Genomic DNA, 57,671 nt, shown 5'->3' with positions numbered 1-57,671 from the left:
GGGGGTACTGGTGAAGGACACCCACGGCTCGACGATCCGGCTGGCACCACCCCTGGTGATCGGCAAGGAGGACCTGGACTGGGGGCTCGAACAGCTGAGGGGGGTGCTCTCGGACTGACCGTCGGGTCGGCGGCTAAAGGATCACGTGCGGGAGGAAGCGGGCGTACTCGTCCGTGACCAGGCCCGACGACTCCCGGATGCCCAGCCCCGCCGCCTCGTCCTCGACGACCCACGCGCCGAGTACCACCCGGTTGCCGTCGAAGTCCGGCAGCGGGGCCAGCTCCTGGTAGCAGCAGGGCTCCCCGTCCCGTACGAACGGTTCCGTGCCCGCCTCGTGCAGGGTGACGCCCGCGCCCTCGCGGCCGAGCAGCGGCTTGGCGACCCAGCCGACGGTGGTGGCGAGTTCGCGCGGCCCGTCGAGGTAGGCGGGCAGCAGGTTGGGGTGCCCCGGGTACAGCTCCCACAGGATCGCGAGCAGCGCCTTGTTGGAGAGCAGCATCTTCCAGGCGGGCTCGATCCAGCAGGTCGTACCGGTGCCGCCGCCGTTGTCGAGGGTGTCCAGGACGTGCCCGCCGAAGCGGTCGGTGGTCAGCCACTCCCACGGGTAGAGCTTGAAGCAGCTGCGGATGAAGCGGAGCCGGTCGTCCACGAAGCGGCGCGAGAGCCGGTCCCAGCCGATCCGTTCGACGGAGAGCGCCTCGGTGTCGAGCCCGGCCTGCTGGGCGGTCTCGCGCAGATACGCGACCGTCATCAGGTCCTCGCCCAGCTCGTCGCCGTCCGAGTGCGCGAAGTGCAGGGGGCCGGGGGGCAGCAGCGGAGCCTGGCGCCTCCAGGCGTCGACGAGCCGTTCGTGGAGGGAGTTCCACTGGTCGGCGCCGGGGAATCGTTCCTCCATCCAGAACCACTGCGGGCTGGCGGCCTCCACCAGCGAGGTGGGGGTGTCGGCGTTGTACTCCAGCATCTTCGCCGGGCCCGTACCGTCGTAGCGCAGGTCGAACCGCCCGTACAGGGAGGGGAGTTCGGCGCGCCGCCGCCAGGACTCCGCAACCAGGGAGACCAGCTTCGGGTCGGTGATCCCCAGCTCCGCGAACCGGTCGCGCTCGACGATGTGCGCGGCGGCGGCCAGGCACATCGCGTGCAGCTCCTCGACGACCTCCTCCAGCGCCTCGACCTCGGGCAGCGTGAAGGAGTAGTACGCGCTCTCGTCCCAGTACGGGCGGAGCGAACCGTCCGGGTGGCGGGTCAGCGGGTAGACGAGCCCCTGCTCCTCCACGGTCTCCTGCCAGCCGGGGCGGGGTTCGATGGTGTGCCGTTCCATGGGCCTGGCCCCTCTCAGCCGCCGCCGGAACCGGAGCAGCCGAAGCCGCCGGTGTCCACGGCGGTCTTGTCGAAGCTGCCGCCGCTGACCCGCTTGTCGCGGACGGAACCGCCGTAGTAGTACGAGCCGTGGGTGCTGCTGCCGTTGTCGTCGTCACCGCCGCCGCCACCGCTCTCGCAGCGGTAGCTGGGCAGTTCCTCCCGGGTCAGCGGGTCCACGCACCGCTTGTCCGGCTCGGAGCCGCACGCGGTGATCGTCGCCGCGAGCACACCCATCCCGCCGAGCACCACCGTGCTCGACCTCAGCCTCCGCATTCCGTCCGCCTCCCCTTCGCGCGACCGCCGGGGCCGCGTCCGTCGCGCCGCGCGGTCACGCTTGTCGCGTTCACGCCTGTCGCGACCGCACAGTGTAGGCCGGTGCATTCCGGCCGCCACCCGGCCGGGACCCGGTCAGGACTCCGTCGGCAGGACCTAGAGTCGTTTCGTGCTTCTCGGGATGATTTGTGCGCTCGCCTCGTCGGTCTGCTTCGGTGCGGCCTCCGTTCTGCAGGCGATGGCGGCCCGCGCCGCGCCGCCGGGGACCGGCAGCGGTGTCGACGTCACCCTGATGTGGCGGGCACTGCGGCAGTGGCGGTACCTCGCCGGCCTCGGCATGGACGGTCTGGGCTTCGTCCTGCAGATCGTCGCCCTGCGCACGCTCCCCATCTACGTGGTGGGCGCGGCCCTCGCCGCGAGCCTGGCGGTCACGGCGGTCATCGCCTCCCGGGTGCTGCGGGTACGGCTCAGCCGGGTGGAGTGGGTGGCGGTGGCCGTGGTCTGCGCGGGGCTCGCGCTGCTCGCGCTCGCCTCGGGCCGGGAGGGCCACCGGGACGGCTCGGACGCGCTGCGCTGGGCGCTCCTCGCGACGGCCTTCGGGGTGCTGCTGCTCGGCGTGGTCGGCGGCCGGCTGCCGCAGCGGTCCCGGGCCCTCGTCCTCGGCCTGGGGGCCGGGTTCGGCTTCGGGGTGGTGGAGGTCGCGGTCCGGCTGATCGACGGCATCGACCTCACGGACCCCGTCTGGTACGCGCTCCTGGTGGGCGGCGGCTCCGCGTTCCTGCTGCTGACCTCGGCGCTCCAGCGCGGCGCGGTGACCACGGCCACGGCGGGCGCGGTGCTGGGCGAGACGATCGGCCCCGCGATCGTGGGCGTGGCCTGGCTCGGGGACACCACGCGCGAGGGCTACGGCTGGATGGCGGTCCTGGGCTTCGCGGTGGCGGTGGCGGGCTCCCTGACCCTGGCCCGCTTCGGCGAACCCCCGGAGCCGGTGCCGGACGGGGACCCGGCGGTGACGCGCGTGGCGTCGGGGTCGGAGCACGAGGGGTAGGGGGACGGGGCCGCGACACCCCCTGTCGTCGGGGACGGGCGAGCCCGGCATGATCCGGAAGACAGGCCCTTAGGGGGCGTCCCGTCCGTGATCGCCAGGACCCTCCTGGGGCAGTACCCGGCACAAGCTCCGGAGTGCGCCCTGCCAGGCGCTGTCCGTCGGGGTGGCGTAGCCGACGACCAGGCCGTCCAGGGTCGCGGGGACGCCCGGGCGGCGGAACTGGTTGACGCCCTGGACCGCGAGGCCGTGCCAGGCGGCGGCCCGCAGCACCTCCTGCTCCGTGCCGGGCGGCAGGGCAAGCACCGCGTGGAGGCCGGCCGCGATCCCGCTGACCCGGGTCTCGGGCGAGTGCGCGGCGACCGCCGCCACCAACTGGTCGCGGCGGCGCCGGTAGCGCAGCCGCATCGCCCGCACGTGCCGGTCGTACGCCCCCGAGGCCAGGAACTCCGCGAACGCCAGCTGGTCCGGCGCCCCGCACGCCCAGTCCACGGCCCCCTTCGCCGCCACCACCTCACCGGCCAGGCCCTCCGGCAGCACCATCCACGCCAGCCGGAGCCCGGGGGCCAGGGACTTGCTCGCGGTGCCGAAGTAGACGACCCGGTCGGGGTCGAGGCCCTGGAGCGCGCCCACCGGCTGCCGGTCGTAGCGGAACTCGCCGTCGTAGTCGTCCTCCAGGACGTACCCGCCCGAGGCCCGCGCCCAGTCGACGACCGCCGCCCGCCGGTCCGGCGGCAGCGCGCCGCCGAGCGGGAACTGATGGGCGGCGGTCATGAGCACGGCTCCGGCGTCCCCGTCCGCCAGCTCCTCGACGCGCGTGCCGCGTCCGTCGAAGGGCAGCGCCGGGGTCCCGAGGCCCGCCCCGGTGAGGAGTCCGGCGTGGAGCCCGAGGCCGTACGACTCGACCGCCACGTCCCGTACGCCCCTGGCGCGCAGCACCTGGCCCATCAGCATCAGTCCGTGCACGAACCCCGCACAGATCACGATCCGTTCGGGCCGGGCGTACACGCCCCGGGCGCGGGCCAGGTACTCGGCGAGGACGGTGCGGAGTTCGATCCGGCCGCGCGGATCGCCGTATCCGAAGGCCTCGTTGGGGGCGGCGGTGAGGGCCCGCCGGTAGGCCTTGAGCCATTCGGCGCGCGGGAAGGACGCGAGGTCGGGGGTGCCGGCCTTGAGGTTGTGCGCGGGCGCGGAGGTGCGCGGGAGGGAGAGGGTGGGCGGCGCGGACGTCGTACGGGAGCCCGCGCTGCCAGGGCCCGCCCGGCGCGGTTCCGCCCTGACCGGTCCCGCGCGGCGCGGTTCCGCGCGACGGGCGACCCGGGTGCCGGAGCCCTGGCGGGCCGTCAGCCAGCCCTCGGCGACCAGTTCGGCGTAGGCGTCGGCGACGGTGTTGCGGGCCATGCCGAGGTCGGCGGCGAGCGAACGGGAGGACGGCAGCCGGGTGCCGGCCTCCAGCCGCCCGCTGCGCACCGCCTCCCGCAGGGCGTCCATGAGGCCGGCCCGCAGACGCGGTCCGCGCAGTTCCAGATGGAGATCGGCCCCGAAAGTGGCCCACTCGTTTGCCATGGAAATGGACCATACTCCTGTGCCACCCGGCTCATACGGTGAAGCCATGACCACGCACACGGACCTCACCGCCACCGTCGCCGCGCCGGCCGAGTACGCCCACGAGCACGCCCCCCGGCTCCCCCTCGCCGAGCGCGTCCCCGAGTTCTACCGGGCCATGCTCCACCTGGAGAAGGCCGCCGCGAAGGACATCGACCCGACCCTGTACCACCTGATCAAGATCCGGGCCTCGCAGATCAACCGCTGCGCGTTCTGCATCGACATGCACACCAAGGACGCTCTCGCGGACGGCGAGACCGTCGAGCGGATCGTGCAGCTCAACGCCTGGGAGGAGTCCCGGCACTTCTACACCGAACGCGAACTGGCCGCCCTCGCGCTCACCGAGTCCGTCACCGTCCTCACCGACGGCTCCGTCCCCGACGGGGTGTACGCCGTCGCCGCCGCGCAGTTCGACGAGACCGAACTCGCCCGGGTCATCGGCGCGATCGTCGTCATCAACGCCTGGAACCGGATCGCCGTCACCACCCGGATGACGCCCGGCCACTACACCCCGCGCTCGGCATGAGCGGGACCGCGAGCGGAAACGGGAGCGGGAGCGGAGAGGGGCGTACGGCCACCCTGCGCGCCCTGCACCTGGGCCGGCCGGCGGACGACCCGCTCGTCCTGCCCGGCCCCTGGGACGCGGTCAGCGCCCGCGTCTTCGAAGCCGCCGGATTCCCGGCGCTCGCGACGCCGAGCGCCGGGATCGCCGCCTCCCTCGGACACGAGGACGGGGCGACCCCGGCGGCGGAGATGTTCGCCGCCGTGGCCCGGATCGTCCGCGCGGTCTCCGTACCCGTCACGGCGGACCTGGAGGGCGGGTACGGGCTCGCTCCGGCCGAACTCGTCGAGCGGGTACGGGAGTCGGGGGCCGTCGGCGTGAACCTGGAGGACACCGGACCGGACGGCCGCCTCCAGGACCCGCGGGCGCACGCCGACCGGCTGGCGGAGGTGCGGGCGGCGGCGGGACCCGGACTCTTCCTCAACGCGCGCGTGGACACGTACATCCGGGGGGTGGCCGAGCCCGCGGCGGACGCGCTCGTCCGCGCCCGGCTCTACGCCGAGGCGGGCGCGGACTGCGTCTACCCGATCGCCGCCCCGCCGGCCGACCTCCCGGCGCTGCGCGCCGCCCTGGGCGACCTGCCGCTCAACGCCCTCGCCCTCCCGGGCGGCCCGTCCTTCGCGGAACTCGGCCGGCTCGGGGCGACCCGCGTCACCTTCGGCGACGGACTGCTGCTGCGCGCGGCGCGGGACCTGTCGGCCCTCGCGACGGGGCTCAGGGACGGCAAAGCGCTCGCGCAGGAATGACGGCGCCCCCGGGCCGTACGGTCGGTCGTACGGCCCGGGGGCGCCGGGCAGGTGGAGCCCTGGTGGAACAGGGCTCGGATCAGGCCTGGCCCCTGTGAGGCCGGGCCCGGATCAGGGCTGGGCTCAGATGAGGCCGAGCTCGCGGACCGCTTCGCGCTCCTCGGCGAGCTCCGCCACGGAGGCGTCGATGCGGGTGCGGGAGAAGTCGTTGATCTCCAGGCCCTGGACGATCTCGTACTTGCCGTCGACGCAGGTGACGGGGAAGGAGGAGATGAGACCCTCCGGCACGCCGTACGAGCCGTCCGACGGGATGCCCATGGAGGCCCAGTCGCCCGCGGCGGTGCCGTTGACCCAGGTGTGGACGTGGTCGATGGCGGCGTTCGCGGCGGAGGCGGCGGAGGACGCGCCACGGGCCTCGATGATCGCGGCGCCGCGCTTGGCGACGGTCGGGATGAAGGTGTCGGCCAGCCACGCCTCGTCGCCCACGACCTCGGCGGCGTTCTTGCCGGCGATCTCCGCGTGGAAGATGTCCGGGTACTGGGTCGCCGAGTGGTTGCCCCAGATGGTGAGGCGCTTGATGTCCTCGACCGAGGAGCCGGTCTTCTGGGCCAGCTGCGTCAGCGCGCGGTTGTGGTCCAGACGGGTCATCGCGGTGAAGCGCTCGGCCGGCACGTCCGGGGCGGCGGCCTGGGCGATCAGGGCGTTGGTGTTGGCCGGGTTGCCCACGACGAGGACCTTGATGTCGTCCGCGGCGTGGTCGTTGATGGCCTTGCCCTGCGGCTTGAAGATGCCGCCGTTGGCGGCGAGCAGGTCGCCGCGCTCCATGCCCTTGGTACGCGGGCGGGCGCCGACGAGCAGCGCGACGTTGGCACCCTCGAAGCCCTGGTTCGGGTCGTCGAAGATGTCGATGCCCTTGAGCAGCGGGAAGGCGCAGTCGTCGAGCTCCATGGCGGTGCCCTCGGCGGCCTTCACGCCCTGCGGGATCTCGAGGAGGCGCAGCTTGACCGGCACGTCCGCGCCGAGCAGGTGGCCGGAGGCGATGCGGAAGAGCAGCGCGTAGCCGATCTGGCCGGCCGCGCCGGTCACGGTGACATTCACGGGAGTGCGGGTCATGGCGATCTCCGTAAGACAGCTGGCGGTGGGGGTCCCTGCCCCTGGTGCGGGATAGCTCTCTTGATCGATCGGTGTCTCGACATGAAGAGATATCCAGCGGTCAGGCTATCCGACCCGGGCCCCCGTGAATCCCCACCCCCTTGTGGTCCGGCTCACTGCCGCCCGTCCGCGCGCGCGTCCGTCCGCGTGTCCGGGCGCGTGTCCGTGCGCCCCTCGCCGGCCCCTCTGCCGCACGTCAGCCGCCCTTCAGCCGCCCGTGGTGCAGCCCTCGCGGCCGTTCGCGAGGGCGCCGCAGGCCCGAGCGGCCGTGCCGGACCCGGCGGCGACCATCGGGGTGTACGCGTCGGTTTCCGCCGCCGTCGTGTCGGCGTCCGGGGCGACGGTGGCGTCCCGGACGGCGCCCGCGGCCTCGACGCTCACCGTGTCCCCGGGGGCGGCCCCGGTGATCCGGGCCCACGCGGCCCCGCAGGTGCCGCTGTAGCGGACCTCGACCAGGGCGGCGCCCACGCGCGCGCGTGCGACGGTCGTGGCGAGCCCGCCGCCGCAGCCCATGGCCTCCGGGTCCTGCCCGGCGCAGTCGGCGCCCGCGCACTTCACGCCCGGGGGGAGGCTGGGGCGCTGAGTGGTGGGCGGGACGGTGGTGGGGGGCGGGGCGGTCGCGCGGTCGTCCGGGTTGCCGGAACCGCCCAGGTCGACGAGGAGCAGGGCGCCGGCGACGACGAGCAGGGCGCCGAGCGTGCCGAGGGTGTAGAGCAGGACGCGCCGGGGACGGGATGCGGGAGTGGGATCCGGGGCGGCGGCGGGAGCGGGGATCCGGGGCGAGGGTGAGGGCGTCGGTACGGGCTCCGCCGGGCGTGGCGAGGGACCGGGCGCCTGGCCCGGCAGGTCGATGCGCCGGATCTGCAGGGTGCGGTCGTCCTCGTCCCAGCGGTCACCGCCGTCCCGACGGTCAGCGTCGTCACGGTCACCACCGGCCCGGCCGGACCATGCCCGCTCCGCCCGCTCCCAGTGGGCCGCGAGGCCGCCCGCGTCACTTCCGGTCACGTCGGCGAGTGCCACGACGGCGCTACGGGGCACGGGTTGACGGGCGTTCAGGAACCCGTCCCACACGGCTCGTTCGTGGCCGGTGCGTTCGGCGACGGCTGTGACGGCGAGGCCGCTGCGGTCGACGAGGCGGCGGAGCAGCTCGGTGAACGCGCGCACGTCCGGGTCGAGTTCGTCGGGCAGCGCCTTCCAGCCAGGCATGTGCGGTCCCCCTTGTCCCGTACCCCTCGCGACTCCCTGCTGTCCCGAAGAATGGCAGGTCCGGAGGCGGCGCGCGCCCCCGATGCGGATCCGAGGTAGCGGAATGGTCACTTCCGTGCCACAGCGACCCGACGGGACTTGCAGCCACGTTGGCGCGTACATGACCCTTGATCACAGCGGCGCCCGCCCTCCCACGGGGGAGAGGGCGGGCGCCGTGTCTCAAATGCTGCGGACCGGGTCCGGGTCCGGGGGCGAGCCCAGGTCCGGACCTCCGCCCGGATCTAGGTCACCGTGAGGTGGAGGACTTCCTCCAGGAACGGGATCTTCAGCCAGGGCTCGGGCTGCACCATGAGCGCGAGCAGCACGATCAGGCCACCCATCACCCCGTACGTGATCATGTCCGTGAAGCGGGACCGGACGGCCAGCATGCCCACGGAGGGCAGCACCCGGCGCATCACGGCGCCCACCAGGAGTGCGGCCCCGATCAGCATCGCCCCGACCCGGAAGGCCTGCGGGAACGGATCCGTCCCCACCACGAGCAGCCCGGTCCCGGCCAGCGTGAGCACGGTGAGCAGCGGCCACTGACGGGCGGGCGCGGAGGCGTCCCCGGGGGCGGCACGACCGCCGCCCTCGGGCCGCGCGGTGTCGGTGGTGACGGCCGCCGGCCGCTTCCGCCCGCCCTCGGCCGAGGCCTCGGCGACATCCGCCCCGTCCCCGAATTCCGGCGTTCCCGGGCTCCCCGGGATCCCCGGGTTCTCCGAGGTCACGTCAGAGCGCCGCGGCCGCGCGCTCCGCGGCCTCGACGACGTTGACGAGGAGCTGGGCGCGGGTCATCGGGCCGACACCGCCGGGGTTCGGGGAGATCCAGCCGGCCACCTCGGCGACGCCCGGGTGCACATCGCCGACGATCTTGCCCTCGCCGTTGCGCGAGACGCCGACGTCGAGGACGGCGGCTCCCGGCTTCACGTCCTCCGGCCTGATCAGGTGCGGCACACCGGCCGCCGCGACGATGATGTCGGCGTTGCGCAGATGGGCGGAGAGGTCCCGGGTCCCGGTGTGGCACTGGGTCACGGTCGCGTTCTCCGAGCGGCGGGTGAGCAGCAGCGGCATCGGGCGGCCGATGGTGACACCGCGTCCGACGACCACGACCTCGGCGCCGTTGATCTCGACGCCGTGGCGGCGGAGCAGCGTGATGACGCCGTTCGGCGTGCAGGGCAGCGGGGCGGGCTCGTTGAGGACGAGCCGGCCGAGGTTGGTCGGGTGCAGACCGTCCGCGTCCTTGGCGGGGTCCATCAGCTCCAGGATGCGGTTCTCGTCGATGCCCTTGGGCAGCGGGAGCTGGACGATGTACCCGGTGCAGGCCGGGTCCTCGTTGAGCTCCTGGACGACCGCCTCGATCTCCTCCTGCGTGGCGTCGGCGGGCAGGGTGCGCTGGATCGAGGCGAGGCCGACCTCCGCGCAGTCCCGGTGCTTGCCGGCCACGTACTTCTGGCTGGCCGCGTCGTCGCCGACGAGGACGGTGCCGAGTCCGGGTGTGATGCCCTGCTCCTTGAGGGCCGCCACACGGACGGTCAGATCGGACTTGATCGCGGCTGCGGTGGCCTTGCCATCGAGAATCTGGGCGCTCATGGAGACATCCTCCCGGATGACCCCCGCCTTGTTCCAATTCGCTCGCTCCGGGCACCCGGCCGTACGGCCCGAGAACTCGCCCCCGCGCAACCGCTCCGGGTAACGACTGGACAAAAAGTCGACGTTGCGACGACGATGATCCGCGTAGTACCGCGGAAAGTGCCGGGGGGATTCCGCTCACATCCCGTGAAAAGTCCTCCGCGCGGGCCGCGTCGTCCCCCGCACAGAGAATTCACGGAGGAATCCCGGAATGAGCTTCGGCGACCCGAACAACCCTTATGGCCAGCCGCAGGGCCAGGGCCAGCAGCAGCCCGGTTACGGCTACCCGCAGCAGGCCCCGCAGGGCGTGCCGCCGCAGCAGGGCTACGGCTACCCGGCGGCTCCGCCGGTCTCGCCGTACGGCGGCGGCTACCCGGGGGCGTCCATGGTCATGCCGGGTGGCGTCAAGGCCGCGCGCGTCATGCTGTGGATCCTCGGCGCCTTCAACCTGATCGGCGGCATCGCCGCGATCGGCCTGTCCTTCGCCGTCGACAGCGAGCTCGAGAAGTCGGGCGCCTCGGCCTCGGACGTCGAGGCGTTCGGCAACCTGGGCCAGGGCATCCTGATCGGCGCGGGCATCGTGTCGCTCATCTTCGCCGTCTTCGGCATGGTGCTGGCCGCCAAGTTCAAGTCCGGCGGCAACGGCGTCCGTATCGGCTCCATCGTCTGGGCCTCGATCGGCGTGCTGTTCAGCCTCTTCTCGCTGCCGCTCGGCATCGTGAGCCTCGCCCTCGGCGTCATGGTCATCGTCTTCGTGGCGAAGTCGGACGGCTCGGCCTGGTTCAACCGCAACAAGCAGCAGTACTGAACCTGAACGACCAACGGCCGTGGGCCCGATTCCGTACGGAATCGGGCCCACGGCCGTTGGTCCACGTCATGCCTTCTTGAGCACCGCGAAGCCGTCCGAGCGGTGGACGATCTCGTACCGCGCCTCCGGATGCAGTTGCGAGGCCAACTGCACCGGGTCGGAGACCTGCTGCGACCAGCCGCGCAGATCGAAGGCGAGATAGTCCGGATCGACGTCCCCCGAGGTGCCCACCCAGTAGACCCGGTGGTCCGCCGTGAGGTGCGCGAGGAGCGAGACGTCCGCCTCCACGCTCACCCCGTCCGGCACCGCGTCGACCGCCGCCCGCGCCTGCACGGTGCGGGTGTCCGTCCGGTACGTCTCCGATTTCATCAGCTCGCGCAGCGGCAGGTTCGCGGCGAGGACGAGCGCGACCGCCGTCGCGACCGGGACGACGACCTTCCCGTACGAGACGAGCCACGCGCGCGGTGAGGTGCGTACGGAGCGGGCGCCGTCCACCAGGGCCAGGAACACGACCGGCATCAGGATCGCGCTGTAGTGCCAGTGCATGCCCCAGTGGTTCGGGTCCTGGGAGAGGAAGCGCCAGCCGAGCGTGGGCAGGACGAGCAGGACCAGCGGCGACCGCAGGGCCAGGAAGCCGGTGATGGCGAGCAGGTAGAACACCATCTCCCAGCGCTCGCCCGAGGCGAGCGCGTCACCGATGACCTGCCCGAAGGAGGTCTCGGCGCCCTGCCCGGTCTTCTCGATCTTGGACCAGTAGTCGTACTCGCCGACCCGGCTGGCCGCCGGGATCAGGACGAGGACGGTCAGGGCGAAGGCGGCCACGCCGAAACCGGCCACGGCCGCGCCGAGCCGCTTCTGCCCCTTCAGGAACAGCACCGCGCCGACCATGGCGACGGTCAGCCCCATGTCCTCCTTGACCAGGACCAGCGGGGCGGCCCAGGCGACGGCGGCGGTCCAGCGCCCGAGGAGCAGCGCACGGCAGGTCAGGGCGAGCAGCGGGACGGCGAAGGCTATCTCGTGGAAGTCGGACTTCACCGCCTCCTGGAGCCCCCAGGACAGCCCGTACGCGACGGTGAGCCCGAGGCCCGCGGCCCGGCTGCCCAGGATCTGCTGGGTGGTGCGGCCGACGACGACGGCTCCGGCGGCGAACAGCGCGGCCTGCGCGAAGAGCAGCGCGACCGGTGACGGCCAGATCCAGTACAGCGGCGCCAGGAGCGCGGTGACGGGGCTGAAGTGGTCGCCGAGTATCTGGAAACCGGGGCCCTTGATGTCGACGACGGGGGCGCGGAACTCGGCGTACGCCCTGACCGACTGCCCGAAGATCCCGAGGTCCCAGGACGGGGTGCGGAAATGCGCGTACTGCACCCAGGAGTACAGGAAGTACAGGCCGCACAGGACGCCCGCGAGGATCAGGTACGGGCGGAGCGGGGCGGACGGGAGGCCGTCCGGCGGCTCCGTGCCGGCGGGGCCGGTAGCGCCGGTGACGGCCTCCTCGGCGGACCTGTTCTGTACGTCCAACACCACGCCCCCACTACCGGTGGTCGACAAAAGAGCAACCCATTAGACCAGAGTCCACCCGATCGGCGGATCTATCGCCGCCGGGCCCGGGTGACACCCCGGACACCCTCGGTGACGTCCCGCGTTCGCCGAGACGGTGCCGGGCGCGGAGGACTGCCACGGCCGGGGCGACTTCGCGTCCGGCGGACGCACGGTCGGGTCCGTGACCTGGGGCGGCGAGTGCCCCAGACCGTGCCCCCGGTGGGCGGACTGACCGGAGAAAGACGGGCGGCCCGCCGGTACCTCCCAGGTACCGGCGGGCCGCCCGCCGTCCGTACGACTCGACGGATCAGTGGAAGAAGTGACGCGTCCCCGTGAAGTACATCGTCACGCCCGCCTTCTTCGCCGCCTCGACGACCAGCTCGTCACGCATCGAGCCGCCCGGCTGCACGACCGCCTTCACGCCGGCCGCGGTGAGGATCTCCAGGCCGTCGGGGAAGGGGAAGAACGCGTCGGAGGCGGCGTACGAGCCGCGCGCCCGCTCCTCGCCCGCCCGCTCGACGGCCAGCTTCGCGGAGTCGACGCGGTTGACCTGGCCCATGCCGACGCCGACCGAGGCGCCGTCCTTGGAGAGCAGGATCGCGTTGGACTTGACCGCGCGGCAGGCCTTCCAGGCGAACGCCAGCTCGGCCAGCTCCTCGGCGGACAGGGCCTCGCCGGTCGCCAGGGTCCAGTTCGCCGGGTCGTCGCCCTCGGCCTGGAGGCGGTCGGTGACCTGGAGCAGCGCGCCGCCGTCGATCGGCTTGACCTCGACCGGGTTGGCCGGGCCGCCCTCGGCGCGCAGCACGCGGATGTTCTTCTTCCTGGCGAGGATCTCGACGGCGCCGTCCTCGTACGCCGGGGCGACGATGACCTCGGTGAAGATCTCCGCGACCTGCTCGGCCATCGCGACCGAGACCGGGCGGTTGACGGCGATGACGCCGCCGAACGCGGACAGCGGGTCGCAGGCGTGGGCCTTGCGGTGGGCCTCGGCGACGTCCGCGCCGACCGCGATGCCGCACGGGTTGGCGTGCTTGATGATCGCGACGCAGGGCTCGGTGTGGTCGTACGCGGCCCGGCGCGCGGCGTCGGTGTCCGTGTAGTTGTTGTACGACATCTCCTTGCCGTGCAGCTGCTCGGCCTCGGCGAGGCCGCCCGTGCCGTCGACGTAGAGCGCGGCGCCCTGGTGCGGGTTCTCGCCGTAGCGCAGGACGTTGTTCCGCGCGTAGGTGGCGCCCAGGAAGTCCGGGAAACCGCTGTCGTCGGCGGCGGCGTAGTCGTCGGCGAACCAGGACGCCACGGCCACGTCGTACGCGGCGGTGTGCTGGAAGGCCTCACCGGCGAGGCGCTTGCGGGCGGTCAGGTCGAAACCGCCGGCCTTGACGGCCGCGAGCACGTCGTCGTAACGCTTGGGGCTGGTCACGATCGCCACGGACGGGTGGTTCTTCGCGGCGGCGCGGACCATGGACGGGCCGCCGATGTCGATCTGCTCGACGCACTCGTCCGGGGTGGCGCCGGAGGCGACGGTCTCGCGGAACGGGTAGAGGTTCACGACGACCAGGTCGAAGGGCTCCACGCCCAGCTCGGCGAGCTGCGCGCGGTGCGACTCCAGGCGCAGGTCGGCGAGGATGCCGGCGTGCACGCGCGGGTGGAGGGTCTTGACGCGGCCGTCCAGGCACTCGGGGAAGCCGGTCAGCTCCTCGACCTTGGTGACCGGCACCCCGGCGGCGGCGATCTTCCCGGCCGTGGAGCCGGTGGAGACGAGCTCGACACCGGCCTCGTGCAGACCGCGGGCCAGCTCTTCCAGCCCCGTCTTGTCGTAGACGCTGACCAGCGCGCGGCGGATGGGCTTAACGGTGTCCGTGTTCACCGACATGAACCTTTCGTCCCTCAATGCGATAGCCGTGCCGGGCGAGGCGCCCCACGACGTCGACGAGCAGCGAGCGCTCGACTTCCTTGATGCGCTCGTGCAGAGCGGCTTCATCGTCCGTCTCCCGCACCTCGACCACGCCCTGGGCGATGATCGGGCCGGTGTCGACACCGTCGTCGACGAAGTGGACGGTGCACCCGGTGACCTTCGCGCCGTAGGCGAGGGCGTCACGCACCCCGTGGGCACCGGGAAAACTGGGGAGCAGAGCCGGGTGGGTGTTGACGACCCGGCCGCCGAAGCGGGCGAGGAACTCCTTGCCGACGATCTTCATGAAACCGGCCGAGACGACGAGATCCGGCTCGTACGCCGCGGTGGCCTCGGCCAGCGCGCGGTCCCACTCCTCGCGGGTGGCGTGGTCCTTGACCCGGCAGACGAAGGTCGGCAGCCCGGCGCGCTCGGCGCGCTCCAGACCGGCGATGCCGTCGCGGTCGGCACCCACGGCGACGATCTCGGCGCCGTACCCCTCGGGGTCCGCGGCGATGCCGTCGAGGAGGGCCTGCAGATTGGTACCGGAACCGGAGACCAGGACGACGAGGCGGGCGGCAGCCACTGGGTCACTCTTTCCGTGGTGTTTGTACGGTCGTACGAACGAATCGTGCCGCTCGATACGGGGAACCCTACGAATGGCTCGACCGTCAGCAACGATACCGGCACACCGGACGGCCCCCACGGGACGGGGGCGGAGCAGGGCGGTAGCGTCAGGGTCCGACCCCCGACGAACAGCGGGCTGCGGCAGACAGCAGCAGACGAGACAACAGCGCAGACCACGGGTGCGGACGTGGTCACGACGACAGAGGGAAGACGTTCAGCAGATGCCGGAACGCCAGTCCACGGACGACAACAACCCGTTCGCGCCGCCGCCCGAGGGCAGGCCGGATCAGCCGTGGCAGCCGCGGCGACCGGAGGGCTCGGACGACGAGACGTCCGGGAACTCCGGCTCGTCGGGGCCGGCCGACGGCCGCTGGAGCCCCCGCCAGCCGGGACCCTCGGACGACGGCTTCGGCCGCGGACCCGAGCGCCAGGGAGGCGGTCAGGGAGGCGGTCAGGGAGGCCCCGACGGCGGGCCCGGCCAGGGCGGCCCCGGCCGCCAGGGGCTCCGCTGGGACCCCACGGACCCGGCGCAGCGGCGGGCGCGGTACGCGATCCTGGCGGGCATGTGGGCCTTCTTCTTCGCGATCTTCGAGATCCCGGAGCTGGCGCTACTGCTCGGCGCGCTCGGCCTCTACTGGGCGATCAGCTCGCTGCGCACCAAGCCGAAACCGCCGGCGGAGCCGACACCGGCCTCCCCCGGGGCGGAAACGGCGGCCGGAGCGGCGCCGCAGGGCCCCTCGGGGGCGACTCCGATCCGCGCGATGCGGACCGCCGCGATCAGCGGCCTGGTCGCGGCGAGCGTGGCCCTGATGATCGTCGCCGTCGGCTTCACGATGAAGCTCGTGTACAGCGACTTCTACGAGTGCCGCAACGACGCCCTCACCCACGCGGGCCAGCTGGCCTGCAACGACCTCCTGCCGAAGCCGCTGCGCGCGGGCTTCGGCGTCAGGGAGTAGGACCGGCGGATCCGCCGCCGCCGGGCCGGTCCGGGGGCGGCGGCGCGGGCTCCCAGGCCGCCGGGAGGTAGTCGTACGGCTCGAAGGCGGAGTCACCGTACGGATCGTCGTCGCCGAGCCCGAGGTCGGCACCGGAGGTCTCGGCCGGCGGCACGGCCCGCGCCGACTGCGCTGCCGGGGACGGACTCGGGGACGGGTGTGCGAGGCCGGGCTCGGATACGGCCCCGGCGGCGCGATCGGCACCGGGCGCGGTCCCGGCTGGTGCTTCCGAGGTGTCGCCGGCACCTGACCCCGGCCCTGAACCGGTGTCCGCCGCAGCCCCTGCCGTCGCCGATGCCTCGGCCGCAGCCCCCACCGGCTGGGCGCCCGCCGTCGGCACCCGTACCTGTTCCGGTGCCGGTGCCGGTGCCGGAACCGGTCGGCGCATCGAGCGGGGTACGCGGCGGGCCCAGGCCCGTACGCCCAGGGCCACCGGGACCCCCACGCACGCACCCCACAGCACCGCCGCCGCCCCTGTCTGCCACCACACCGGCCCGAACGCCGAGAGGCGACCGCTGCCCAGCGGACCGCCCGCCGCGCCCGCGAGGACGGCGACGGCCGCCCCGCAGCCCCAGGCCGCGCCCAGGGCCGTGAGGGCGGTGTCACGGGCCGCCCAGGTCCGCGCCGAGCGGCCCACGCACCGGCCCTGGAGCACGGCGGCGGCCAGCGGAACGGCCGCGGCCGTCCAGTGCGGCCACTCCCCGCGCCCCTCGGCGGGCAGCGCGGCGAGCAGCGGGAACGGCGGCACGGCCGGGTCCCCGACGAGGCCCAGCGGGGTGGCGAACGCGCCGGTACCGAGGGCGAAACCCGGCCCGAGCCCGTACGAGGCACCCCAGACGGCCATGTTCGGGAGCAGCGCCAGGACGAGCAGCAGCACCGCCATCCGCCCCGACCACTCCCCCGTGAGTCCCGCGTACGCCGCCTGCGCCTCGCTCGCGTGCCAGGCGAGCGAGACCGCCGCGGCGACCGCGCCGCCCCCCAGCAGGGTCACCAGGCCGAGTCCCGTCGCGCGCAGGGCGACGGCGGCCTGGCGCTGTCCGGGCAGCGGGCGGCCGAGCGCGGTCCAGACCCCGGCGCCCGCCGCGGCCGTGACGACGGCGGGCAGCCATAGCCCGGCGCTGACGAGATCGGCGGGCAGGGGGCCGCTCTCGCTGTAGACCACGACCACGGCCGCGACCAGGAGGTATCCCCCGGCGACCGAGGCGACGGCACCCCCGGCGGAGGGGCGCGGCCGGTCGTCGTCGCCGCCGTCGAGGGTGTCGCGGGCGGCCCGGTGGACGAGCCAGACGGGCAGGACGACCAGGAGCAGCGGCACGATGCCGAGGGGCGCGGGCAGGCCGCTCAGGGTGTCCGTACGGACGAGGTCGACGCCGTGGGCGAGCAGCCAGAGCCCGGCGGCCAGGTGCAGGGCGCCGCCCGCACCGCCGTCGGGGTACGGGGAGCTGATCCAGGCCGCGATCACGAGCACCGCGAGAGCGCCGAGACCGAGCCCGGCGGCGACCCCGCCCCGGACACAGGCGGTGGCGAGGGCGGTGGAACGACCGCCCCGGACCAGGGGGTGTTCGGTCACATGGGTCACGGGGTCATGCTGCCAACGACACGCGCTTTTGCCGCGTAACAGGCAAACCTCCGTCGTGTCGCTCAAGATACGTTTATGTACTTTTCCGCCCAGAGCAGCTCTGCGGGAGGTCGACGCCGATGAGCCGGAGCACCGCGGATTCCGCATCCGTCACCCTGCCGACCCCGAAGGAGCGGCGCAGGTTGCGTGAGGCCCTCGCCCTGAGCGAGGAGCAGGTCGCCGAGGCCATGGGCGTCACGAAGGCCACGGTCAGGGCGTGGGAGACGGGGCGCTCGACGCCCCGGGGCCGTAAGCGCGAGGCGTACGCGAGGCTGCTCGGCCCGTCCGGGCCCGGCGGGTCGGACGACCGCCGTCCCGCGCCGCCGCCCGCAGCCGCCCCCACACGGCCCCCGGCCGACTCACCGTCGAGACCACAGCCCGAGACACAGGCGCAGGTCCCCGGACGGCCGCAGGCCGAGGACCGGTCGCAGGCCGAGGACCGGTCGCAGCCCCAGGCCCGGGCGCAGGCCGAGGCCCACGCCCAGGCACGGTCACAGGCCCCGTCCCACGCCCAGGCCCCGTCCCACGCCCAGGCCCAGGCCCAGTCCCCCCTGAAGCCCCCCGCGCGGGTTCAGGCCGCCGAGTCCGCCGGTGTGCGGCCCAAGGCCGCCGCCAAGCGGGCCGGCCGGCCGCCGAAGGCCCCCTCGCCCTCGCCCGCCATCGCCTCCGGCCCCGCCCGCAAGGGTGCCCCGCAGCCGCAGGAGCGGCTGAAACAGGCACCCGCGGACGCGGCGGCACCGGTGCCCGCCGAGCCGCCGTCCCCGCTCACGCCCGAGCCGCCCTCGCTCACGCCCGAGCAGGCCTTCGACGCGCTCTACGCGCACGCGGCTCCCGGCCTCGTCCACCAGACCCATCTGCTGACCGGGCGCAGACGGCTCTCCCGCGAGGCCGTCGAGTACGCCTTCCACCACGCCTGGCAGCACTGGCCCGAGGTCGCCGTCGACCCGGATCCGGTGGGCTGGGTGCGGGCGACGGCGTACGAGTACGCCCTCTCCCCCTGGCACCGGCTGCGCCGCGCCCACAAGCACCCCGACGCCCCTCCGACGGAGGCGAACCGGCGGGCGCTGCTCACGGCGCTGCTCGAACTGCCGCCGCCCTACCGCCGTACCGTCCTGCTGTACGACGGTCTTGGCCTCGACCTGCCGGAGACGGCGGCCGAGACCGAGGCCAGCACCCCCGCCGCCGCCAACCGGCTGCTGCACGCCCGTACCGTCCTCGGGCAGCGGGTCCCCGAGCTGGCCGAGCCGGAGGTGCTGCACCGGCGGCTCGGCGCGCTGGTCGCGGAGGCGCCGACGGCGACCCTCCCGGCCGCCCGCACGGTCAGGATGGGCAGCGACCGGCGGGCCCGGACGTGGACGCGGGCGGTGCTGGGGGTGACGGCGGTCCTCATCGGGGTCACCGGCTTCACGGCGGCGACCGCGCCGACCCGGTACATCCCCGTCAACGCCCCTGGCGAGACCGTCAACGGCGTGCCCGTGCGCGGCGGCCCGCAGAAGCTCCGCCCGGAGGACGTGGAGCTCCGCGAGAAGCTGCGCACCGGGCCGAACCCGGGCCCGGAACGGCTGCTCCCGCACGCCGAGTAGCGGGCGCGCATACGGGCGGGCCCCGCCGGAAAGCGGGCGCGCACGCGAGCGGGCCCCGCCCCCACCCGGTCTTCCGGGAGGGGCGGGGCCCGCTCGTGTACTGCCTGTCAGGCCGCTGTGCGAATCAGCCCGTTCAGCCCGCGAGGATGGCGCGCGCCAGCTTGGCCGTCTCGGTCGGCGTCTTGCCGACCTTGACGCCGGCGGCCTCCAGGGCCTCCTTCTTCGCCTGGGCGGTGCCGGAGGAGCCGGAGACGATGGCGCCGGCGTGGCCCATGGTCTTGCCCTCGGGCGCGGTGAACCCCGCGACGTAGCCGACGACCGGCTTGGTGACGTTGGCCTTGATGAAGTCGGCCGCACGCTCCTCGGCGTCGCCGCCGATCTCACCGATCATGACGATCAGGTCGGTGTCGGGGTCCGCCTCGAACGCCGCGAGGGCGTCGATGTGCGTGGTGCCGATGACCGGGTCGCCACCGATGCCGACGGCGGACGAGAAGCCGAGGTCACGGAGCTCGTACATCATCTGGTACGTCAGCGTGCCGGACTTCGAGACCAGGCCGATGCGGCCCGGCTTCGTGATGTCGCCCGGGATGATGCCGGCGTTGGACTGGCCCGGGGTGATGAGACCGGGGCAGTTCGGGCCGATGATGCGGGTCTTGTTGCCCTTCGACTGCGCGTACGCCCAGAAGGCGGCGGAGTCGTGGACGGCGATGCCCTCGGTGATGACGACCGCGAGGGGGATCTCGGCGTCGATCGCCTCGACCACGGCGGCCTTGGCGAAGGCCGGCGGGACGAAGAGGACGGACACGTCGGCGCCCGTCTTCTCCATCGCCTCGGCGACGGAGCCGAAGACCGGGACCTCGGTGCCGTCGAAGTCGACGGACGTGCCGGCCTTGCGCGGGTTCACGCCACCGACGATGTTGGTGCCGTCACCCAGCATGAGCTTGGTGTGCTTCATGCCCGTGGCACCGGTCATGCCCTGGACGATGACCTTGCTGTCCTTGGTCAGGAAGATAGCCATGGTGTTCTGACCTCGTCCCTTACTTCGCAGCCGCGAGCTCGGCGGCCTTGTCGGCCGCGCCGTCCATGGTGTCCACGCGCTGCACGAGCGGGTGGTTCGCGTCCGACAGGATCTTGCGACCCAGCTCCGCGTTGTTGCCGTCGAGGCGCACGACCAGCGGCTTGGTGACCTCTTCGCCCTTGGAGGCGAGGAGCTCCAGGGCCTGGACGATGCCGTTGGCGACCTCGTCACAGGCGGTGATGCCACCGAAGACGTTGACGAACACGGACTTGACGTCCGGGTCGCCCAGGATGATCTCCAGGCCGTTCGCCATGACCTCGGCGGAGGCGCCGCCACCGATGTCGAGGAAGTTGGCCGGCTTCACGCCGCCGTGGTTCTCACCGGCGTACGCGACGACGTCCAGGGTCGACATGACCAGACCGGCGCCGTTGCCGATGATGCCGACCTGGCCGTCGAGCTTGACGTAGTTGAGGTTCTTGGCCTTGGCGGCAGCCTCGAGCGGGTTGGCTGCGGCCTTGTCCTCGAGCGCCTCGTGCCCGGGCTGGCGGAAGTCGGCGTTCTCGTCGAGCGAGACCTTGCCGTCCAGGGCCAGGATGCGACCGTCCTTGGTCTTCACCAGCGGGTTGACCTCGACGAGGAGCGCGTCCTCGGCGACGAAGGTGTCCCACAGGGTCACCATCGCCTCGGCGACGCCCTCGGCCACCTCGGCCGGGAACTTCGCCAGGGCCACGATCTCGCGGGCCTTCTCGATGCTCACGCCGTCGACGGCGTTGACCGGGACCTTCGCGAGGGCCTCGGGGGTCTTCTCCGCGACCTCCTCGATGTCCATGCCGCCCTGCACCGACGCCATGGCGAGGAAGGTGCGGTTGGTGCGGTCGAGGAGGTACGAGACGTAGTACTCCGCCTCGATCTCCGGGGACAGCTCGGCGATCATCACCTTGTGGACCGTGTGGCCCTTGATGTCCATCCCGAGGATGTCCGTCGCGCGGGCGACGGCCTCGTCCGGGGTGGCGGCCAGCTTCACGCCGCCGGCCTTGCCGCGGCCGCCGACCTTCACCTGCGCCTTGACGACCGACTTGCCGCCAAGACGCTCGGTGGCCTCGCGCGCCGCCTCAGGCGTGTCGATGACTTCACCGGCCAGCACCGGTACACCGTGCTTGGCGAAGAGGTCCCTCGCCTGGTACTCGAACAGGTCCACGCGCGTCCGTCCCTTTTCTGATGATCGCGGTTCGTTGTCTGCGTGGGCGTGCCGCGAAGGGCAACGTGACTGCACTGTCACAAGGGAGGCGTACACGGTGTCCGTGGACGCGGCATGTCCGTCTCGCAGGTTATCGCCGTGGGACGTAGGTCCCTAAATCGCAGGTCACAACGGAGCGGTGATACGGGTCACAGATCGTAGGGGCGAGGGGGCCGTCCGTAGGGGGCGGCGTGTGGGGGCGGGGGCCGTGGACGACAGGTGGGACTTGGGATCCCGCCCCCTCACGACGCGCCGGAACGGAAGGTGAGGGTCGTTCCGAAACGGGTGTGATATGGGACTCAGTCACCCTGCGCGCACCCGTGCGGGTGTTCCTGGAGCTACGGATTCCGCACCTGGGGACGCGGGTCGGGAGCGGCGGGACGGGGTGCGGGGGCGGCGGCGCGGGAGGCGTCCGGCGACGGGTATCGGTGAGAGGGATCGGCGGCCGGTATCGGCGGCGGGACCGTCAGGCCGCGGGTATCGGCAGCGGGCGCTTCTCCAGCGCCGCCGCCATCACCTCCGGGAACAGGTCGGGGGTGCAGGCGAAGGCCGGCGCCCCGAGCGCGGCCAGCGCCGCCGCGTGGTCGCGGTCGTAGGCCGGGGCGCCCTCGTCGGAGAGCGCGAGCAGCGCCACGAACTGGACCCCGGACGCCTTCATCGCCGCCACCCGCTTCAGCATCTCGTCGCGGATTCCCCCCTCGTACAGGTCGCTGATGAGGACGACGACCGTGTCGGCGGGCCGGGTGATCTTCGACTGGCAGTGGGCGAGCGCCCGGTTGATGTCCGTACCGCCGCCCAGCTGGGTGCCGAAGAGGACGTCGACCGGGTCGTCGAGCCGGTCGGTCAGATCGACGACGGCCGTGTCGAAGACGACCAGCCGGGTGGCGATCGACCGCATCGACGCGAGCACCGCGCCGAAGACGGAGGCGTACACGACGGAGGCGGCCATCGAGCCCGACTGGTCGATGCAGAGCACGACCTCCTTGCGGACCGCCTGGGAGGCGCGCCCGTGGCCGATCAGCCGCTCGGGGACGATCGTGCGGTGCTCGGGCAGGTAGTTCTTGAGGTTGGCGCGGATCGTACGGTCCCAGTCGATGTCCCGGTGGCGGGGCCTGCTGATCCGGGCGGAGCGGTCGAGGGCGCCGGTCAGGGTCGCGCGGGTGCGGGTGGCGAGGCGCTTCTCCAGCTCGTCGACGACCTTGCGCACGACCGTCCGCGCGGTCTCCCTGGTCGTCTCGGGCATGGCCTTGTGGAGGGAGAGCAGGGTGCCGACGAGGTGCACGTCCGCCTCGACGGCCTCCAGCATCTCCGGCTCCAGGAGGAGCGCGGCGAGGCCGAGGCGGTCGATCGCGTCGCGCTGCATGACCTGGACGACGGAGCTGGGGAAGTACGTACGGATGTCGCCGAGCCAGCGGGCGACGGAGGGCGCCGAGGCACCGAGCCCCGCCGAACGGTCCCGCCCGGTGCGGTCCCCGCCCTGGCCCTGGCGGCCGTAGAGCGCGGTGAGGGCCCCGTCCATGGCGGCGTCGGTGCCGGCGAGGGCGCGGCCGGTGCCGTCGGCCTCCCCGCCTCCGAGGACGAGCCGCCAGCGCCGCAGCCGCTCGTCACCGACCGCCGGAGGGGTGACGGCGGGGGTGGCGGTCGCCGTGCCGGTGGCGGCGGGGCCGGTGGTGGCGGTCGGGTCCGTGGTCATACGGGGGCCTCCTTGCCGGAAACGAGGTGCGAGCCGGGTACGGGGTCCGGGTCGAGTACGGGGTCCGGGCCGAGGACGAGGTGGAGGAGCGGCAGGACGGCGTCGGCCCGCTCCCGGTCGAGCGTCGGGGCGAAGCCCGGTGTGCCCGGCGTGGCGTGCCCGGCGCCGCCGGTGCCCGGCCCGCGGGCGACCAGCTCGCCGAGGGTGCGGCGTACCCCCGGCTCGTACCCGGAGAAGGTCCGACGGAGCAGCGGCAGGACATCGGTGAACGCCTCGACGGGAACGCCCGTGAGCCAGCCGTCGACCAGACCGAGGAGCCGCTCGTCGTGGACGAGGAGCAGTCCCCCGCCGGACGCGCCGCCGACGAAGCCGTCGATCCAGGCGGCGGCGTCGGGCGGCGGGGTGCCGGGCGACAGGGCCCGGCTCATCAGCAGGGCCGCCTCGTCCTCGGCGAGCCGCCCCTCGTCCAGGAGGAGCCGGGCGGCCCGCCCCCGCAGGACGCCCGGTATCCGGTCGCGGTCCGCGAGGCGCCTCAGGACGCCCGCCCAGCGCTCGGTCAGCCGGTCCGCGCCGGGCAGCAGGCCGAGGGACCGGTGCACCTCGTCGATCCGCTCGCGCATGGCACCGGCCGCGTCGGCGTCGAGTCCCGCGCAGGCGGGCGGCAGGCCGACGCAGATCCGCTCGGCGAGTCCGGCGGCGACCTCGGCCAGGGCCGCCGTGTCGGTGCCCCGCACGTCGCCGTAGCGCAGGGAGCGGGCGAGGGCCGGGAGGGCCTGGGCGAGGTGGGCGACGTCGGTGTCGAGCGCGGCCCGGTCGGCGAGCGCCCGCATCACGACGGGCAGCGCGTCGGCGAGCCCGGCGAGCAGGCACTGCTCGGCGAGGGCGGTGATGTCGGCGAGGCCGGTCGCCGCCAGGGCCCGGGAGCGGGCCCTGGCGGTGGCGGCCGCCCCGACGGTGGTGCCCCAGACACCGGCCTCGGCGACCTGGACGTGCAGCTCGGGCTCCCACCGCAGCCGCCAGCCCTCCCGGAACGTGCCGGTGCCGGAGCGGCCGGCGGCCGGTGTGCCCCAGTCGACGCCGAGGAGCCGCAGCCGGTGCAGCAGACGGCTGCGCTCGCCGTCCGTCTCCTTGCGGAGGTCGAGGTCGAGCTCACGCTCGTGCGCCTCGGGCTTGAGGCGCAGGGTGCGCTGACGGCGGGCCAGGTCGCGCTGGAGGGGGACGGCGGGGGCGCCGTCCGGGACCTCGCCGAGGACGTCGCCGACGACGAGCCGGTCCCGGACGAGGTCGAGCGGGATGTCGGAGCCCTCGCAGAGGACCGCGCGGACGGCGTCGGTCGTCTCGTCGAGTCCGGGCAGCGGCCGGCCGCGCAGCGCGGCCAGGGTGTCGGCGAGCCTGACGGCCTCGATGACATGGGCGGAGGAGACGAGGTGGTCCTCGGCCCTGAGGAGTCCGGCGACCTTGGTCATCCAGCGCTCGACGGGCCGGTCGGGGGCGGCGAAGAGGTGGGCGTACCAGCCGGGCGCTTCGATGCCCGCGCCGTACCCCGAGCGGCGGGCGAGCCTGCGGTGGGTCCAGGGAACCCAGGTCATCTCGGTCTTCACCTTGGGCAGGCCCTTGAGGAGGGCCCGGTCGGCGGCGACGGTGGTCCGCCGGGTGAGGGCGGGGACGTGCCAGGCGCCGCAGACGACGGCGACGGCCTCGCCGAACTCCTTGCGGGCGGTACGGAGCTGGAGCCGCATGTACGCCTCGCGGACCAGGTCGCGGGGGTGGCCGCCGTGCCCGTACGCCTCGCGGAGCGCGCCCATGGCCTCGGCGAGCGCCTCGAACGGGGCGGTGGGGTCGGCGTCGCCGCGCAGTTCGACGACGTCCTCCCACCAGCGCTCGGCGTCCTCGTACCCGGCGGTTCCGGCGAGTTCGGCGACCGGGTCGATCCGCAGGCCGCTCCCGGAGACCTCTTCCTCCCCGTCGTCCCAGGTGGGGTCGGCGGCGGCAAGGGTGTGGGCGGCGGGCAGGTCGATGAAGCGGACGGCTGCGCCCCGGTCGAGGGCCCAGCGGATCGCGACCCACTCGGGCGAGAACTCGGCCATCGGCCAGAACGCGGCCCGGCCGGGGTCGTCCACGGCGTGGGCGAGCAGCGCGACCGGCGGGCGCATGGCGGGGTCCCCGGCGAGCGCCACGAGGGCGTCGGCCTCGGCGGGCCCCTCGACGAGCACCACGGCGGGCTTCTCCGCGTCCAGCGCGGCCCGCACCCCACGCGCCGACCCGGGCCCGTGATGCCGCACCCCGAGCACGAGCGGCCCACCGGCACCCCCGGACCCGCGAGCCCGCCCGGCGCCGGCGGCCGGGACGGACGTCCTGGCCTCCGGACCCGGACCGGAACCGCGCTCGCCCCCGGCGGCCGGGACGGACTCCGGCGTCCGCCCGCCTTCGACACCCCCGGACCCGCGCCCCCGGTCCGCCCCGGTGACCGCGGCAGCGGCCGTCATGCGCTCACCTCGCGGCAGGCGCGGTAGAAGTCCTTCCAGCCGTCTCTCTCCCTGACCACCGTCTCCAGGTACTCCTGCCAGACGACCCGGTCGGCCGCCGGGTCGCGGACGACCGCGCCGAGGATGCCCGCCGCGATGTCCGCGGGGCGCAGGACCCCGTCGCCGAAGTGGGCGGCGAGGGCGAGTCCGCCGGTCACGACGGAGATCGCCTCGGCGGTGGACAGCGTCCCCGAGGGCGACTTGACCCGGGTCCGCCCGTCCGTGGTGACCCCGTCCCGCAGCTCGCGGAAGACGGTGACGACCCGGCGGATCTCCTCCACCCCCTCCGGGACGGCCGGCAGCTCCAGGGAGCGCCCGAGCTGCTCGACGCGGCGGGCGACGATGTCGACCTCGGCCTCGGGGGTCGCGGGCAGCGGCAGGACGACCGTGTTGAAGCGGCGGCGCAGCGCGCTGGAGAGTTCGTTGACACCGCGGTCGCGGTCGTTGGCCGTGGCGATCAGGTTGAAGCCGGGGACGGCCTGGACCTCCTGGCCCAGTTCGGGGACGGGCAGGGTCTTCTCGGACAGGATCGTGATGAGCGTGTCCTGCACGTCGGCGGGGATCCGGGTGAGTTCTTCGACCCGGGCCGTCATGCCCTGGGACATGGCGCGCATGACGGGGCTGGGCACGAGCGCGTCGCGGCTGGGGCCGTGGGCGAGGAGCTGGGCGTAGTTCCAGCCGTACCGGATGGCCTCCTCGGGAGTGCCCGCGGTGCCCTGGACGAGGAGGGTGGAGTCGCCGCTGACGGCGGCGGCGAGGTGCTCGGAGACCCAGGTCTTGGCGGTGCCGGGCACGCCGAGCAGCAGCAGCGCCCGGTCGGTGGCGAGCGTGGTGACGGCGACCTCCACGATGCGGCGCGGCCCCACGTACTTGGGCGTGATCACCGTCCCGTCGGGGAGGGTGCCGCCGAGGAGATAGGTGGCGACGGCCCACGGCGAGAGGCGCCAGCGGGCGGGGCGCGGCCGGTCGTCGGCCGCGGCGAGCGCGGTGAGTTCGTCGGCGAAGGCGTGCTCGGCGTGCGGCCACAGGGCCTCTGCGGTGGCCTGCGGCCGCCCCGTTCCGGTGTCCGTCTCGACACCGGAACCGGGCTTCGCGATGGTTTCGGGCACGGGCATGGATCCCCCTCCAGATCGTTCGACCTGCTGTGTGATCCACCGTGCACCATGCCACTGACAATCGGATGTCACCGCTGGTCAGGGCCGGTTGGAGGGGTGAGGGGGCGTCAGCCCACGATGGGGGAGACGGCGACGCAGCCGCCGGCCATCGCCTGCTCGGCCTTGGCCTCCTTGATGACCTTGCCCTGGTAGACGATCTTGCAGGTGAGGTCGGCGGGGTCGAGCGAGATCGGCATGACGGCCGGCGGCATGATGCCCTTCAGCTTCACCGTCTTCTTCCACGGCGTCGCGGGCTTCTTCTCCGACTCGACCTTCGGCGCCATCGCGGTGCCGTCACCGGCGTGGTAGTCGATGGACTCGACGGCCTTGCCGGTGACCTCGTAGGTGACCTCGTAGGACTCGTTCACGGACTTGTCGACCTGGTCGGCGGCCTTCTCCGCGGCCTCCGAGCAGGCGCCGAGGCCGAGGGCGAGACCGGTGACGGCGAGGGCCGAGACGGCGGTGCGGACGGTGCGCTTCATGGGGGTCCCCCTGGACGCGTGGTGTGAATGGTCGGTCCGCGCAGGCAACCTTAAAGAGATGGCAAAGTCAAATCTTCCCCGAGCCCTCCCCCACCGGCCAACTCCCAGGCCAGGGGCGTTGTCAGTGCCGCCCCCTACCGTCGGGGACATGAATGCCATGGGGGTGCGCTGGACGGCCGAGCAGGTGCTTGCACTGGCTCCTGACGAGGCGTCGCGCAGAGCGGGAAGCAAGCTGGGCACGGCCGGACCGTGGTCCGGTACGGGGCGCGCGGAGGGCGCCGTCTGGGGCCTGTGCAAGGGCAGCGGACGCACGCCGTACCGGACGGTCGTCGACACCACCGGGCCCGCCTACCACTGCGGTTGCCCGAGCCGGAAGTTCCCCTGCAAGCACGCGCTCGGCCTGCTGCTCCTCCAGGCCTCGGACACGACGGCGGCCGAGGAGGCCACCGCGCCCGACTGGGCCGCGACATGGCTCGAAGGCCGTCGCGGGCGCGCCGCGAGCGCGGCGGCCCGCCGGGCCGAGGGCGATGCCGGAGCCCCCGCGGACCCGGAGGCGGCGCGCCGCAGGTCCGAGCGCAGGGCCGCCCGGATCACCTCGGGAGCACAGGAGTTGGAGCGGCGGCTCGCCGATCTGCTGCGCGGGGGCCTGGCGGCGGCGGAGCGCTCGGGGTACGGACAGTGGGACGAGACGGCGGCCCGCATGGTGGACGCCCAGGCGCCGGGCCTCGCGGGCCGGGTGCGGGAGTTGGGGGCGATACCGGGCTCGGGCCCTGGCTGGCCGGTGCGGCTCCTCGAGGAGTGCGCGCTGACCCATCTCCTCGACCGCGCCTGGCTGGGCGCCGACCGGCTGCCCGCGCCGTTCGCGACGACGGTGCGGACCCGGGTCGGGCTGGCCGCCCCGGCCGAGGGCGCCGCGGTGCGCGACCGGTGGCACGTCCTCGCGCAGTACGACGCGGGCGACGCCCGGCTGACCACCCGGCGCATCTGGCTGCACGGCACGACGAGCGGGCGCACCGTACTCCTGCTGTCCTACGGAGCCGCCGGCCGCCCGCCCCGGCTCGCGCTCCCGGTGGGCGCGGTGCTCGACGGCGAGCTGACCCCGTACGCGGGCTCCGGCCAGCTGCGGGCCGAGCCGGGCGAGCACTTCGTGCCGGTCGCCTCGTCCGCCGTGCCACCGCCGGGCGGACCCGTGGGCGCGGCGCTCGACGCGTACGGCCGGGCGCTGCGGGAGGACCCGTGGCTGGACTCCTGGCCCGTGACGCTGAGCGGGGTGGTCCCCACGCGCGCGGAGTACGGCTGGCAGCTCGCCGACGCGGACGGCCGGGAGGCCCTGCCCCTGACGCCCACCGCCCAGTCCCGGTCGGGCCTCTGGCGCCTCGTCGCCCTGTCGGGGGGCGGGCCGCTGACGGTCTTCGGCGAGTGCGGGCACCGCGGCTTCGCACCGCTGGCCGCCTGGGCCCCGGAGACCCCGGACGAGACGGTCCCTCTCGTATGACCCCTCGTACGGCTCCCGGGGCTCCCGCGACCCGCTCGCCTCAGACGACCTGCTCGACCCAGGCAATCCGCCCGCCTCTGACAACCCACTCGACCCAGGCAATCCGCCCGCCTCAGGCAATCCGTCCGCCTCAGGCGACCCGTCCGCCTCGGGCGACCCACTCGACCCCCTCGACTCCCCTGAGCGACGACCACCGCCCGCCGACCGACCGGAGGACCTCGATGGAGACGACCCCGATGGAGACGGACACGACGACCCCCGACGGCACGCTTCTCACCGCCACCGCCGAGGCGGGCGCGGACGCCGACCGCGGCGCGGACGGCAGCCGCGACGCGAACGACAGCCGTGGGCCGGACGACGACCAGGGCGCGAACGGCAGCCGTGGCACGGACGACGACCAGGGCGCGAACGGCAGCCGTGGGCCGGACGACGACCAGGGCGCGGACGACGCCCGTGGCTCGGACAACGGCCGCCCCACCCAGCCCGGCCCCCCAGCCGAGGACGCCCTCTGGGAGGAGCTCGTCACCTCCGCGCTGCTCGGCACGGACCGGCGCACTCCCGCCGGAGTGGCCGGGCTCGCCGGAGTGTCCGGCGGCGAGCTGCCGGGGGCCCTGCTCGACGCCGCCGCGCTGCACACCGTACGGCGCAGGGCGGGCCTGCGCCCCGGGTCCGCCGCGCCGCCGCCGCAGCCGTCGCCCGAGGACCCGCGCGGGACGCTGCCCGAGGCGGCGAGGCGGCGGCTCGACCAGTTGCTCGCCGGCCGGGCCGCGGCCTCCCCGGCCGGACGGCGCGGGGCCGCTCCCGACCTCGCCGAGCTGCTCCCCCAGTGGCTGACACTCGCCAACCGGCACGGATACAAGGCACCGGCCGCCTCCCTGCCCGCTCTCCTCGACGCGGCCCGCGCCCGCACCGATCTGCGCCCCCAGGCCCTCCGGCTGGCCGGGCCCCGCGGTCTGTGGCTGGCCCGGCTCAACCCCGAGTGGCGGTTCGCGCTGCGGGGTGCGGGTGCGGGCGGCGCGCTCCCGGACCCCCGCGACCCGGAGGGCGTACGCACCCTGTGGGACGAGGGCCTGTTCGCCGAGCGGGTCGCCCTGCTCGCCGCCGTACGCGCCGAGGACCCGGCCGCCGGGCTCGCCCTGCTCGCGTCCACCTGGCCCGCCGAGCGGGCGGAGGACCGGCTGATGTTCCTGGACTCGCTGCGGGGCGGACTCTCCGACGCGGACGAGGAATTCCTCGAAGCGGCCCTGGGCGACCGCAGCCGCAACGTCCGGGCCACCGCGGCCGAGCTGCTGTCGGCCCTGCCGGCCTCGGCCCTCGCCGGCCGGATGGCCGGCCGTGCCGTCTCGTGCGTCGGTCTCGACCGGACCGCCGAGACGCCGACGGTCACCGTCGAGGCCCCGCACGAATGCGATACGGCCATGGAGCGGGACGGCCTGGTGGCGACGCCCCCGGCGGGGCGCGGCGAGCGCTCCTGGTGGCTGGGCCAGCTCGTCGAGGCGGCCCCGCTGTCCTGCTGGCCGCCCCGGTTCGGGGGGCGCGGCCCGGAGGAGATCGTGGCGCTGCCGGTCGGTGACGACTGGCAGGCCGAACTGCACGCGGCCTGGTGCAGGGCGGCCGTACGGCAGCGGGACGCGGCCTGGTCGCGCGCGCTGCTCGGTGCGCCGTCGGCCCCGCCCGCGACGGGCCCCGGCACGTCGTCGCTCGCGGAGCGGGCCCAGCTCCTGTCGACGCTGCCCCCGGAGGAACGGGCGTGCTGGGTCGCCTCGTTCGTCGCCGCGCACGGTCTGTCGGAGGCGTTCCAGCTGCTCGGCGTGTGTGAGGTGCCGTGGGCGGAGCCGCTCGGCGGCGCGGTGGTCGACGCGCTCGACATCGCGCGGGACGCGGGCAGTTACCCGTGGAGCTTCAGCGGGGTGATGGGTCTCGCCGAGCGCTGCCTCGCCCCGGAGGCGGCCCGGCAGCTGGAGTCCCTGACGGCCCGGCCGGACGAGGCGGAGGACGTCTCCCCGGGCGCGGGCGGCTACTGGTCCGAGGCGTTCCAGCGGCTGGTCTCGACGCTCCGGCTGCGCGCGGCGATGGGAGCCGAGCTCGCGGGACCGGCACCGGACCCGGGCGCTCCGGGCACCCCGTAGACCCGGGCCGGACACGCGGAAGGCCCTCCCCCGAGGGGGGAGGGCCCCGAAAACGGTTACCGAAGCGGCGCGCCGGCTCCCCGAAGGGTTACGCGGCCACGCGGACGTTCGCGTTCACCCAGTCGACGATGGACGCGGTCGTGGCGCCGGGCGTGAAGATCTCCGCCACGCCCTTCTCCTTGAGCGGCGCGATGTCCGCCTCCGGGATGATGCCGCCGCCGAAGACCTTGATGTCCTCCGCGTCACGGTCCTTGAGGAGCTCCAGGACCTTGGCGAACAGCGTGTTGTGCGCGCCCGAGAGGATCGAGAGGCCGATCGCGTCGGCGTCCTCCTGGATCGCGGTGTCGACGATCTGCTCCGGCGTCTGGTGGAGGCCGGTGTAGATGACCTCCATACCGGCGTCGCGGAGTGCCCGCGCGATCACCTTGGCCCCGCGATCGTGGCCGTCGAGACCCGGCTTGGCCACCACCACGCGGATCGGACCGGTCACACCCATCACTGCCTCCACATGCGACCCCCGCGCCTGATTGCCGGGGAGGTGAACGAACGTTATCGCCAGCATCCCGCAACCGGCCGTTTCGCGGTGGCGACCGAGGGGGAAATCACACGTGGGACATGTTCGCTCTGCGCATCACCCCGCTTTCGGGCCCTCCTCCTGGGCCCACCAGCCGCAAGCGGGGCGAGGCGCGAAGGGAGCCGCGACGAGGTCGCCGTGCCTCCGTGCCGCCGTCCGTGCGGCGCGGGGGCACGGCGTACCGGCGTACCGTTCGGCCCCGCGTACCGTTCGGGAGGCCGGCCATGGAGTTCACCAAGGTCACCACCCTGATGAAGGCCGCCGCCCTCGAGCTCGCGATCCTCACCGGACATCTCGTCCTCTACCCCTCCGGGATCGTGGCCGAGCGCCTCTCCCCCACCGTTCCCCCGGCTTCGATCACCCCGGGCCGGCGCCCGGTGATCCTGCTGCACGGATTCGTCGACAACCGTTCGGTCTTCGTCCTCCTACGCCGTTCCCTCCTCCGTAACGGCCGCGACCATGTCGAGTCGCTCAACTACTCGCCGCTCACCTGCGACCTGCGGGCCGCCGCGGAGCTGCTCGGCCGCCGGGTGGAGGAGATCCGCGCCCGTACGGGACACGCCGAGGTCGACATCGTCGGACACAGTCTGGGCGGGCTCATCGCCCGTTATTACGTACAGCGTCTGGGCGGTGACGCCCGGGTGCGCACCCTGGTCATGCTGGGAACCCCGCATTCCGGCACCACGGTGGCCCCGCTCGCCGACGCGCATCCGCTGGTGCGGCAGATGCGGCCGGGTTCCGAGGTGCTGCGGGAGCTGGCGGGTCCGGCGCCGGGCTGCCGGACCCGTTTCGTGAGTTTCTGGAGCGATCTCGACCAGGTGATGGTGCCGGTGGAGACGGCCCGTCTCGACCATCCCGATCTGCTCGCGCACAACGTCCGGGTCAGCGGGATCGGCCATCTCGCGCTGCCCGCGCATCCGACGGTGGCCGCCGGGGTCCGGGAGGCCCTCGACGCGGACGGCGGGACGGAGGCCGTGGGGACGCGGGAAGCGGAGCCGGGCGCCGGCGCCGTCGCCTGACACGCGGAGACCGTTCTTCGAACGTTCCTCGAACACAAGGCCAAAGCTCGCTCCGTGAGCTGGCGAAACACGGCCGATTGCCCGTTTCCTACGGCTGCGAACCCTTCCGAAGATTGTCGGCTGCGCATACCGCCGGGTACAGTCGCGCCACTGCTTACCCCCGGGACACCCCTCGTCGGGCCCGCCCCGGACTGGTCCTGCTGCCGAGGCGAGAGAGACGTTGGTGAACGACCAGCACCCCCACGCCGGGTACGCCGGAGACGGCGCCCACACCACCAGCGGTTACGGAGTCGACCCGCTCCACGGCTCCTGTCCCGACGGCACCGCCGACCACAGCGGCCAGTGGGACCTCGGCCAGTACGACGCCACCGGCACGTACGGCACGACGGGGCAGTACGACACCACCACGGGTCAGTACGACACCACGCGGTACGACCCCGCCCAGTACGCCACCGCGCAGTACGGGCAGCACGACACGACCGGCCAGTGGGACACCACGGGCCAGTGGAACACCACCGGCGCCTACGACACCACGGGCTCGTACGACACGACCGGCTCGTACAACACCACGGGCACCTACGGGACGATGACCGGCCAGTACGCCGCCGCCCCGCAGTACGACTCCGCCGCCTCGTACGACACCACCGGCCAGTGGGACGCGTCCGCCTGGACCGAGGCCCAGCACACCGGTCAGTACGAGACCGTCCACTCCGGCGCCTACGCGGCCCAGGGCACATACGGCTACGAGGCCTACGACGCCACCGGCCAGTGGGCCGCCCCCGCCTTCGCCGCCGACACCGGCGCCTACGACGCGACCGCGTGGAACCAGGCGGCCCCGGAGGCCGAGCCGGTCGTCCCGCAGCAGTACAGCCCGCAGCCCGAGCACACCGCGGAGTTCGCCTTCGCCTACGAGCCCGAGGCGGAGACGGCCGCGGCCGAGGTCCACCCGGACCTCGACGAGGAGTCCGGCTTCGACGCCGACCACGCCACCGCCGAAGCCGACTTCGAGGCCGACACCGACACCGAGGCCGCCGCGGACCCGGACGACCGGCCCGCCGCCGAGGTCCGTACCGACGCCCCCCTCGGCGGGCGCCCCGTGCGCCGCCCCTCCGGCGGCAGCCGCGGCCGTCGCCGTACCCCCGCCAAGCGTTCCGCGCTGCTGACCGTCGCCGTTCCCTCCGCCTGCGTCATGGGGGTCGCCGGCATCGCCGCCGCGTCCGTCGGCGGCATCACCGGCCCCGGCACCGACAGCGGCCAGAAGGACACCACCGCGCTCGCCGCCGCCGACCCGGCCTCGGTCAAGCAGGTCGCCGCCAACAACGCGCTCGACACCCAGCTCGCCGCCCTCAGCGCCGACGCCCGCGACTTCGGCGACCGCGCCAGCCGCACCCAGGAGCGCATCGACCTCCGGCAGCGCCAGGCGGCCGACAAGAAGAAGCGCGAGGAGGAGGCGGCCCGCAAGGAGGCGCTGCGTCCCAAGTACGTGCTGCCGGTTGAGCTCCACCGGCTCAGCGCGCGCTTCGGCCAGGCGGGCGTCAACTGGATGTCCGTGCACACCGGCATCGACTTCCCCGTCTTCACCGGCACGCCCGTGATGGCCGCGACGGACGGCACCGTCCGCACCCAGCTGAACAGCGCCTACGGCAACATGGTGATCGTGACCGCCCCGGACGGCACCGAGACCTGGTACTGCCACCTCAGCAGCGCCAAGATCCGCTCCGGCCATGTGAAGGCCGGCGACGTCATCGCGTACTCCGGCGACTCCGGCAACTCCACCGGCCCGCACCTCCACTTCGAGGTCCGGCCGGGCGGCGGCTCCGCGATCGACCCGCTGCCGTGGCTGCGCAGCCACGGCCTCGACCCGACCCGCTGACCCCACCTCGCCCGTACGCACAGGAGCGGGCCCCGGCCGAAAGCCGGGGCCCGCTCCTGTCGTTCGTCACGGTCCGGGGAGACCTCCCCCGCCCGCGTGGGCGGGGAGGCTTCCCCCCGCCGCTCGGACAGGGAGGCCTCCCCCGCCGCTACAGCTTCTCGACCGGCGCGTACCGCAGCAGCAGCCGCTTCGGCTTCTCGTCGCCGAAGTCGATCGTCGCCTGGGCGTCCGCGCCCACGCCGGTCACCGCCATGACCGTGCCGAGGCCGAACTGGTCGTGGGTGACCCGGTCGCCGACCTGGAGCGAGATCACCGGCTTCTCCCCGGCACGCCGGGTGGCGAACCCCGAGGGGCCCGAGCGCGAGCGCGCGGAGGAGAGCGAGGAGGTGATCCCCGAGGTCGGCCCGGCGGGCTTCGCCATCGGACCGGTCCGCTTCCACTCCAGGTACGCGGGCGGGATCTCCTCCAGGAACCGCGAGGCCGGGTTGTACGAGGGCTGGCCCCAGGCGCTGCGCATCGACGAGCGCGTGAGGTAGAGCCGCTCACGCGCGCGCGTGATGCCCACGTACGCGAGGCGCCGCTCCTCCTCCAGCTCCTTCGCCTGGCCGAGGGCGCGCATGTGCGGGAACACGCCGTCCTCCATTCCCGTCAGGAACACCACCGGGAATTCGAGGCCCTTGGCGGTGTGCAGCGTCATCAGCGTGATGACGCCCCGGCCCTCCTCGTCCTCGTCCGGGATCTGGTCGGAGTCCGCGACGAGCGCGACCTTCTCCAGGAACTCGGCGAGCGTCGCGGGCTCCTCGCCACGCTCCTGCTCGAACTCCAGCGCCACGGCCGCGAGTTCCTGGAGGTTCTCGATCCGGGTCTCGTCCTGCGGGTCCGTCGAGGCCTGGAGCTCGGCCAGATAGCCCGTCCGCTCCAGGACGGCCTCCAGGACGACGGCGGGGCCGGCGCCGGACTCGACGACGGTGCGCAGCTCGTCCATGAGCGCGTTGAACCGCTTCACGGCGTTCGCCGAGCGCGCGGCCATGCCGTACGCCTCGTCGACCCGCTTGAGGGCCTGCGGGAAGGTGATCTTCTCGCGCAGCGACAGTGCGTCGATCATGGCCTCGGCGCGCTCGCCGATGCCCCGCTTGGGGACGTTGAGGATGCGGCGCAGCGGCACGTTGTCCTCGGGGTTGGCGAGGACGCGCAGGTACGCGAGGACGTCCCTGACCTCCTTGCGCTCGTAGAAGCGCACACCGCCGACGACCTTGTACGGCAGTCCGACGCGGATGAAGATCTCCTCGAAGACACGCGACTGGGCGTTGGTCCGGTAGAAGACGGCGACGTCCCCGGCCTTGGCCTCGCCCGCGTCCGTGAGCCGGTCGATCTCGTCGGCGACGAACTGCGCCTCGTCGTGCTCGGTGTCCGCGACGTAGCCGGTGATCTGCGCGCCCGCGCCCGCGTTGGTCCAGAGGTTCTTGGGGCGGCGGGACTCGTTGCGCTCGATGACGGCGTTGGCGGCGGAGAGGATCGTCTGCGTGGAGCGGTAGTTCTGCTCCAGGAGGATCGTCGTCGCGTCCGGGTAGTCCTCCTCGAACTGGAGGATGTTGCGGATGGTCGCGCCGCGGAAGGCGTAGATCGACTGGTCGGCGTCACCGACGACGCACAGCTCGGCCGGGCCGAGATCCTCGTAACCGGTGCCGACGAGCTCCCGCACCAGGGTGTACTGGGCGTGGTTGGTGTCCTGGTACTCGTCGACGAGCACGTGCCGGAAGCGCCGGCGGTAGTGCTCGGCGACGTCGGGGAACGCCTGGAGCAGATGGACCGTCGTCATGATGATGTCGTCGAAGTCCAGGGCGTTGGCCTCGCGCAGCCGCGCCTGGTACATCCGGTACGCCTCGGCGAGCGTCTTCTCGAAACCGTCGACGGCCTGGTCGGCGAAGGTCTCCTCGTCGATCAGCTCGTTCTTGAGGTTCGAGATCTTGGCGCTGAACGACTTCGGCGGGAACTTCTTCGGGTCGAGGTCCAGATCACGGCAGACCAGGGACATCAGCCGCTTGGAGTCGGCGGCGTCGTAGATCGAGAAGGAGGAGGTGAAGCCGAGCCTCTTCGACTCGCGGCGCAGGATGCGGACGCACGCGCTGTGGAAGGTCATCACCCACATCGCGTTGGCCCGCGGCCCGACGAGGTGCTCGACGCGCTCCTTCATCTCGCCGGCGGCCTTGTTGGTGAAGGTGATCGCGAGTATCTGGCCGGGGTGCACATGACGCGTGCCCAGGAGGTGGGCGATGCGGTGGGTGAGCACCCGGGTCTTCCCGGAGCCGGCGCCGGCCACGATGAGCAGCGGGGTGTCGGTGTGGACGACGGCGGCGCGCTGCTGTTCGTTCAGCCCGTCCAGGAGCGCGGCGGGGTCCACGACGGGCCGGTGGGCACCGTCGCGGTAGTACGCGTCCCGGGCGGGCGGGGGCACGTCGAAGTGCTCCCCGAAGAGGTCGTGCGGGACGTCCTCCACGGCCGGGGAGCCGTGCTCGTCGTCCTCGGAATGGGGCGGGGGCTCCTCCGAGGAGTGGTTCTGGAGGCCGGCCAGGAAGCTGTCGTCAAAGAGGCTGCTCATCGCCTCACGAGTCTAGGACGCCCCACCGACATCCGGGCCCGCCTTCGGGACCCGCGCTGTGGAAGCGCTCACACCCAGAGGGTCGCGATGAAGATGTTCGCCATGGTCAGACCGCCGACGGCGGCGAAGAGGCCCTTGTCGACCTTCTCCTCGTCCCGCTTGACGTAGACGAGGCCGAGGACGACCACGAGGATCAGCAGCTTGATCCCGACCTTGAGGTTGTTCACCGTCTGGTCGTCCGCCTGGTTGAGGCCGACGAGGGCGACACCCGTGACCAGCATGGTCAGCGCGCCGTGCAGCATCGGGGGGCTGAAGCGGGCCGTACCGGCGCCCATCGCCTTCATCTGGGTGAGGAAGCCGCCGAGGAGGGAGGCGATTCCGATGATGTGCAGGGCGACGAAGACATTGATGAGTACGTCCATGGGTCGGAGCCTAACGGGGCCCTAGCACCACCCTCCGGCCGGGTCCACCCACTCCCGCTTCTCGGTCGTGCGGTCATACGGAATGTCCCCGGACCCTCACTCCGGGCGAAAGAGTTCGGTCCTCGGCATATCAACTGGCGCCAATAGCGATCAACCCACCGTCCCGGCGTGACCTCAGGTTTAGCGTCCTGCACCAGGTGGCCGGCTCCCCACCACCGCCGGCGATCCGGCGGTTGTCGGTCACCCCCGCCGAAAAACCCGGCGGCGGGCCGTCTCCCCTGTGACGGCCCGCCGTCGGCCCCGGCGGGCCCTCCCCCCTCGAACCGAGGATGTGACCGCCCTCGTGGCAGCGCACCGAAAACCCAGGCAGTCCCCGTTCGGCCGCCCGGCCGTCCGCACCGCCGCCACCCTCGCCCTCGCCTCCGCGGCGACCACGACCCTCTTCGAGGGCTCCGGACACGCGGACCCCCGGCCCACCACCGCCCAGGTCAAGGCGAAGGTCGACCGGCTCTACGAGGAGGCCGAGGCCGCCACCGAGCGGTACAACGGTGCGAAGGAGAAGGCCGACGAGGCGCGCACCGCCTTCGACCGGCTGCGCGACGAGGCCGCCCGCAGGACCCAGCGCCTCAACACGGCACGCGACGGGCTCGGCGCCATGGCCGCCGCCCAGTACCGCACCGGAGGCCTCGACCCCGCCGTGCAGCTGGCCCTCACCTCGGACCCCGACGAGTACCTGGAGCGCGCCGCCCTCGCCGAGAAGGCCGGTGCCAGGCAGGCCGCCGCCGTCACCGCCGTACGGCGCGAACTCGGCGCGATCCGGCAGCTCCGCGGCGAGTCCGCGGGGCACCTCACCGCACTCCGCCGCAACGAAGCGGAGCTCCGCCGCCAGAAGGCGGCCGTCCTCGGCAAACTGGCCGAGGCCCGCACCCTGCTCGCCCGGCTGACCGCGGAGGAACGCGCCCGCTACGAGGCCGCCACCGCGGGCCGCGACAGCACCGCCACCTCCGCGGGGAACGGCACCTCCGGCGGTACGGCCACCACCGCCGGCTCCGGCCTCACGCGGGCCGACCGCTCCTCCGGCGGCGACCGAGGCCCCGTGACCGCCCCCGACGGCCGGGCCGCCCAGGCCGTCTCCTTCGCCCGCGCCCAGCTCGGCAAGCCGTACGTCTGGGGAGCGACCGGCCCCTCGGCATACGACTGCTCGGGCCTCACCCAGGCGGCCTGGCGCGCCGCGGGTGTCTCCCTGCCGCGCACCACGTACACCCAGATCAACGCCGGCCAACGCGTCTCCCGGTCCCAGCTCGCCCCCGGCGACCTGATCTTCTTCTACTCCGGCATCAGCCACGTCGGCCTCTACATCGGCGGCGGCCAGATGATCCACGCCCCCCGTCCGGGCGCTCCGGTCCGCATCGCGCCCATCGACGAGATGCCCTTCGCCGGAGCGACCCGGGTCGCATGACGCTCCCGCCCCGGTCCCGGACCGGGCGCCGGCCGACGTCAGTCGCAGTCGACGTCTGACCCCGGTCGACGGCCTGTCGGAGTCGAGGCCGGGTGGCGGGCTCAGACCAGGCGGCGGGCGGTGGCCCAGCGGGTCAGTTCGTGGCGGTTGGAGAGCTGGAGCTTCCGCAGCACCGCCGAGACATGCGACTCGACCGTCTTCACCGAGATGTAGAGCTGCTTGGCGATCTCCTTGTACGCGTACCCCCGGGCGATCAGCCGCAGCACCTCCCGCTCCCGCTGGGTGAGCCGGTCCATGTCCTCGTCCACCGGCGGCGCGTCCGTCGACGCGAAGGCGTCCAGGACGAAGCCGGCGAGCCGGGGCGAGAACACGGCGTCGCCCTCCTGGACCCGGAAGATCGAGTCGACCAGGTCGGTGCCGGTGATGGTCTTCGTGACATAGCCACGGGCACCGCCCCGGATCACCCCGATCACGTCCTCCGCCGCGTCCGACACCGACAGCGCCAGGAAGCGGACCGGGTCTTCCGCCGCCCCCATCAGGTTCGCGCAGCGGCGCAGCACCTCGACCCCGCCGCCGCCCGGCAGGTGCACGTCGAGCAGCACGACCTCGGGGCGGGTCGCCGTGATGACGGTGACCGCCTGGTCGACGTCGGCGGCCTCGCCGACCACCTCGACGCCGGTCACCTCGGTCCGGCCGATCTCCGCCTGCACGCCGGTGCGGAACATCCGGTGGTCGTCGACGAGCACCACCCGCACCCGGCGGCCCGTGCCCGCCGCCCCCGCATCGTCAGCTCCGGTCGCTGCCCCGGTCTCGTCGCTCATCCGTCCGCCCTCTCCATCTCAAGCTCCACTTCGGTGCCCCCGCCCGGCACGGACCGCAGCCGGGCCGAGCCGCCGTTGCGCTGCATTCGGCCGATGATCGATTCTCGTACGCCCATCCTGTCCTCGGGCACCGCGTCCAGGTCGAAACCCGGCCCCCGGTCCCGCACCGAGACGAAGACCGTGCGGCCCTCCACCTCGGCGAACACCTGAACGGCCCCGCCCTCGCCACCGTACTTGGCGGCGTTGACCATCGCCTCGCGCGCGGCCTGCATCTGCGCGACCAGTCCGTCGTCGAGCGGGCAGTCCCCCACGACGACGACCTCCAGCGGGACTCCGTGCTTGTCCTCGACCTCGGCGGCGGCTCTCTTCACCGCCTCGGCGACCGTCTCGGGCTCCTCGTCCTTGTCCTTGCCGGTGCCCTCGGGCTTGTAGAGCCAGTTCCGCAGCTCCCGCTCCTGGGCGCGGGCGAGGCGGCGCACCTCGGCCGCGTCCTCGGCGTTGCGCTGGATCAGGGTGAGGGTGTGCAGCACCGAGTCGTGGACGTGGGCCGCGACCTCGGCACGCTCCTGGGCCCGGATGCGCATGGTCCGCTCCTCGGTGAGGTCCTGGGACATCCGCACCAGCCAGGGGCCGGCGAGGAGGGCTATGCCCGTGAGGACCGCGACGCCGGCGGTGAGGGCCGTCCCGAGCTGGGCGACGGATCCCCGGACCACCACGAAGACGGCGAGGCCAGTGCCGACCAGGGCGACACCGACGAGCCCCCGCGCGAGATGGAAGGCCCGGCTGTGGCGCCCGCCCTCGGACCAGCTGGCCCGCCGGGCGTTGTCCGACTGGCGCCAGACCACCGCGAGACCGGCGCCGATGAGGATGACGGGCCAGACGTACCGCCCGGACTCGTTGTCGACGTTGATGTTCCCGATGAGGACCGCGCCGCCTATCGCGAGCGCTATGAGGGCGAAGACCTGCCCCCGGTCGGGCTTGCGCAGTCTGCGCCGGCCGTCCGGGGTGACCTCGAAGACGGGTCGCGGAGCCGCCCGGCCGCCCACGCCGAGCGGGACGACGATCCAGAAGGCCGCGTAGACCAGGAGACCGAGGCCGTCCATGAAGGAGAGGACCAGGAACGCCACCCGCACCCAGACGACCGGCAGACCCAGGTGCCCGGCGAGGCCGCGTGCGACACCGCCGAGCCACCGCCCGTCGGCGCTCCGGTAGAGCTTGCGCACGGGCGGTTCGTCGGTGTCGGTGACACGAGCGGCTGCGGACATGCACCGATCGTCACACGTTCGGCCCGCCCGGGACATCAGGGTCGGCCCTGAGATCGTCCCTGGTACCGCCTCGGGGAGAACGGCCCTCCGAATATCAGGGTCGGGCCAGGGTCGATCCCGGTGCCGCTGGACGTCACGGGCGGTCACCATGGAGGCATGACGAGTTCGATGCCTTCGCAGCACGAGGCCCCGCCGCCGGCGGAGGCCGATTCCGCCCCGCCCCTGCGGCGCTCGCGCGGCAGCAAGGTCGTGGGCGGTGTCTGCGGCGGTCTCGGCCGGTATTTCGACCTCGACCCGGTGATCTTCCGGGTCGCGCTCGGTGTGCTGGCGGTGCCGGGCGGGCTCGGACTGATTTTCTACGGCTTCGCCTGGCTCCTGATCCCGCTCGCGGGCGAGGAGGAGAACGAAGGTCGCAGACTGCTGACCGGCCGGGTCTCCGGGGCTTCGCTGGCCGCGCTGCTGATGGCGCTGGTGGGCTGCGGGATCTTCCTCTCGATGCTGCACAGCGGATCGATGCTGGGCTCCGCCCTCCTCTTGTCGTTCGTGGTGAGCGCGGCGGCGGTGTGGTCACGGCACCGGCAGGCCGGCGGCGCGGTGGAGCCCGAGGGCCGGGTGGAGTCGGCCGCCGCCGCGCTCGCGGTCTCCGAGGCGCCGCCCGAGACGAAGGCCCCGCCGCTGGTCGAGTTCCCTTCCTGGTGGAAGGACCCGATAGTCAAGGACGGGTCGACGGGCAAGGTGGCCATCGGCTACCTCTGGGGACCGCACGGCGTCCTGGACGAGGACGGCCGGGTGAACGGCGAGGTGCCGAAGCCCGGCAGCCAGTGGGGGCCCGCCCCCGCGGCTCCCGGGCGTCCGGAGCCGTCGGTGCGACGGAGTCCGCTGTCCATCGGTGGTCTCGTGTATCTGCTCGCCATGGTCGCGGCGGTCGTCGGCACCGCGATGACCTGGAAGACCGAGCCGCTCGGCACGAGTCTGCAGACCGGCCTGGCAGCCGCCCTCGCGGTGTTCGGCCTCGGCCTGGTCGTCAGCAGCTTCCTCGGCCGGACCGGGTTCGGCACGATCTTCCACACCGTGATCACGGCGGGCCTGCTCGCCCTGGCCACGGCGCTGCCGGCCGAGATCGGCACGGACTGGGTGCGTGACACCTGGAGCCCGACGACGGTCACCGCCGTGCAGCCCCACTACGCGGTCGGCACCGGCGTCGGCACGCTCGATCTGTCGAGGCTCCCGCTCCCTGCGGGAACGACCGTCTCGGCCTCGGCCGGGGTGGGCGCGGGGCAGCTGAAGGTGATCGTCCCGAAGGACGCGGTCGTGAAGCTGCACGCCGAGGTGGGACTCGGGGATCTGCAGCTGCCCGGCGAGCCCCCCAACGACATCGACATCGCGCCCCGCCGCGATGTGACCCGCACGATCCAACCGCCTGTCGGGACCACTCCGGCGGGCACCCTGGACCTCTCGCTTGAGGTCGGCATCGGACAGGTGGAGGTCACCCGTGCTGCTTCATGAGTTTCGCCCCGGCCGGCTGCTCATCGGCCTCACCGCCCTCGCGCTGGCCGCCCTCTACGCCGGGGACGCCGCCGGGGCCTGGACAACCCCGTGGTACACGGTGTTCCCCGCGCTGGGCGGCGGCCTGGGAGTGGCCGGCCTCGCGACCTGGGTGGCCTATCGAATACGGCGTCGTACGGCCAGGAGCCGGTCCAGCGACAGCACCGAAGCCCCGGCGAGCAGCAGCGGGAGCCAGGACATCAGATAGGCGAGGTCGTTGCCGAGGTAGTACGGGTTCACCTGCCAGCTCACGGTCAGCCAGAGGCTCAGCGAGATCAGTACGCCGCCGAGCGCCGCCACGCGGGCGAAGAGACCCAGCAGGGTCCCGATCCCGACGGCGAGCTCTCCGAAGGCGATGGCGTAGCCGAATCCGGTGGGGTTCTTGAGGGCGAGGTCGACGAGGGCGGGGAGGGCCGAGGAGTCCCGGACGCCCCGCATCATCTCGCCGATGGAGCCGCTGCCGGAGTCCGCGAAGAAGGCTGGGTCGGTGAGCTTGTCGAGCCCGGCGTAGACGAAGGTGATCCCGAGGAAGAGCCGGAGAGGGAGGAGTGAGTACCGGGAGGCGACCGCCTTCCACCCGTCGATCCCGCCGAGCCCACCGAACCCACCGGCACGGGTCGCGCCACCGGATTCACCCGAGCTGACGGGGTCGCCGCCTCCGCTGCCTCCGCCGCTGCCGAACCCGTCCGGGTCGTACTCCCGGCCCGCCCGGCCCGCCTGTCCCGTCATCGTCGGTCACCTTTCCGCACCCCCTACGACTGTTCGCGGATCGATTCTCCCCGCACAGCCGCTCAGGGGATACCGAGGGACGGGACGATCGCCCCTCGCCGTCGCTCCGAACCCGACGCCACTTCGGTGCCGACGTCGGCCCACCCCTCAGCCCACCCGTCAGTCCATGACCTCGATCACGACCCGGTTGGTCTCCAGGCCCGCCGCCGTCACGACCGAGACCTCCACGCGGCCAGGCTCCACGTCCGCCGGGAGGGGGACGGTCAGGGACGCGTCGGTGGGGTTGGCGAATCCGCCCGGGACCGGGACGAGCGGCACATGGGCGTGGACGGGGCCGATGCGGACGACCAGGCGGGTCAGCGGTTCGGGGGCGCCCGCGCCGGGCGGGACGAAGCCGCAGCCGCGGATCTCGATGTCGTCGCCCGTGCGGATCGGGGCGTCGAGGTCGCCGGCCTCCCGGGACCGGACCACGGAGTGGATCGTGGGACGGACGCCCTCGGTGAGCTTGGCGGCGAGGTGCCACGCGGCCGAGACGCCGAGGAGCACGACCAGGGACCAGGGCACCTCGGGGAGCCGGGCGGGGGCCTGGGCGAGGCCGACGGCCGTGAGGGCGAGGACGGCGGCGGAGACGAGGAGGTACTGGACGTCGGCGAGGGCGGCCCGGCCGCTGTCGTCGCAGAGCAGGTCGGCGGCGCGGGGACGGTCGGCGCGCACCTTCTGGAGGCGGCCGGCCACGATCCCCGCGGAGACGACGAGGCGGGCGGTCACGGTGACGGCCGACACCAGGGCGAGGGCGGTGAGCAGGCCCGCGCCGCGGGCCAGGGCGAAGGCGGGTGCGCCCGGTGACAGGAAGACCAGGAGGAGGAGGGTGAAGCCGAGGAACAGGAGCCAGGCGGCGGCGACGGCGCGGGTGGTGGAGAGGCGGTTGTCCTCACCGACCAGGGGGGCGAGGAGACCGCCGCGGGCCCGGTGGGCGTGGGCGGCGGCGCTGAGGAGGAGGGCGAGGACCACGGCGGTGCAGAGGCCGGCCGTGCGGGCTCCGGTCCAGCCGGCCTGGATCGCGGTGAGGGCCTGGCCGAGGAGGAGGGCGAGGACGGCGCCCCAGACGGCGCCGAGGCCGCCGCGGCGGACCCGGTCGAGCCAGGCTCCTCCGGCCTCGCGGCCGTGCACGGCGACCGCGCGGGCGGACTGGGCGAGCTCGTCGGAGACCCATTGGCGGGCGGCGACCGGGGAGTGGGCGACGGCCGCGGGGACGCCGTGCCCGGCGGCGAGTTCGTCGCGCCGGGCGAGGAAGGCGGCGACGGCGCGCCGGTGGCCGGCCTGCCCGCAGTGGGCGCAGCCGGCGCAGGCCGTCGCGTGTTCGCCGTACTGTCTCGCCTCTTGAACCGCCACGGTGCCCACTTCCCGAGCTCACTTCACGACACGTGCCGGTGCGCCCCGAATGGTCAACCAGCCGTTGATTCCTCGGAATTGTGTCGCACCGGCGGCTCCCGCACGTGCCGCGTGCGCCCCGCCGGAGAGTGATTGACGCTCCATCTCATTGACGTACAGAAGGGTGAAGCGATGGTGTCACGACAGGAGTTCGGGCTCCGCTCGGCTGATCCTGCGCCAGAGCGGCTGGTAGTTGATCCAGGCGACGAGGTCGCTGCCGAGCTGTTCGCGGGTGGCGACGGCCTCGCGGTGGTCGATCAGGACGGGTTTGCCGGCCGCGCGGGCGGCCAGCTGGACCTGGGCGCAGCGTTCCATGGCGATGAACCACCAGGCGGCCGCGTCGACGGAGGTGCCGACGGTGAGGAGCCCGTGGTTGCGGAGGACGATCGCCTTGAAGGTGCCGAGGGCGACGGCGATGCGGCGTCCTTCCTCGGCGTCCACGGTGACGCCGGTGTAGGCGTCGTAGAGGGCGTGGTCCTGGTAGAAGGCGCAGGCCTCCTGGGTGATCGGGTCGAGGAGTTCGCCGAGCGCGGCGAGGGCCCGCCCGTGGAGGGAGTGGGTGTGGGCGACGGCGACGGTGTCGGGGCGGGCCCGGTGGACCTGGGCGTGGACGGTGAACGCGGCCTGGTTGACGTGCCGGCCGCCCCGGAGGACCTGGCCGTCGCCGTTGACGAGGATGAGCTCGCTCGCGGTCACCTCTTCGAACGGCGCCCCGAAGGGGTTCACCCAGTAGCAGTCGGGGTACTCGGGGTCGCGGGCGCTGATGTGGCCCGAGACGCCCTCCTCGTACCCGAAGCGTCCGAAGAGCCGGAGTGCGCCCGCGATCCGCTGTTTGCGGTGGGTGCGTTCCTCCTCGGCCGTCGCGTGGACGGGCGGCATGGCGAAGTGGAGCCGTTCGAGGGGGACGGGGTCGGGTATCACGCTCATGCGCCGGAAGGTAACGCCCGGCCGGTCAACTCACCAGAGCCCGGACGGGACCGAACGACGAAGCCGCCGCCCCCGGTCGTGCGGGGCGACGGCTTCGGCCGGCTCAGGGAGCGGGAGCGACTACTCCCACTCGATGGTGCCCGGCGGCTTGCTGGTGATGTCGAGGACGACGCGGTTGACGTCGGCGACCTCGTTGGTGATGCGGGTCGAGATCTTGGCCAGCACGTCGTACGGCAGGCGCGACCAGTCGGCCGTCATGGCGTCCTCGGAGGAGACCGGACGGAGGACGATCGGGTGGCCGTAGGTGCGGCCGTCGCCCTGGACGCCCACGGAGCGGACGTCGGCGAGCAGGACGACCGGGCACTGCCAGATCTCGCGGTCGAGGCCGGCCGCGGTGAGCTCCTCGCGGGCGATGGCGTCGGCCTCGCGCAGCAGGTCCAGGCGCTCCTTGGTGACCTCGCCGACGATGCGGATGCCGAGGCCGGGGCCGGGGAAGGGCTGGCGCTGGACGATCTCGTCGGGCAGGCCGAGCTCCTGGCCGACCATGCGGACCTCGTCCTTGAAGAGCTGCCGCAGCGGCTCGACGAGCTCGAACTCGATGTCGTCGGGGAGGCCGCCCACGTTGTGGTGGGACTTGATGTTGGCGGTGCCGGTGCCGCCGCCGGACTCGACGATGTCCGGGTAGAGGGTGCCCTGCACGAGGAACGCGACCTCGGGGCCGTCCTCCTGGAGGATCTCCAGCTGCGCCTGCTCGAAGACGCGGATGAACTCACGGCCGATGATCTTGCGCTTGGTCTCCGGGTCGGAGACGCCGGCGAGGGCGGTGAGGAAGCGCTCCTGGGCGTCGACGACCTTCAGGTTGACGCCGGTCGAGGCGACGAAGTCCTTCTCGACCTGCTCGGTCTCGCCCTTGCGCATCAGGCCGTGGTCGACGTAGACGCAGGTGAGCTGCGAGCCGATGGCCTTCTGGACGAGCGCGGCGGCCACGGCGGAGTCGACGCCGCCGGAGAGGCCGCAGACCGCGCGCTTGTCGCCGACCTGGGCGCGGATGGCCGCGACCTGCTCCTCGATCACGTTGCCCGTGGTCCAGCTGGGCTCGATGCCGGCGCCGCGGTAGAGGAAGTGCTCCAGGATCTGCTGGCCGTGCGTGGAGTGCAGCACCTCGGGGTGGTACTGGACGCCGTACAGCTTCTTCTCGTCGTTCTCGAAGGCGGCGACCGGCACGACGTCCGTGGACGCGGTGACGGAGAAGCCCTCGGGGGCGGCGGAGCAGGCGTCGCCGTGCGACATCCACACGGACTGCTCGACCGGGGTGCCCTCGAAGAGGGTGGAACCGGCCTTGGAGACGTGCAGCTCGGTGCGGCCGTACTCGCGGGCGCCGGTGTTGTCGACGGTGCCACCGAGGGTCGTCGCCATCAGCTGGAAGCCGTAGCACATGCCGAAGACGGGGACGCCCGCCTCGAAGAGGGCGCGGTCGAGGCGCGGGGCACCCTCCGCGTACACGGAGGACGGGCCGCCGGAGAGGATGATCGCCTTCGGGTTCTTGGCCAGCATCTCGGCCACCGGCATGGTGGACGGGACGATCTCGCTGTAGACCCGGGCCTCACGGACGCGGCGGGCGATGAGCTGGGCGTACTGGGCGCCGAAGTCGACAACGAGGACTACGTCCGGGTTGGTGACGTCGGGCGCGGCAGCGGGGGTCGCTGATGACACTTCGGCGGCCTTCCGGCGGTAGGAGGGTGGGTCCCCCGAAGGGGGGGTGCTATTTGTCGATTCTACCGGCGCGCCGGTGGCGCTTTTCGTCTCACCATCCGAACCCGGTTCGGTCCCGCTCCGGCGCGGGGTCCATACTGTCGGCATGCGCAAGCTCACGACCTACGTCTTTACCTATGGCAACCGGCCCACCGGCTGCCATGGTCGTGCTGCTTGAGCAACTGACAAGCGACTTCCCAGGCGCCCCGGGCTGACAGCCCGGGGCGTTCTGTCGTTCCGGGCCAGGTCGCCCCGGGGCATCCGACACGGTCCGGCACCGCCGGAACCGACCGACACCCCAGGAGCACGACCATGACGACGAACACCGCCACCCCCGAGAAGACCGGCGCCCGCACCGACGAGGCGGCGACGCTGATCGGGGGCGCCCGTGAGCGGATCGACGCGCTGGACGACCGGATCATCGGGCTGATCCAGGAGCGGATGGCCGTCTCGGCCGTCATCCAGGAGGCCCGGATCACCTCCGGCGGCCGCCGGGTGAACCTGGCGCGCGAGATGGAGGTCCTCGGCCACTACCGGGACGCCCTGGGCAAGCCGGGCACGGCCCTGGCGATGACGATGCTGGAGCTGTGCCGGGGGCAGATCTGACGGGATTCACACCGGGGACGCGCCTGACGCGAGTCGCGCCGGGGACGCCGCCGGGACGCACCGCGGGCGCGCCCGGGACGCCGCCGAGGACGCGCCGTGGACGCGCCTGGGTGGCTGCCCGCATCTGAGTTCGGGCCCGCTCTCACCCGTACGGCGCGTGACCGGCTCCGAGGCGGCTTCGTTGGTCCGGGTGTCCGTGCCAGCCAGGGGCGGGCCAGTAAGAAACCACGCGTGGCTTCGCTGGGGCGTGTGGCGTACCTCTGGTACGTCGTGGGACCTCGCACCAGCGCTTGTGACCGGACAGCAGGGGACAGCAGTCCGGTCGCCCAGAAGGAGCGGTCGATCCCGGGGACGCTCGGGGTCGGCCGCAACCGGCTCATCCGGTCGCGGCCCCCGCGACCGCCAGCAGCGCACGACCCCGAACCCCGTACCGAGTCGTCCCCCACCTGTCTCCCTCCCCACGCGGCGCAACCCCCCGGCGCCGCCCCGCTCGGCACCGCCGCTGCCCTGACACCGGTGCCGACCCCCAAGGGCCCCGTGCCGCGACCGGAATCGCGCCACGGGGCCCTTGCCCGTGCACCCGTACACCGCCGCCTCCGCACACCCCGCCCCGCACGTGACGCGCGTCACACAGAGATCCTGTGCAACCGCTACAACCATCCCCGTGGGTCGCGGGTCATCTATGCAGCAACACCAAAGCTGGTAAGGGCGCTGCACTCGGAGGGGGGTGCAGCGCCCTTTACCTTTTTCGTCCGTCCCGCGAGCCGGGTCACTCCGCCTTCGGCGGGACCGTCGGGATGCCGAGGAAGGGCAGCCGCAGGGCGCCGAAGGCCTCGGCCGGGACCACGGGGGACTTCGGTTCGACCGCCGAGAGCCGTACGTACGCCTCGCCCTGGCGCGGCCGGGTGTCCTCGTCGCCCTTGTTCGGCCAGAAGGACATCGCCCGCTCCGCCTGCGCCGTGATCGTCAGCGACGGGTTGACGCCGAGGTTGGCGGAGACGGCCGCGCCGTCGACGACGGAGATCCCGGGGTGCCCGAAGAGCCGGTGGTACGGGTCGATGACGCCGGACCCGGCGTCGGCTCCGATGGGGCAGCCGCCCAGGAAGTGGGCGGTGAGCGGGGTGCCCATCAGTTCGCCGACGTTGGAGCCGGGGAAGCCGTTGATCTCCTCGGCGAGGAGGGTGGCGGCCCGGGTGGCCTCCGGGATCTGGACCGGGTTGGGCGCGCCGTGTCCCTGGCGGGCCGTGAGCAGGCCCTTTCCGAGGCCGCCGGGCTTGCGGTAGGTCGTCAGGGAGTTGTCGAGGGACTGCATGACCAGGCCGATGATGGTCCGCTCCGACCAGTGCCGGTTGGAGAGCGAACGGGCGGCGAGCGTGGGGTGCCTGAGCAGGTTGAGGAACCAGTTGCGCACCCGGTGGGCCCCGTAGGGCACCTGGAGGACGGTCAGGCTGCCCATGGAGTTGGAGCCCCTGCCGTACCGCACCGGCTCGATGTGGGTGTTGGCGTCGGGGTGGACCGAGGAGGTGATGGCGACGCCCTTGGTGAAGTCGGCCCTGTCCTTGCCGTGCTTCTTCCGGTAGCGCCGGTCGGTGGTCTGGGCGCCGACCAGGCCCTCGGAGTTGGTGCGGGTGAGTTCGCCGAGGCGCTGCGAGATCCGGGGCAGCAGCCCGCTGTCCTTCATCCGGTGCAGCAGGGTCTGGGTGCCGTACGTACCGGCCGCGACGACCACCCGGCGGGCGGTGAAGGTGCGCCCCTTTCCCTTCCGCCGCTGGTCGGTGGGGAGGGTCTTCACGGCGAAGCCGCCGCGCGAGTCCTCGGTGACGGTGACGACCGTGGTCATGGGGTGGACGGTGGCGCCCGCCTTCTCGGCGAGGTGGAGGTAGTTCTCGTTGAGGGTGTTCTTGGCTCCGTGGCGGCAGCCGGTCATGCACTCGCCGCACTCGGTGCAGGCGCGCCGGGACGGGCCCGCGCCGCCGAAGTAGGGGTCGGCGACCTCGCCGCCGGGCTTCGCCTTCGCCTTGCCGTCGGCATCCGCGCCGTCTCCGAAGAAGACGCCGACCGGGGCCATGTGGAAGGTGTCGCCGATGCCCATCGCCTGGGCGGCGGCCTTGAGGTGGACGTCGGAGGGGGTGGTCGTCGGGTTGATCCGGACGCCGAGCATCCGCTGGGCCTGGTCGTAGTACGGCCGCAGCTCCTCCTGCCAGTCCGTGATGTCCTTCCACTGCGGGTCGTCGAAGAACGGCTTCGGCGGTACGTAGAGGGTGTTGGCGTAGTTGAGGGAGCCGCCGCCGACGCCGGCGCCCGCGAGCACCATGACGTTGCCGAGCAGGTGGATGCGCTGGATGCCGTAGAGACCGAGGGCGGGGGCCCACAGGAAGTTCTTCACGTCCCAGGAGTTCTTCGGCAGGGTCGCGCGGGTGAAGCGGCGGCCGGCCTCCAGGACACCGACCCGGTAGCCCTTCTCGGTGAGGCGGAGGGCGGTGACCGAACCGCCGAAGCCGGAGCCGACGACGAGGACGTCGTAGTCGTAGCCGTCCCCGGAGCCCTTGCCGTCGTCGTACGAGCCGTCCTCGGCCCGCTCCTGATTCTGGGTAGGGGGTAGCGCGGTCATGGCTCTCCTCGTACGGAAAAGGGCGAAAGGGGGCGGGGCGGAGCCCGGGTCAGCGCAGGCGCAGGGCCTTCATCGCCTTCAGGGACGCGCTCATGAACGCGGCGTACTTCTCGTCGTCCATCCCGAAGGAGGGCGCCAGCGGGATCAGCCGCTGCTGGGCGACGGTCTGGGCCTCGGTGTACTTGAGGATGCCCTCGGAGCCGTGGCGGCGGCCGAGCCCGGAGTCCTTCATGCCGCCCATCGGGGACTGCACGCTGCCGTAGGCGGGGGCGTATCCCTCGTTGATGTTGACGGTGCCGGTGCGCAGCCGGGCCGCGACGGAGTGGCCCCGGCGCGAGTCCTTCGTCCAGACGGAGGAGTTCAGGCCGTACGGGGTGCCGTTGGCGAGGGCGACGACCTCGTCCTCGTCGCGGAAGCGGTAGATCGAGACGACCGGGCCGAAGGTCTCCTCGTTGCAGACGGCCATCGGGGCCTCGACGCCGTCGAGGATGGTCGGCTCGAAGAAGAGCGGGCCGATGTCGGGGCGGGCGACGCCGCCCGCGACGAGCGTGGCGCCCTTGGCGACGGCCTCCTCGACGTGCTTCGTGACCGTCTCCAGCTGCCGCTCGCCGACCAGGGAGCCCATGTCCGCGCCGTACGCGAGGGAGTGGCCGAGCCGCATGGCCTTGGTGCGGGCGGCGAAGCGGTCGAGGAAGGCGTCGGCGATCGACTCGTGCACGTAGAGGCGCTCGATGGAGATGCAGAGCTGGCCGGCGGAGGAGAAGCAGGCGCGGACGGCTCCGGCGGCGGCCTTCTCGATGTCGGCGTCCTCAAGGACGAGCATCGCGTTCTTGCCGCCGAGCTCCAGGGTCACGCCGACGAGCCGGGCGGCGGCGCCCTGGGCGACCTCGCGGCCGGTGCGGGTGGAGCCGGTGAAGGACACGTAGTCCGCGTGCTTGACGACCTCGGGGCCGACGACCGGGCCCTCGCCGATGACGACCTGGAAGACCTCGGCGGGAAGCCCGGCCTCGATGAGCAGGTCACGGGCCCACAGCGCGGTGAGCGCGGTCTCGGTGTCGGGCTTCATGACGACGGCGTTGCCCGCGACGAAGGCGGGGAGCGCGTCGCCGACGGACAGCTCCAGGGGGTAGTTCCAGGGTGCGATCTGGCCGACGACACCGCGGGGCTGGCGCAGCTCGGTGACCTTGGTGAGGGTCGGTACGACGCCGGTGTGGCGCTTGGGGCGCAGGTACGAGGGGGCCTTGCGGCCGTAGTGGCGGGCGGCGACGGCCACCGCCTGCACCTCCTCGTGGGCGTGCAGGCGCGCCTTGCCCGTCTCCAGCTGGATGAGGTCGAGGACCTCGGACTGGCGCTGGAGGACGAGGTCGTGGAAGCGGAGGAGGATCGCGGCGCGGGCCTTGACCGGGGTGGCGGCCCAGGCCTCCTGGGCCGCACGCGCGCGCGTGAAGGCCTCGGCGACGTCCTCGGGGGTGGACTCGGGCAGGTCCGCCAGCTTCGCCCCGGTGAAGGGGGTGTGGTTGGCGGTGCGTCCGGAGCCGGCGACACCACGGGTGAGCCGGGCGACCACCTCGGGCGTCACGACGTCGGCGGCGGTACGCGCGCCGGCGGGCGCGGGCGCGACCGGATTGGTCGCCCCCGCGGGGGCGGCTCCGGCCTTCGCGGCGGGGGCGTCGGGAACCGAGGGGGCGGCGGGGGCCTGCGAGTCCGTCATACGGCCGAGCGTAGGCCGCCTTCCGCCCTTTGGGTACCCGTCGGTAACGCGTTTTCACCGGGTACTCACATTGCGCCAGCGATCACTGGCACATAAGGCCTGATCAGCGGCTTACGGCCACCGGAGGGCCTTCGCGGAGAAAATCCGGCGCCTCCGGCCGAGCCGGTCAGTCACCCGGCGCCCGCCAGTGCTGGAGGACGATGTCGAACTGCTCCCGGGTCTCCGCCCAGCTCGACTCCGGCGAGGACATGTACAGGGCGTACTCGGTGCCGTCGTCCGCGTAGTACATCAGGTCGATCGCGTGCCGGGGCCCCGGGAAGTCCTTCTTCTCCGTCCAGGTGAACTCCCACTGACAGGAACGGACCTGGTCGCGGTAGGTGACCTGGCCGAGCTTGATCCGGGTGTAGTCCATCCGCCGCTCCAGGACCCGTTCCAGGTCGAGGGCGTGCATGTACGGATTCTCGAAGTCGGGCTTCCGGTCGATGCTGATCCGGATGCGGCGGTTGCCGTTGTCCGGGGTGTAGTCGATCTGGTCGCCCTCGGTCTGGCGCTTCCAGCCGTCCGGTACGAGGAGGCTGAAGCCCTCCGGGTCGTCCACGCGGTGCCAGCCGACCGGGATGTCGGTGCCGGGGCCCTGCTTGGAGGGGGCGGGTCCGCCGGCCGTGGTCCGGCCGGCGTCGCCGCCGCCTCCGTCGCCGCCCACGTAGTTCATCGCGGCGAAGACGGCGCCGCCCGCGACGAGCCCGGCGAGCAGGGCGGCGAGAACGGCGGTCCGCCAGCGGCCCCGGCCGGAGGGGGCGGGGGCCAGGGTGGGCGGGGAGGTGAGGTGGGACCGCTGGTACGGGTGAGGGGGCTGGTGGGCCTGGGACGGCTGGTGGCCGTGAGGCGGCTGAGGCCATTGGGCCGTGCGGGCCGGGGTGGGCGGGCGGGAGGTGCCCGAGGGGCCCGTGGCATCCGCCGTGCCCGTACCCGTACCTGCGCGCGTACCCGTACCCGCTCCGGTGCCTTCGTGACCCCGGCCGCCTTCGACGTCGGCGTCGTCGCCCAGTTCGACCAGGCCGAGGACGGAGCCCCGTCCGTCCCCCGCCGACTCCAGCTCCTCCCTGGCCACGCGCTGGGTCGGCACGTACGCCTGCGCGGCCTCCGGCGCGCGCCCCTCCATCGCGTCGAGCAGCATCCGCCCGGCCTCGTCCGCCTGCGGTCGCTGGTCGGGGTCCTTGCGGAGCAGGGCCACGATGACGGAGGCCAGCGGGCCGGCCTTCTCCGGGTACGGCGGTTCCTCGGCCACCACGGCCTGCATGGTGCTGATGGGGGACGTGCGGCGGAACGGCGAGGTGCCCTCCACCGCCGTGTACAGGGTGGCGCCGAGGGACCAGAGGTCGGAGGCCGGGCCGGGATCGCCGCCCCTCACCCGCTCGGGCGCCAGATAGTCGATGGAACCGACAAGTTCACCCGTCCGAGTGATCGTCGCGTCCCCTTCGATCGCCGCGATCCCGAAGTCGGTGATCAGGACGCGGCCGTCGCGCGCCAGCAGGACGTTGCCCGGCTTGACGTCCCGGTGCAGCACCCCGGCCGCGTGCGCGGCACGCAGCGCGCCGAGGACGTGCAGCCCGATCCTGGCCGCCTCGTGGGGATCGATCGTGCCGGACTCCTTGGCGGCGTCGGCGAGCGAGGGCCCGTCGACGTACTGCATCACGATCCACGGCCGGTCGTCGTGCTCCAGGACATCATGGACGGTCACCACGCCCGGGTGCGTGATCCGCGCGGCGGCCCGCGCCTCCTTCTGCGTCCGGGCGTGCAGCACCAGCCGGTCGGCCTCGGCCACGAACCGGCCGGCCGTCAGCTCCTTCACCGCCACCACGCGGTGCAACACCTCGTCGTGCGCGCGCCAGACCTTGCCCATGCCGCCGCGCCCGATGGACTCGCCCAGCCGGTAGCGACCGGCGAGCAACAGCCCGGACCCTGTGCTTTGAGAATGTTCCACTTGCCCCCGCCCGTTCCTTCTGATGCCAGGTTACGGAGGGGGGTACGCGCGGCGGAACCTCGGGGCTGCCATAGGAACAGCACTGTGACCGGGGGCCGGTGGACGTTTCGGCGCCCCGCGTGCGTCACGCGCGGGTCGCGTGCGCCCCGGGCGTGCGTGAGACGTGAGTGAGACGTGAGTGAGGCGTGAGTGAGGCGTGAGTGAGGCGTGAGTGAGGCGTGCGTTCCGTGTGCCCGGTGTGCCCGTCGCGCGTACCCTCCGTGTGCGATCCGTGTACGACCCGGCCTGTTCAGCGTCCCGGCCGGAACCCCTTCGTGGCCTCGTCGAAGATCTCCGACACCTTGTCACGCTCGCTCTGCGGGCCGATGACCTGCACGACGTGATACCGACCGCCGTCGAGCAGCGCGAGGTTGCGGACGAACACCTGACGGCCCGTGCTGTCCAGCCACCAGTAACTCCCCGTGGCCGTCGCCGTGCTGCCGATGTCGACCCGGCGGGTCTTCTCCGCCCCCGACCAGCTCGATGTGCGCCACGGGTCCAGCTCGCGTTCCCTGGAGTTCTGGTACTCCAGCGGGTCCGAGCCGTTCTCCCGGACGGCGTCCCGGCCGGGCACGACGATCATCGTGAAGTCACCGCCGGTGTACCGCACTTGACCGGCGTCGTTGATGGCGCTGCGCCGCCACCCCTTCGGCACCCCGATGCGGAAGCCCTCCGGGTCCTGCCGCAGGGCGTATCCGGCGGCGGGCGCGGGCGCCGAAGGATCCGCGGGGGGCGGGGTGGTGCGCGGCGCGGTCGGCTTCGCCGAAGGACCGCCCGTGGGCGCGGTGGTGCCGTTGGAGCCGGGGCTCTGACCGGCGGTGGCCGGGGGCCGGCCCGCGGTGCTGGGCGCGGTCGGTCCCGCGGGCTTCTCCTTGTCACCGGGCATGAAGAGGACGGCGTACGCGACGGCCCCGCCGAGCAGGAGGAAGACCAGGATCAGGAGCGTACGGCCGAGGTTCCGGGGCGAGCCCGAGGCGCCGTCGGACCCGGCGGACGACGAGCGTCCGGTACGGGGGGCCCTGGGGGCGCGCTGCGGGATCTCCTCGTGGAACTCCTCGCGGTATTCGGGCTGTACATGCTCGGCGCGTCCGCGGCCGACCGGTTCGTGATCGACGCCCCGACCGTGGTCGGCCTCGTACGCGTGGGCGTCCTCGTGGTGGGCCGGAGGGCGCACGTCCTTGCCGCGCTTGTGGCGGTGGCGGCCCGCCCCCGCCGCCCCGCGCCGACGCCGCACCAGCTCGCCGCGCCGACGGACGATCGGCAGCCGTGCCTCGTCGAAGGGCGGCAGCGGTATGGCTCCGGCTCCCGTCTCCGGCTCGGGCGCCGAGCGCACCAGGGAACGCAGCCAGCCGCGCAGCTCCTCGAAGTCGGGCCGCTCGGTGGGGTCCTGACGCAGCAGCGACTCCACGACCGGGCGCAGCGGCCCGCACTCCTCCGCGAAGGCGGGCGGCTCGGCGCAGACCAGCTGGACCAGCTCGGCCGCGCTGTCCTCCGGGTACGGGGCGTGCCCCTGGACGGCCCGGTAGAGGAGCGCGCCGAGCGCCCACAGGTCGGTCGCGGGGCCGATCGGCGGGGCGAGCCGCCAGTTCTCGTGGACGGGACCGGCCTGTTCGGGCGCCCAGCGCTCCGTGACGGCGCCGACGACCGCGATCCGGGTCTGCCGGGCCCGCTCGGCGGCGAGCCGGGTGGTGGGACCGCGGTGTGCCTGCGCGGGGATCGCGACCGGCGCGTCCTCGCGGGCGCCGGCCGGGACCGGGAGCCGGGCGGGGTCCGGGGTCGCGGCCGTGTACCCGGCGGGCAGGGCCGGGCGGCCGGAACCGGGCAGCACGGGGCCCCTGCCGGGGCCCGAACCTCCCGCGCCTCCCGTACCCCCCGAACCGCCACCGGCGGAGATCGGTCCCGAGCCGTCCCGAGAGCTGTGCGGGCCGTCGCTCCAGCTGCCGGCCAGCATCAGGCGCGGCGGCCGGCCGGGCGGCGGACCACCGTCCCCGTGCGGCTCGTCGCCGTCGTCCTCGTCCTCGTCGTCGTCCGCCACCCGGGCCCACCACTGCGGCTCGGGTGCGCCGACCGCCTGGGCCGTCGGCGGCGGGGGCGGGGGCAGTTCGGGCGGGTCGGACGGCGCGGGCCGCTGGACGGGGAGCGCCCCGGTCTCGCCCAGCCGGGCGGCGGCACGGGCCCCGGCCCGGTACGCGGCGATGGCCCCGGCCCGCGCGGCCCGCACGTCGGCGGTGGGCGGCGCGGCGGCGGGCTGTGTCTCGGCGGGGGGAGCGGGGGTGGCCCGCCCGTAGGGGTCGACGCCGTACACGTCGGGGACGGTGCCGGGGGCGGGGTCCGGGTCGACCTCCACGTCCGCGTACGGGTCCGGGTCCGGGGTCCGCGCCTGCCCGTACGGGTCCGGGCCGACCACATCAGGGTCCGGGGCCGGTGCCGCCCCGTAGGGGACCTGCTCGTCGGTCTCCTCGTAGACCTCCACCTCGTACAGGTCGGAGGCGTAGACCTCGGAGCCGTACTCCTCGGATCCGTACTCCTGGCCACCCTGCCCGTCGGAGCCGTAGGCCTCGGCGCCGTACACCTGGACGCCCCGCCCGTCGGAGCCGTACCCCTCGGCCCCGTACCCCCCGAAGCCGTCCTCGTCCCCGTAGCCGTCCCGGTCCCCCGGGGCGTCCTCGTCCTCGTCGTCCTCCCCCGTCGGCGAGTCCCACCCCGGGGCGGGCGGCTCCGCGTCCGGGTCCGGCACCGGGGCGTATCCGCAGAGGGCCTCCTCGGCCGCGCCGACCGCGAGGCCCGTGAGGACCACCCGGCCGTCGTCGCAGACGAGTACGGTCCGGGCGGTGATGTTGCGGTGCACCCAGCCGTGGGCGTGGAGGGCACGCAGGGCGGTGAGGACGTCGGCGCCGATCTCGGCGGCCCGGTAGGGGTTGAGGGGCCGCTCGGCGAGGAGCGCCGCCAGCGGGCGGGCCTCGATGCGTTCGCTCACTATCCACAGCGAGCCGGCCTCCGCGAAGACGTCGAAGACCTGGTCGAGGAGGGGGTGGTCGGGGATCTGCGCGGCGGCCTGGGCCGCCTCTATCGCCCGGCGTACGACGGGCTCGGCAGGGCGGCGAGTGGCCCGCCCCGCACTGCCGTGCGAGCCTGCGGCACCGCCCTCGCCGTCGAGCACCTCGGCGTCGACGAACTCCGGCAGCGGCACCTGGCGGACCAGGACCTCCTGACCGCTGTAGGTGTCGAAGGCCCGTGTCTCGGCCAGGTCGTACACGTCCGCGTCCGCGTCCGCGTCCACCGGCGGCAGCGGCAGGCGGTAGCGGTCCGCCAGCACCCTTCCCGCGTAGTCGTCCACGACGCCTCCCCACGCGCGCACGCTGTCCCCCGTGGCCCCCCGGACCCCGCCGACCGCTCGGGGTCGTACGGGGTCACGCGAGTCGGTCACATTCGGTCCGGCACCGTGCAGTCAACGGCTCTGTTCGACTTCGTACGGTCCTCGAACTCTCACGATACGGCCCGGCGGTCAGTCCTTGGGGCTGAACGTAGCGAACGCCGTCTCCCGCAGCGTCCGGCACTCCGCGCCGTTCCACTCGTCCGCCTTGCAGCTGATCATGATGGAGTAGCCGCGCTTGGCGTCCACCTTGAAGCCGCGGTTGAGCACATGGACGGTCATGCCCTGCTGGGTCCGCTCGAACTCCCAGTCCGCGACGGTCGGGTAGCCCTTGTACGAGACGGTCCTGATGCCGAAGTGCTTGTAGTTCTTGCTGGTGGCGGCGACGCCGATCTTGCCCAGCTCCCAGGCGCTCGCCGCGTCGTCCTTCGGGCTGCCGTTGAAGTCGACCTGGATGCGCGGGAAGCCGCCGCTCTCGCTGAATATCCCGCCACCGCTGTAGCCCGGTATCGAGCGGACCC

The 57,671-nt window shown here is 73.4% G+C and carries 45 protein-coding genes (2 of these 45 cut by a window edge); 14 read left to right on the top strand and 31 right to left on the bottom strand.

All coding sequences use genetic code 11. From position 1 onward, the window contains the following. A protein-coding gene (rocD, locus tag V4Y03_RS21010; protein ID WP_317876940.1) for an ornithine--oxo-acid transaminase crosses the window boundary here: on the top strand, positions 1-118 show its 3' end. Its footprint begins 1,088 nt before the window's first position; only the last 118 of its 1,206 coding nucleotides appear in the window; the start codon falls outside the window, past its left edge; the stop codon is at positions 116-118. 15 nt (positions 119-133) lie between these two features. Here rocD and V4Y03_RS21005 read toward each other — a convergent pair whose 3' ends face one another. Next, positions 134-1,318: a glutathionylspermidine synthase family protein gene (locus V4Y03_RS21005; protein ID WP_332435897.1), complete on the bottom strand. Its 1,185-nt coding sequence runs from the start codon at positions 1,316-1,318 to the stop codon at positions 134-136. 14 nt (positions 1,319-1,332) lie between these two features. Further along, the gene (locus tag V4Y03_RS21000; protein WP_332435896.1) at positions 1,333-1,632 is read right to left on the bottom strand and encodes a hypothetical protein; all 300 of its coding nucleotides are present in this window, start codon (positions 1,630-1,632) and stop codon (positions 1,333-1,335) included. 181 nt (positions 1,633-1,813) lie between these two features. Between V4Y03_RS21000 and V4Y03_RS20995 the strand changes: the two genes are divergently transcribed. Beyond that, positions 1,814-2,680, top strand: coding sequence for a hypothetical protein (locus V4Y03_RS20995; RefSeq protein WP_317876943.1), 867 nt, complete (start codon positions 1,814-1,816; stop codon positions 2,678-2,680). A 69-nt stretch (positions 2,681-2,749) separates the two neighbouring features. Here V4Y03_RS20995 and pdxR read toward each other — a convergent pair whose 3' ends face one another. Further along, positions 2,750-4,243, bottom strand: coding sequence for a MocR-like pyridoxine biosynthesis transcription factor PdxR (pdxR, locus tag V4Y03_RS20990; RefSeq protein WP_332435895.1), 1,494 nt, complete (start codon positions 4,241-4,243; stop codon positions 2,750-2,752). Between the two features lie 46 nt (positions 4,244-4,289). Here pdxR and V4Y03_RS20985 point away from each other — a divergent pair, with 46 nt between their 5' ends. Together V4Y03_RS20985 and V4Y03_RS20980 are read left to right on the top strand one after the other, a co-directional pair. Beyond that, complete coding sequence (locus V4Y03_RS20985) at positions 4,290-4,808, top strand: carboxymuconolactone decarboxylase family protein (protein ID WP_332435894.1); 519 nt, start codon at positions 4,290-4,292, stop codon at positions 4,806-4,808. Next, positions 4,805-5,590, top strand: coding sequence for an isocitrate lyase/PEP mutase family protein (locus V4Y03_RS20980; RefSeq protein ID WP_332435893.1), 786 nt, complete (start codon positions 4,805-4,807; stop codon positions 5,588-5,590). The genes V4Y03_RS20985 and V4Y03_RS20980 overlap by 4 nt, the downstream gene beginning before the upstream one ends. 123 nt (positions 5,591-5,713) lie before the next feature. Here the strand turns inward: V4Y03_RS20980 and V4Y03_RS20975 are convergent, their stop codons facing one another. From V4Y03_RS20975 to V4Y03_RS20960, 4 genes are all read right to left on the bottom strand, one after another. Beyond that, entirely contained in the window at positions 5,714-6,703 is a 990-nt protein-coding gene (locus V4Y03_RS20975) for a malate dehydrogenase (RefSeq protein ID WP_317879078.1), read from the bottom strand. A gap of 246 nt (positions 6,704-6,949) precedes the next feature. Continuing rightward, positions 6,950-7,948: a helix-turn-helix domain-containing protein gene (locus tag V4Y03_RS20970; protein ID WP_332435892.1), complete on the bottom strand. Its 999-nt coding sequence runs from the start codon at positions 7,946-7,948 to the stop codon at positions 6,950-6,952. Positions 7,949-8,229: 281 nt separating this feature from the next. After that, on the bottom strand, positions 8,230-8,715 hold the full coding sequence (locus V4Y03_RS20965) for a DUF3017 domain-containing protein (RefSeq protein WP_443079810.1): 486 nt from the start codon (positions 8,713-8,715) through the stop codon (positions 8,230-8,232). 1 nt (position 8,716) lies between these two features. Continuing rightward, positions 8,717-9,577 carry a bifunctional methylenetetrahydrofolate dehydrogenase/methenyltetrahydrofolate cyclohydrolase gene (locus V4Y03_RS20960; RefSeq protein WP_317877451.1) on the bottom strand — a complete coding sequence of 287 codons (861 nt, stop codon included), beginning with the start codon at positions 9,575-9,577 and terminating at the stop codon, positions 8,717-8,719. Positions 9,578-9,827: 250 nt separating this feature from the next. Here V4Y03_RS20960 and V4Y03_RS20955 point away from each other — a divergent pair, with 250 nt between their 5' ends. Beyond that, positions 9,828-10,424, top strand: a complete 597-nt coding sequence (locus tag V4Y03_RS20955; protein WP_317877450.1) for a hypothetical protein — start codon at positions 9,828-9,830, stop codon at positions 10,422-10,424. A 66-nt stretch (positions 10,425-10,490) separates the two neighbouring features. Here the strand turns inward: V4Y03_RS20955 and V4Y03_RS20950 are convergent, their stop codons facing one another. The 3 genes from V4Y03_RS20950 to purN form a co-directional block, all read right to left on the bottom strand. Beyond that, on the bottom strand, positions 10,491-11,945 hold the full coding sequence (locus V4Y03_RS20950) for a DUF2079 domain-containing protein (RefSeq protein ID WP_332435891.1): 1,455 nt from the start codon (positions 11,943-11,945) through the stop codon (positions 10,491-10,493). A gap of 325 nt (positions 11,946-12,270) precedes the next feature. Then, on the bottom strand, positions 12,271-13,836 hold the full coding sequence (gene purH, locus V4Y03_RS20945; protein WP_332435890.1) for a bifunctional phosphoribosylaminoimidazolecarboxamide formyltransferase/IMP cyclohydrolase: 1,566 nt from the start codon (positions 13,834-13,836) through the stop codon (positions 12,271-12,273). Next, positions 13,811-14,440, bottom strand: coding sequence for a phosphoribosylglycinamide formyltransferase (purN, locus tag V4Y03_RS20940; protein ID WP_250770376.1), 630 nt, complete (start codon positions 14,438-14,440; stop codon positions 13,811-13,813). The genes purH and purN overlap by 26 nt, the downstream gene beginning before the upstream one ends. A 262-nt stretch (positions 14,441-14,702) precedes the next feature. On the opposite strand from purN, the gene V4Y03_RS20935 reads away from it, so the two are divergent. Further along, positions 14,703-15,437, top strand: coding sequence for a hypothetical protein (locus V4Y03_RS20935; RefSeq protein ID WP_332435889.1), 735 nt, complete (start codon positions 14,703-14,705; stop codon positions 15,435-15,437). On the opposite strand, the gene V4Y03_RS20930 is transcribed toward V4Y03_RS20935, so the two are convergent. Then, the gene (locus V4Y03_RS20930) at positions 15,427-17,055 is read right to left on the bottom strand and encodes a cell division protein PerM (protein WP_332435888.1); all 1,629 of its coding nucleotides are present in this window, start codon (positions 17,053-17,055) and stop codon (positions 15,427-15,429) included. The two genes, V4Y03_RS20935 and V4Y03_RS20930, sit on opposite strands and share 11 nt — an antisense overlap. Positions 17,056-17,174: 119 nt before the next feature. Between V4Y03_RS20930 and V4Y03_RS20925 the strand changes: the two genes are divergently transcribed. Beyond that, a complete protein-coding gene (locus V4Y03_RS20925; protein ID WP_332435887.1) occupies positions 17,175-18,677 on the top strand; it encodes a sigma factor-like helix-turn-helix DNA-binding protein in 1,503 nt (500 codons plus the stop codon). A 133-nt stretch (positions 18,678-18,810) separates the two neighbouring features. Here V4Y03_RS20925 and sucD read toward each other — a convergent pair whose 3' ends face one another. The 6 genes from sucD to V4Y03_RS20895 all read right to left on the bottom strand — a co-directional run bounded on the left by sucD (position 18,811) and on the right by V4Y03_RS20895 (position 26,786). Beyond that, positions 18,811-19,695: a succinate--CoA ligase subunit alpha gene (gene sucD / locus V4Y03_RS20920; protein ID WP_317878361.1), complete on the bottom strand. Its 885-nt coding sequence runs from the start codon at positions 19,693-19,695 to the stop codon at positions 18,811-18,813. A gap of 19 nt (positions 19,696-19,714) precedes the next feature. Continuing rightward, positions 19,715-20,893 (bottom strand): ADP-forming succinate--CoA ligase subunit beta, encoded by a 1,179-nt coding sequence (gene sucC / locus V4Y03_RS20915; protein ID WP_317878360.1) that lies wholly within the window; start codon positions 20,891-20,893, stop codon positions 19,715-19,717. 505 nt (positions 20,894-21,398) lie between these two features. Then, positions 21,399-22,625 (bottom strand): VWA domain-containing protein, encoded by a 1,227-nt coding sequence (locus V4Y03_RS20910; protein WP_332435886.1) that lies wholly within the window; start codon positions 22,623-22,625, stop codon positions 21,399-21,401. After that, entirely contained in the window at positions 22,622-25,111 is a 2,490-nt protein-coding gene (locus V4Y03_RS20905; protein WP_332435885.1) for a DUF5682 family protein, read from the bottom strand. Before V4Y03_RS20905 ends, V4Y03_RS20910 begins: the two co-directional genes overlap by 4 nt. Beyond that, a complete protein-coding gene (locus V4Y03_RS20900; RefSeq protein ID WP_332435884.1) occupies positions 25,108-26,265 on the bottom strand; it encodes an ATP-binding protein in 1,158 nt (385 codons plus the stop codon). Before V4Y03_RS20900 ends, V4Y03_RS20905 begins: the two co-directional genes overlap by 4 nt. A gap of 107 nt (positions 26,266-26,372) precedes the next feature. After that, positions 26,373-26,786: an MmpS family transport accessory protein gene (locus V4Y03_RS20895; RefSeq protein WP_317878919.1), complete on the bottom strand. Its 414-nt coding sequence runs from the start codon at positions 26,784-26,786 to the stop codon at positions 26,373-26,375. Between the two features lie 148 nt (positions 26,787-26,934). Between V4Y03_RS20895 and V4Y03_RS20890 the strand changes: the two genes are divergently transcribed. Continuing rightward, positions 26,935-28,281: an SWIM zinc finger family protein gene (locus tag V4Y03_RS20890; RefSeq protein WP_332435883.1), complete on the top strand. Its 1,347-nt coding sequence runs from the start codon at positions 26,935-26,937 to the stop codon at positions 28,279-28,281. Between the two features lie 221 nt (positions 28,282-28,502). Continuing rightward, entirely contained in the window at positions 28,503-30,410 is a 1,908-nt protein-coding gene (locus V4Y03_RS20885) for a DUF5691 domain-containing protein (protein WP_332435882.1), read from the top strand. Between the two features lie 88 nt (positions 30,411-30,498). On the opposite strand, the gene V4Y03_RS20880 is transcribed toward V4Y03_RS20885, so the two are convergent. Next, positions 30,499-30,906 carry a cobalamin B12-binding domain-containing protein gene (locus V4Y03_RS20880; protein ID WP_056552186.1) on the bottom strand — a complete coding sequence of 136 codons (408 nt, stop codon included), beginning with the start codon at positions 30,904-30,906 and terminating at the stop codon, positions 30,499-30,501. A gap of 302 nt (positions 30,907-31,208) precedes the next feature. On the opposite strand from V4Y03_RS20880, the gene V4Y03_RS20875 reads away from it, so the two are divergent. Beyond that, positions 31,209-32,003 (top strand): esterase/lipase family protein, encoded by a 795-nt coding sequence (locus tag V4Y03_RS20875; RefSeq protein WP_332435881.1) that lies wholly within the window; start codon positions 31,209-31,211, stop codon positions 32,001-32,003. Between the two features lie 223 nt (positions 32,004-32,226). Further along, positions 32,227-33,876, top strand: a complete 1,650-nt coding sequence (locus V4Y03_RS20870; RefSeq protein ID WP_332435880.1) for a M23 family metallopeptidase — start codon at positions 32,227-32,229, stop codon at positions 33,874-33,876. A gap of 148 nt (positions 33,877-34,024) precedes the next feature. Here the strand turns inward: V4Y03_RS20870 and pcrA are convergent, their stop codons facing one another. Continuing rightward, positions 34,025-36,475 carry a DNA helicase PcrA gene (gene pcrA, locus V4Y03_RS20865; protein WP_332435879.1) on the bottom strand — a complete coding sequence of 817 codons (2,451 nt, stop codon included), beginning with the start codon at positions 36,473-36,475 and terminating at the stop codon, positions 34,025-34,027. Between the two features lie 68 nt (positions 36,476-36,543). Continuing rightward, the gene (locus tag V4Y03_RS20860) at positions 36,544-36,897 is read right to left on the bottom strand and encodes a hypothetical protein (protein ID WP_317876825.1); all 354 of its coding nucleotides are present in this window, start codon (positions 36,895-36,897) and stop codon (positions 36,544-36,546) included. Between the two features lie 343 nt (positions 36,898-37,240). Here V4Y03_RS20860 and V4Y03_RS20855 point away from each other — a divergent pair, with 343 nt between their 5' ends. Then, the gene (locus V4Y03_RS20855) at positions 37,241-38,356 is read left to right on the top strand and encodes a C40 family peptidase (protein WP_332435878.1); all 1,116 of its coding nucleotides are present in this window, start codon (positions 37,241-37,243) and stop codon (positions 38,354-38,356) included. A 101-nt stretch (positions 38,357-38,457) separates the two neighbouring features. On the opposite strand, the gene V4Y03_RS20850 is transcribed toward V4Y03_RS20855, so the two are convergent. Both V4Y03_RS20850 and V4Y03_RS20845 read right to left on the bottom strand, forming a co-directional pair. Further along, the gene (locus V4Y03_RS20850) at positions 38,458-39,177 is read right to left on the bottom strand and encodes a response regulator transcription factor (RefSeq protein ID WP_332435877.1); all 720 of its coding nucleotides are present in this window, start codon (positions 39,175-39,177) and stop codon (positions 38,458-38,460) included. Next, positions 39,174-40,442, bottom strand: coding sequence for a PspC domain-containing protein (locus V4Y03_RS20845; protein ID WP_317876828.1), 1,269 nt, complete (start codon positions 40,440-40,442; stop codon positions 39,174-39,176). The genes V4Y03_RS20850 and V4Y03_RS20845 overlap by 4 nt, the downstream gene beginning before the upstream one ends. 156 nt (positions 40,443-40,598) lie before the next feature. Between V4Y03_RS20845 and V4Y03_RS20840 the strand changes: the two genes are divergently transcribed. After that, on the top strand, positions 40,599-41,948 hold the full coding sequence (locus V4Y03_RS20840; RefSeq protein WP_332435876.1) for a PspC domain-containing protein: 1,350 nt from the start codon (positions 40,599-40,601) through the stop codon (positions 41,946-41,948). 156 nt (positions 41,949-42,104) lie between these two features. Here V4Y03_RS20840 and V4Y03_RS20835 read toward each other — a convergent pair whose 3' ends face one another. The 4 genes from V4Y03_RS20835 to guaA form a co-directional block, all read right to left on the bottom strand. Then, on the bottom strand, positions 42,105-42,716 hold the full coding sequence (locus V4Y03_RS20835; protein WP_332435875.1) for a DoxX family protein: 612 nt from the start codon (positions 42,714-42,716) through the stop codon (positions 42,105-42,107). A 159-nt stretch (positions 42,717-42,875) separates the two neighbouring features. Further along, a complete protein-coding gene (locus V4Y03_RS20830; RefSeq protein WP_443079809.1) occupies positions 42,876-44,108 on the bottom strand; it encodes a hypothetical protein in 1,233 nt (410 codons plus the stop codon). Positions 44,109-44,285: 177 nt separating this feature from the next. Beyond that, positions 44,286-45,074, bottom strand: a complete 789-nt coding sequence (locus tag V4Y03_RS20825) for a class II aldolase/adducin family protein (protein WP_317876479.1) — start codon at positions 45,072-45,074, stop codon at positions 44,286-44,288. A 120-nt stretch (positions 45,075-45,194) separates the two neighbouring features. Beyond that, entirely contained in the window at positions 45,195-46,787 is a 1,593-nt protein-coding gene (gene guaA, locus V4Y03_RS20820; RefSeq protein WP_317876478.1) for a glutamine-hydrolyzing GMP synthase, read from the bottom strand. A gap of 351 nt (positions 46,788-47,138) precedes the next feature. On the opposite strand from guaA, the gene V4Y03_RS20815 reads away from it, so the two are divergent. Beyond that, positions 47,139-47,432: a chorismate mutase gene (locus V4Y03_RS20815; protein ID WP_317876477.1), complete on the top strand. Its 294-nt coding sequence runs from the start codon at positions 47,139-47,141 to the stop codon at positions 47,430-47,432. 769 nt (positions 47,433-48,201) lie between these two features. On the opposite strand, the gene V4Y03_RS20810 is transcribed toward V4Y03_RS20815, so the two are convergent. The 5 genes from V4Y03_RS20810 to V4Y03_RS20790 all read right to left on the bottom strand — a co-directional run. After that, positions 48,202-50,043 (bottom strand): GMC family oxidoreductase, encoded by a 1,842-nt coding sequence (locus V4Y03_RS20810; protein WP_332435873.1) that lies wholly within the window; start codon positions 50,041-50,043, stop codon positions 48,202-48,204. 49 nt (positions 50,044-50,092) lie between these two features. Beyond that, entirely contained in the window at positions 50,093-51,754 is a 1,662-nt protein-coding gene (locus V4Y03_RS20805; RefSeq protein ID WP_317876475.1) for a succinic semialdehyde dehydrogenase, read from the bottom strand. A 166-nt stretch (positions 51,755-51,920) separates the two neighbouring features. After that, a complete protein-coding gene (locus V4Y03_RS20800; protein ID WP_332435872.1) occupies positions 51,921-53,738 on the bottom strand; it encodes a serine/threonine-protein kinase in 1,818 nt (605 codons plus the stop codon). A 289-nt stretch (positions 53,739-54,027) separates the two neighbouring features. Beyond that, positions 54,028-57,114 (bottom strand): protein kinase, encoded by a 3,087-nt coding sequence (locus tag V4Y03_RS20795; RefSeq protein WP_332435871.1) that lies wholly within the window; start codon positions 57,112-57,114, stop codon positions 54,028-54,030. A gap of 168 nt (positions 57,115-57,282) precedes the next feature. Beyond that, a protein-coding gene (locus V4Y03_RS20790) for a protein kinase domain-containing protein (RefSeq protein ID WP_443079808.1) crosses the window boundary here: on the bottom strand, positions 57,283-57,671 show its 3' end. The gene runs 2,119 nt beyond the window's last position; 389 of the gene's 2,508 nt are visible here — the last part of the coding sequence; the start codon falls outside the window, past its right edge — the gene reads right to left on this strand; it ends in the stop codon at positions 57,283-57,285.

Source organism: Streptomyces sp. P9-A4, from assembly GCF_036634195.1.
Lineage (GTDB): Bacteria > Actinomycetota > Actinomycetes > Streptomycetales > Streptomycetaceae > Streptomyces.
The sequence above is the reverse complement of the archived record's forward strand: the minus strand, read 5'-3'. Positions and strand labels throughout refer to the sequence as shown.

Bases quoted from the DNA above. Each gene is read 5' to 3' on its own strand.
- V4Y03_RS20900 (WP_332435884.1), bottom strand. From the start codon at position 26,265: ATGCCCGTGCCCGAAACCATCGCGAAGCCCGGTTCCGGTGTCGAGACG.
- V4Y03_RS20975 (WP_317879078.1), bottom strand. From the start codon at position 6,703: ATGACCCGCACTCCCGTGAATGTCACCGTGACCGGCGCGGCCGGCCAG.
- purH (WP_332435890.1), bottom strand. From the start codon at position 13,836: ATGTCGGTGAACACGGACACCGTTAAGCCCATCCGCCGCGCGCTGGTC.
- V4Y03_RS20955 (WP_317877450.1), top strand. From the start codon at position 9,828: ATGAGCTTCGGCGACCCGAACAACCCTTATGGCCAGCCGCAGGGCCAG.
- V4Y03_RS20835 (WP_332435875.1), bottom strand. From the start codon at position 42,716: ATGACGGGACAGGCGGGCCGGGCGGGCCGGGAGTACGACCCGGACGGG.
- V4Y03_RS20860 (WP_317876825.1), bottom strand. From the start codon at position 36,897: ATGGACGTACTCATCAATGTCTTCGTCGCCCTGCACATCATCGGAATC.
- V4Y03_RS20890 (WP_332435883.1), top strand. From the start codon at position 26,935: ATGAATGCCATGGGGGTGCGCTGGACGGCCGAGCAGGTGCTTGCACTG.
- V4Y03_RS21000 (WP_332435896.1), bottom strand. From the start codon at position 1,632: ATGCGGAGGCTGAGGTCGAGCACGGTGGTGCTCGGCGGGATGGGTGTG.
- V4Y03_RS20880 (WP_056552186.1), bottom strand. From the start codon at position 30,906: ATGGGTGTGACCGGTCCGATCCGCGTGGTGGTGGCCAAGCCGGGTCTC.
- V4Y03_RS20985 (WP_332435894.1), top strand. From the start codon at position 4,290: ATGACCACGCACACGGACCTCACCGCCACCGTCGCCGCGCCGGCCGAG.
- V4Y03_RS20885 (WP_332435882.1), top strand. From the start codon at position 28,503: ATGGAGACGACCCCGATGGAGACGGACACGACGACCCCCGACGGCACG.
- V4Y03_RS20995 (WP_317876943.1), top strand. From the start codon at position 1,814: ATGATTTGTGCGCTCGCCTCGTCGGTCTGCTTCGGTGCGGCCTCCGTT.
- V4Y03_RS20970 (WP_332435892.1), bottom strand. From the start codon at position 7,948: ATGCCTGGCTGGAAGGCGCTGCCCGACGAACTCGACCCGGACGTGCGC.
- pcrA (WP_332435879.1), bottom strand. From the start codon at position 36,475: ATGAGCAGCCTCTTTGACGACAGCTTCCTGGCCGGCCTCCAGAACCAC.
- V4Y03_RS20895 (WP_317878919.1), bottom strand. From the start codon at position 26,786: ATGAAGCGCACCGTCCGCACCGCCGTCTCGGCCCTCGCCGTCACCGGT.
- V4Y03_RS21005 (WP_332435897.1), bottom strand. From the start codon at position 1,318: ATGGAACGGCACACCATCGAACCCCGCCCCGGCTGGCAGGAGACCGTG.
- V4Y03_RS20840 (WP_332435876.1), top strand. From the start codon at position 40,599: ATGACGAGTTCGATGCCTTCGCAGCACGAGGCCCCGCCGCCGGCGGAG.
- V4Y03_RS20960 (WP_317877451.1), bottom strand. From the start codon at position 9,577: ATGAGCGCCCAGATTCTCGATGGCAAGGCCACCGCAGCCGCGATCAAG.
- V4Y03_RS20980 (WP_332435893.1), top strand. From the start codon at position 4,805: ATGAGCGGGACCGCGAGCGGAAACGGGAGCGGGAGCGGAGAGGGGCGT.
- V4Y03_RS20850 (WP_332435877.1), bottom strand. From the start codon at position 39,177: ATGAGCGACGAGACCGGGGCAGCGACCGGAGCTGACGATGCGGGGGCG.
- sucD (WP_317878361.1), bottom strand. From the start codon at position 19,695: ATGGCTATCTTCCTGACCAAGGACAGCAAGGTCATCGTCCAGGGCATG.
- V4Y03_RS20925 (WP_332435887.1), top strand. From the start codon at position 17,175: ATGAGCCGGAGCACCGCGGATTCCGCATCCGTCACCCTGCCGACCCCG.
- V4Y03_RS20845 (WP_317876828.1), bottom strand. From the start codon at position 40,442: ATGTCCGCAGCCGCTCGTGTCACCGACACCGACGAACCGCCCGTGCGC.
- V4Y03_RS20910 (WP_332435886.1), bottom strand. From the start codon at position 22,625: ATGACCACGGACCCGACCGCCACCACCGGCCCCGCCGCCACCGGCACG.
- V4Y03_RS20815 (WP_317876477.1), top strand. From the start codon at position 47,139: ATGACGACGAACACCGCCACCCCCGAGAAGACCGGCGCCCGCACCGAC.
- V4Y03_RS20805 (WP_317876475.1), bottom strand. From the start codon at position 51,754: ATGACGGACTCGCAGGCCCCCGCCGCCCCCTCGGTTCCCGACGCCCCC.
- V4Y03_RS20810 (WP_332435873.1), bottom strand. From the start codon at position 50,043: ATGACCGCGCTACCCCCTACCCAGAATCAGGAGCGGGCCGAGGACGGC.
- V4Y03_RS20825 (WP_317876479.1), bottom strand. From the start codon at position 45,074: ATGAGCGTGATACCCGACCCCGTCCCCCTCGAACGGCTCCACTTCGCC.
- pdxR (WP_332435895.1), bottom strand. From the start codon at position 4,243: ATGGCAAACGAGTGGGCCACTTTCGGGGCCGATCTCCATCTGGAACTG.
- V4Y03_RS20875 (WP_332435881.1), top strand. From the start codon at position 31,209: ATGGAGTTCACCAAGGTCACCACCCTGATGAAGGCCGCCGCCCTCGAG.
- V4Y03_RS20905 (WP_332435885.1), bottom strand. From the start codon at position 25,111: ATGACGGCCGCTGCCGCGGTCACCGGGGCGGACCGGGGGCGCGGGTCC.
- V4Y03_RS20935 (WP_332435889.1), top strand. From the start codon at position 14,703: ATGCCGGAACGCCAGTCCACGGACGACAACAACCCGTTCGCGCCGCCG.